The sequence below is a fragment of the Paenibacillus sp. DS2015 genome (assembly GCF_050433705.1).
Taxonomy (GTDB): domain Bacteria; phylum Bacillota; class Bacilli; order Paenibacillales; family Paenibacillaceae; genus Paenibacillus_AQ.
Window position 1 is genome coordinate 1 of the sequence record NZ_JBNPWS010000024.1, and the last position, 57,671, is coordinate 57,671.

Here is a 57,671-nt window from a genome sequence, read left to right on the forward strand (position 1 = left end):
AAATCTTTACTCACTCGTTGTTCAGTTTTCAAAGATCAATTACTCTTTCGTTGTCATCAGTTGTTCTCGGCGACAACTACTATATCTTATCATGTTCGACTCAGTAATGCAAGTTTTTTTTCAATTTCATTTTCATGTGATTGTTAAGCTTTCTGATTCGTTTTGACCGCCATTTGTTGGGCGGACTAATAATATATCACGTATGATATATGAATGCAACACTTTTTTTCTAATTAATTTGAATAGTTTCTAATATATACATTTATACGATCTTGCCTTCTCTATTTAGGAGAACAAGATCGTCTCTACTATACTATATGCTGAAATACGTGCCTATTAACTAACCATTCTTTTTGATTATTTCTATTATGTAAAGATGGCGTTGCTGTTCTAGGTTGATAATATCACTACCCACGGAAACCATAGGGCGGGTCGGTTCTTTATCATTAGAGAAGACAATCTCCCCAATCTGATCGTTGCTCAATCTAACCATTGCACCATTATTAAACTCAGTTACTTTTTTTATAAATATCTGTACTAACTTAGGATCCAATTTACCAAACGATTCTGCATAGATCTGTTCTAATACCAAGTACGGCGATTGTCCCTTTCGGTATGCCTTATTTAGGGTCATAGCATGAAAGATGTCCACGACTCCAACGATTTTAGAATATATATGAATCTTGTTACTTTCAACACCTAATGGATATCCTGTACCATCAACTTTTTCATGATGTTGTAACGCAGCCAGACGTACGCCCTCATTAATTGCTGTAACGTTCTTCAATAACTGATACCCATACATTGTGTGCTGACGTACTTCTTCAATCTCGCTGGTTGTTAAGGAATCTGGTTTATGCAATATGGCTGGATCCACCTTAATATTCCCCACATCATGAAAAAGACCTGCGAAGGCAGCTTGCATCCAATCTTTTTGTGGAAGACCGCTCCACTGAGCAAGTTTATAAGAGGACAACGCACACAGAGCACCATTATGATACATATAATCATAGTCATTTAATAACCGCGGTGAAAAGGATATTTCACTAAAGTCTTTTATATACTGAATCACACTTTCTAGCTGATTACGGATTTCATATAGAGGAATTCCTGCCGCCAAAACTGAAGGATAGGTACTCTTGATCAAATTGATCAGCTTATCATATTCTTCAAGAAAAGAAGATTCATTTTTCACTGGCAACAGCTTTTGATTACTAGGATCGGAGGGGTTCCCCAATGTTTTCTCAGTTGTTGCTACTTTTCCAGTGTTCTGAACCTTTTCTTTCGTCTTTATACTTTTCTCTCCCAATTGCCCAACCTCTACATACTCCACGAGAAATGCCTCTAAAATATCTAAATCACGGGGGAGTAATACCGTTTCCTTATGAAAGAGAAGACCGCCCAATGGGGTATATACATTGTTGATCAATTTGGCACCTGGTTTTAAGTCCAAAATGGATACGTTAGTCATAGATTAATTACATCTCCATTTCATTTTTCAAAGTTAATTACAGTATATAACATTCAAAACCATTATATTATGTATCTTATATCTGTACAATCATTGTTATAAATTTAAACCAATTATTATCTAAGAAGTCTAAAAAAATGACCCCAGAATAATTCCGGGGTCATTTAGTAGACGCTTAATCTATAGTATTTAAACCTGGGCCATTTAATGGGACTCAGTTACTTATTGGTTTCCGTATCTTTTCTGTAACCATGTTATACTTTGAACCTTGTTACTATTCTTCTTCTAGCGTCTCATCCGAAACATCTAAGGAAGTATCCTCACCATCAGAAGAGCTCGTCTCCGAAGACAATGTATCCTCTTCAACAGCAAGCGAATCCAAACCAACCTCTTCTTCGAACTCTACTCCTTCAGGAAAGTCCTCTCCTTCAGGGTAATCTTCCGATTCTTCGGTTTTATCAACACGACATACCGTAGCCACTGCATCGTCTTCACGGGTATTAATTAATTTAACACCTTGCGTGTAACGACCCATCGTGGAGATTCCCTCCATACTGGTACGGATCAATGTTCCACTTGTAGTAATAATCATTAAGTCTTCATCATTTTTAACAACTTTTAATGCAATAACTGGACCATTCTTGCCAGTTACATTAATCGTTTTGATTCCCTTACCACCACGACTTTGGGAGCGATAGTCATTAGCTGGTGTGCGTTTACCATAACCATTAGTAGTAACGATAAGGATATCTAAATCTTTATCTACCACATCCATGCCAATAACCTCATCTTTATCAGATAAACGAATACCCCTAACTCCTGTTGCGCTACGTCCCATAGAACGAACGTCACCTTCAGAGAATCTAATGGACATCCCCTGAGCTGTACCCATGATGACTTCTTGCTCACCATCCGTAAGCTTCACTCCGATTAGGGCATCATCATCACGCAGGTTAATGGCAATAAGCCCACCTTTACGAATGTTGATGTAATCCTCTAGTGGAGTTTTCTTCACAACCCCTTGACGTGTAGCGAAGAATAAGTAATCCTCGCCCTCAAATTTCTGCACTGGAATCACTGCATTGACAGTCTCCCCTTGCTCAATTTGAATCAAGTTGATAATAGCTGTTCCTCTTGCTGTTCTACTCAAATCAGGAATCTCATATGCCTTAAGGCGATATACTTTCCCTCTATCCGTAAAGAACAACAAATACTGATGTGAATTCGTCACAAAGAGATGCTCTACAAAATCCTGATCCTTAGTATCCATACCCATAACTCCACGTCCACCACGCTTTTGATTGCGATAAGTGTTAGCTGGCAGACGTTTGATATAACCGGTATGACTAATTGTAATGATTACTTCTTCTTGTGGAATAAGATCCTCATCAAGAATACTCTCTTCCCCAATGGTAATCTCAGTACGGCGCTCATCTGCGAAACGTTCTTTAATCTCATTCAATTCTTCGCTAATAATTTGTAATACAAGCGATTCATTAGCTAAAATTTCACGATATTCGCTAATCTTGTTCAGTAACTCTTGATACTCATTCTCGATCTTATCACGTTCAAGACCTGTCAAACGTTGTAGACGCATTTCTAGAATCGCCTGAGCTTGCTCAAGACTTAGATCAAACGTACTTATGAGTCCCTCGCGAGCGATATCTGTTGTCTGTGATCCTCGGATGAGTGCAATGACTGCATCTAAATGATCCATAGCTATGCGCAAACCTTCTAGAATATGTGCACGTGCCTCCGCTTTTCTTAGCTCAAATTCAGTACGGCGACGTATTACAACCTTTTGATGTTCCAGATAGTGATACAGTACATCATGTAGGCTTAACGTTTTGGGTTCATTATTCACGATGGCCAACATATTGATACCAAATGTCGTCTGCATCGAAGTATGTTTGAATAGATTGTTCAGTACTACATTAGGATTCACATCACGACGAAGTTCAATCACGACACGCATACCATTGCGGTCAGATTCATCCCGTAGATCCGTAATTCCGTCTAACCTCTTCTCACGTACTAGTTCAGCAATTTTCTCTACTAACCGTGCCTTGTTCACCTGATATGGGAGTTCATAAACAACAATACGAGCTCTATTATTGTTCTCCTCAATATTAGCCTTTGCACGCATCGTTACAGAGCCACGGCCTGTCTGATAGGCCTGCCGTATTCCCGAACGACCCAGTATGTATCCAGAGGTAGGGAAATCGGGTCCTTTAATGTATTCCATCAAATCAAGTGAATCTAGATCTGGATTCTTAATCAGAGCTTGGACACCATCAATAACTTCACCCAAATTATGTGGTGGAATGTTAGTAGCCATGCCTACGGCTATACCTGATACCCCATTAACTAAAAGGTTAGGATAACGAGCTGGCAATACGACAGGTTCTTGTTCTTCGCCATCATAGTTAGCTGTGAAATCAATGGTATCCTTGTTAATATCACGCAGCATCTCCATAGCAATCTTAGATAGACGAGCTTCTGTATAACGCATTGCAGCTGCCATGTCACCATCTACAGAACCAAAGTTACCATGACCATCTACAAGCATATATCGAAGTGAGAAATCCTGTGCCATCCGAACCATCGTTTCATATACGGCGCTATCTCCATGTGGATGATATTTACCGATAACTTCACCGACAATTCTTGCTGATTTCTTGAAGGGTTTATCAGGGGTCATCCCTAGTTCTGACATCGCAAATAAAATACGTCTGTGTACTGGTTTTAACCCATCTCTTACATCAGGCAAAGCGCGGCTTACAATAATACTCATTGCATAGTCCATAAATGACTCACGCATCTCAACGCTAATATCCCGATCCTTAATCTGCGAGTTAATTTCTTCCGCCATACTGGACCTCCTCCAATTTCCTATCAACCTTAATGACTATATAAGCAAATAGAAACGGCCTCCATACAGGAGTCCGGAATTCGCTTCATAACCTATCACGCTATAAAAAACAGTATTCTTTATTATATTACTTTCTCAAAAGACGCACAATTAAACGTTAAAGCTCTCAAAGGTGGAAATATGCCTAATTTTATAGACGTAATAGGGATATGCCCTGCCTTGATTAGATACTAGAACATACATTGTTAGGGAAATACCCTATCTCATAGTATACCATTGTTTCACTTCATTGTGTTAAGTTTTACACCCTTTGACATATCTAACACGTCTGTATTAAATATTCTAAAAATGTATTTTTGAAAGGATGAATCTTCTTGGCTATTCGGCGTGTCTCAAGTAAATGGAAAAAGACCAATGTGCTCCTCAGAAATGAAGATATTTCCTCTTATATTCCTCTTACCTATATATATTCTTGGGATGCTTTGGAAAGCATGCTAAAAGTATACCCCATGGTATATATCAAGCCAGATCAAGGAACCTATGGAAATGGCGTCATGCGGGTTGAACAATTGCCAGATCAAGATCATGTGCCTAGTGAAGAAATCCCGATAAAATATAAATATTTACTTTTTCATGATATGACTGTTGAAATTCTGCCTTCACTCGAAGAACTTCATACTTATATCACTTCACGCATTCATCAACAAACATATTTGATTCAACAGGGTATCGTGTCATTGCAGTATAACAATCGAGCCTTTGATCTTCGCGTTCTCACGCAAAAGAGTCCAAATCATCGATGGGCTTCAACCGGCATGATTGGACGTGTAGCTGCTCCAAATAAAGTAGTAACCAACCATCACAATGGTGGAAGTGTTCATATGATAGATATCTTGCTATCTAACTACATGGATCGAATGGATTTATTCAAATTTGAGAGGTTACTTCATAGTCTTGGAACGAAGGTGGCCGCTCAACTCGAAAAGAAATACCCGGGTATTAAGGAAATTGGACTTGATGTTGCTATAGACTCTGATTTAAAACCATGGATCCTTGAAGTTAATACACTTCCTGCATTATTTCCGTTTAAACAGTTCATACCTGATAAACACGTATATAAAAGGATCCATCGTTATGCCTTGTCTTACGGCAGATTCTCCTCTAAGAAAAAAGCATCTAAACAAGCCTAATCTGCTATACAGGCTAAGCGGTTTGGTCGACCAGCAAAGACTAAATTCGTTTAGCAATGTGTTTAGCAATGTATAATGTATGAAAATGAATACTTTCATACATTCCAGAAAAAAAGAAGGTGCAATTGCACCTTCTCCAGTATATCGTGGCATTAATTTCTAAACATCAAGATTTCTAACGCTTTTAGCATGCTCATTGATGAAATCACGTCGTGGTTCAACGTTATCACCCATCAAGGTATCAAATATGTTATCTGCCATCATAGCGTCCTCAATGGTTACCTGAAGCATGGTGCGACTCTCTGGGTCCATCGTCGTTTCCCACAGTTGAGAAGCATTCATCTCCCCTAGTCCTTTATAACGTTGCACGTTAAATTTAGCATTTTCACCAAATTCCCTTATAATTACATCACGTTCAGTTTCAGTGTTCGCATAACGAATGACTTTATTACGTTCCACTTTAAACAAAGGTGGCTGCGCAATATAAATATAGCCCGCGTCAACTAACTTACGCATATACCTATAGAAGAACGTAAGCATCAACGTACGAATATGTGCACCATCGACATCGGCATCTGTCATAATAATGACTTTGTGATAACGAGCTTTACTAAGATCGAAATCTTCAGCTACACCTGTTCCAAGTGCTGTTATCATATTGCGAATTTCGGCGTTAGACAGGATACGATCTAGTCTAGCCTTCTCAACATTCAGGATTTTACCGCGAAGAGGAAGAATCGCTTGGAAATGCCGATCTCGACCTTGTTTAGCTGATCCTCCTGCAGAGTCTCCTTCGACAATATAAAGTTCACTTAGGGATGCATCCTTCGAAGAGCAATCTGCTAATTTACCTGGCAAAGCACTAACTTCTAGTGCACTCTTACGGCGTGTTAGTTCGCGAGCTTTACGAGCAGCCTCACGTGCTCTTGCAGCCTGCAATCCCTTATCTAATATTCGACGACATACAGCCGGATTCTCTCGTAGGAAATCTTGGAACTTATCCGCGAACAATGATTCTACAATACCACGTACTTCACTGTTACCTAGCTTGGTCTTTGTTTGACCCTCAAATTGAGGTTCTGGGATTTTGACCGAGATAATTGCCGTTAATCCCTCACGTACATCATCACCTGAAAGGTTGGAGGTACCCTCTTTGATCATCCCTGTTTTACGAGCATAATCATTAATAATCCGTGTCAGAGCACTCTTAAACCCAGATTCATGGGTTCCACCTTCATGGGTATTAATATTATTCGCAAAAGAATAAATATTCTCTGTATAGCTATCATTATATTGCAAAGCGACTTCAACCTGTATCATATCCCGTGAGCCCTCTACGTAGATTGGATCTTCATGAAGTGCTTCTTTTTTCTCGTTTAAGAATCTTACATACTCAATAATTCCGCCCTCGTACATAAAACGATTCGAGACTCCCGTACGCTCGTCTTTGAGTGTTAGTGCAATCCCTTTGTTTAGGAAGGCAATCTCACGAATACGCGTAAGAAGAGTTGCATAATCATATTCAATGGTTTCTGTGAATATCTCAGGATCTGGATGGAAGGTAACTGTTGTTCCATGCTCATCAGAATCTCCGATCATTTTCACATCATATTGAGGTGCACCTCGACGATATTCTTGCTGATACACATGCCCTTCAGTTTTAACGGTTACTACTACTTTTTCCGACAAAGCGTTAACAACCGACACACCTACCCCGTGTAATCCGCCTGAAACTTTGTATCCACCACCGCCAAATTTACCACCTGCATGCAATACAGTCATAACAACTTCAAGTGCAGAGCGTTTCGTCTTAGCTTCTACTCCTACAGGGATACCACGACCGTTATCCACAACGGTAATACTATTATCTTGGTGAATCGTAACTTCGATATGGTCACATATACCGGCCATTGCTTCATCGATACTATTGTCGACTACTTCCCAGACTAAATGATGCAAGCCTTTAGCACTAGTCGATCCAATATACATACCCGGCCGTTTGCGAACGGCTTCCAGACCTTCCAATACCTGAATCTGACTCGCATCATATTTTGGTTCATTCATAGACATGCCTTCACCTACTTCTATAGATTCTACAACTACTACTAAGCATTGGCATAAAAAATGTTGACCCTTTTCTTAAGCGTCGCAGACGAAATCGGAGAATAAAAGACCGTGTCCTTGGTCACTACGATAGACTTGGCCTCTTCCTCACCAATATTTACGATCATTTTCTCCTGCAGTGCATGACTTACAAATTTCTTGGATATTTTAGATGATTTTTCAATCGATATATCAAAAATAGCTACGAGCTCCGAGGATCGTATATTTTTTTCCCCGCCTAAATGTATATACATTCTGATCCTCCACTCATTTAAGAGCCCACCTGACCTGCATGCACATGGTAGATGTTAGCATTCTTTAGTTTATCCGCGTTTAAACTCTCAATTCCTGTTGCGGTGATGAATGTTTGGACCTTGCTTTGAAATGTTTCGATAAGCTGGGTTTGTCTGTAAGGGTCCAATTCGGATAGGACATCATCAAGTAAAAGCACGGGATATTCCCCGATTTCCTCTTGGATCAGCTCGATCTCTGCTAGTTTAAGCGATAGGGCTGTCGTTCGCTGCTGACCTTGAGACCCATACGTTTGCACTTCTTTACCGTTGATATAAAAAGTTAGATCATCCCGGTGAGGACCCGCAAGTGTCATGCCGCGCCGAACTTCCTGTTCTTTCATTTGTGATAACTTTATCATAAACTGTTCAAATAAGACAGCCTCATCTTCCTCTGTCGCTTCTCCGAACGATGGAACATAGCGTAACTGCAGATCCTCAGTTCCATTCGTGATCCCATGATGTATGGACTCTGCCCATTTCTGAAGTTTTACTATAAATTGTTTCCTTTTTCTTATAATTTTAACACCATGCTCCACTAATTGTTCATTCCATATATCTAGTAACCCCTGTGATGCGGCTTCTTTGCCCCACATTTGCTTCAAGAGGTTGTTGCGCTGGATCAATACTTTCTGGTATTGCTGCAAATGAAATAGATAGCTAGGCTGAACTTGTCCAATCTCCATATCGAGAAAACGACGACGAATCCCAGGTGTTCCTTTTACAATTTCTAAATCTTCCGGTGCAAACATGACCACATTTAATGATCCAATGAATTCACTAAGCTTACGCTGCTCTAGACCATTGATCTTGGCCTTCTTCCCTTGAGGGGACAATGTCAAATCCAATGTGAGGGGTCCATACTTTTTCTCAACAATGGCAGAAATATGAGCGCTTGTCTGCTCAAAAGCAATAAGTTCTCGATCCTTTGACGTTCGATGGCTCTTCGTTAGGGCCAAAACAAAGATAGCTTCCAGCAAATTGGTCTTCCCTTGGGCATTGGGACCAATCAAAAGATTAACATCCCCAAAGGAATCCATTCGCAATTGTTCATAATTGCGATATTGCTGCAAGCTGATGTTTTTTACAAACACACTGAAGTCCTCCTCATCTTCCGCCGCAACTTCTTATGCGGACCTTGAGGTATAGTGCACTATTCTGCAGCAGCTACCTCAAATGAACCCTCACCCTCGACTGTAACAATATCTCCAGGATATAGTTTGCGACCACGACGATCCTCCGGCTCACTATTCACAGAAATCGCACCCTCTTGCAGAAGGGCTTTGGCCATTCCACCTGTGGATACACAATTCGCTAATTTCAAAAATTGATCAAGCTTAATATATTCAGTGTGGATAACTACTTTATTCATCGATACATGTTCCCTTCTCTTTCAAACATAGTTACGTTTAGTTATTCGTTCTGTATGGCAATATCACATATAAACTTTGACTATCATCCATCGGTTTAAGCACAATTGGACTCATAATCCCCGTAAAGGCAATCATTAACTGTTCACTTTCCACAACTTTTAACACATCAAGCATATATTTAGAGTTAAATGAGATGCGTAGTGGTTCTCCCTTGAAGTCTATCACTTCAAGTTCCTCTCGTACTTTACCGAGTTCGGATGAACTTGAGGAAATTTCAATACCACCTTGCTCTAAAGTCTGTAAACGAACAATATTGGTTTTTTCCTCTCTAGACAGCAAATAAGCCCGGTCTATCGATTCGCTTAATTTTTTTGTATCAACAACTAGTTCTGTTTTGTAGGTTGTTGGAATAATCCTAGAAGTATCAGGATAAACTCCTTCAAGTATTCGCGAATAGAAGAGTACACGATCTATTTTGAACAAGACCTGATTATCAGATACTAGAATATCTACAAGCGTATTTTGATCAGGGACGATTTTACTAAGCTCACTTAGCGTTTTCCCAGCAATGACAACATTGTTAAATCGGACATCTCCTGCATCTAATTGTGCAGAACGGGTAGCGAGTCTATGACGGTCTGTAGCCGTAAATTTTAATTCGTTATCTTCTAAGTTCCAAAGAATCCCCGTCAAAATGGGTGTCGTTTCATGCGTGGAAATAGAGAATCCCGTTTGTTTAATCATATTTTTAAGTAAGTCGCCAGGAATAGATAAGGTTTGATTGCCTTCTATCGCGGGTAGTATTGGAAATTCTTCAGGATCGAGTCCTACGATCTGAATTTCAGTAGCTCCTGATGAAATATAGGTTTGGAAATGGTCTTTTACTTCCATGTTAATTTCCTGCGAAGGCAGCTTCTTGATAATTTCAACGAAGAATTTAGCAGGGAGCACGACACTGCCGGTCTGATCAACTTGAACAACTGTTTGATTATCATCTTCAATTGGAATAAAGGATTGTATTGAAATATCTGTATCACTTGCTGTAAGTGTTACTCCTTGATGATTCACATCTAGTTTGATTCCGGTCAGAATCGGAATTGTAGTCCGGCTGGAAATGGCTTTATACACCTGCTGAATGGAATCGTTTAAATAATTTTTAAGAATGCTGATCTTCATAGTTTCACTCCTAGTGAGATTTCGGCTGTTTTGGTTTAGGAGATGCTCCTTTTTCAGCCTCTTAATAGATGATGTATCTTTATATATTTTATTAGTAATAGTAGTAGGGGCACTGAATATGTGGATAACCCCAAAAAACCAAATAAAATTAAGCCTATCCACATGTGTATAGATTGTGCATAGGCTTTGAACTTGTTCAGGTCGGATTTTTGATTTTTTCTATAAGATTATTGACCACTTTATACAAATCTTGGTCGACCTTTAATGCTTGTGTTATTTTGTCATGAGCATGGATAACGGTGGTATGATCTCGTCCTCCAAATGCTTCACCAATTTTAGGCAGTGAGAAGTCCGTGAGCTCTCGTGAGAGATACATGGCAATCTGTCTTGGAAAGGCGACGGCTTTGGTACGTTTCCGAGCTTTGAAGTCTTCCATTCGTAAATTGTAGTATTCTCCAACTCGCTGTTGAATATCCTGAATGTTGATCATTCTAGGTCGGCTGGAAGGAATGATATCCTTAAGCGCTTCTGCAGCTAAATGAGTGGTTACATCTTGATTGGTTAGTGATGAATAAGCTACAACTCGAATTAAGGCACCTTCTAGTTCACGGATGTTGGTGTCAATTTGACCCGCGATATACATCATCGTTTCATTCGGAATATCCAAATTCTCTGCTTTCGCTTTCTTTCGCAGAATCGCCGTCCGTGTCTCTAGATCCGGAGGTTGAATATCTGTAATTAGACCCCATTCAAAACGAGATCTTAGACGTTCTTCCAGCGTTGGGATTTCTTTCGGAGGTCTATCGCTGGAAATAATAATCTGCTTACGTTCCTCGTGTAGCGCGTTAAACGTATGGAAAAATTCTTCCTGTGTTGACTCTTTACCCGCAATAAATTGAATGTCATCCACGAGTAATATGTCGACACTACGATATTTGTTACGGAAATTTTCTGTGCGGTTATCACGAATGGAGTTAATGAACTCATTCGTAAATTTCTCGGATGATAAGTATACCACTTTACTATTCGGATTATGTTCCAAAATGTAGTGGCCGATAGCATGCATTAAATGTGTCTTACCGAGTCCCACGCCTCCATAAAGAAATAAAGGATTATAAGCTTTGGCAGGAGCTTCTGCAACGGCTAATGACGCAGCATGTGCAAAACGGTTTCCTGACCCAATAACGAATGTATCGAAGGTGTACTTAGGATTAAGCATGTGTGTCATTGATTCTTCATGAGAAATAGGTGGCTGCGGTGTAAATTGCTGCGGTGCTGGATATTCAGGCTTTGCTTCCTCAATAACGAATTTGACGTCTAATTGCTTACCCATGACTTCAAATAAAGTAGAACCTACCATTTTGGTATAACGACTTTCAAGCCATTCGACAGCAAATGTCGTGGGAGCAGAAATCACAATGAAGTGTTCATTAATCTGCGTCGCTTTAGTTGCTTTGAACCAAGTATCGAAGCTGGGCTTGCTGAGCTTGGTTTGAATAATAGAAAGAATTTCTTGCCATAATTCAGAAGTATGGCTGTCCACAGATTGTCACTCCTTTAAATCCTGCAATTGCGGCTAAAGCCATGAGTCATATTGTCGAAAAACCATGAATAGTGTAAAACTATCCCCAAAACCCCGAAAGGTGTAAACATGAAAAAATGGATAAATTGAAATTGTTCACAAGTTTATCCACAGCTTGTTGATAATATAATGGTTTAAATAACATATGCACACCCAAAAGTATTACTATCATAGCAAAATAATCGTTGGTTTTCAATGAAAGTCGCCATTTTATCCACAAATTCAATAACTTGTGTATAAAGTTTATTAACACCACAAGATATTGTTTATATTTTGTTTAAATTTCGACATCATCTCTAAAATTACTAAAAAAGTTATTAACAGCTTGTACCCCGAAAAATCAAATTTCAGCATAATTATGAACAGGTGGATAACTTTTAGTATTTCAGGGTTAATTAGTTATACCTGTGGAGAACTTATAAAAGTATGCTTAAGGGTGTTGATAACTGAAACTAAAAGAGGGTAATGGCAGATACATTGACTTTTGGCAATATTCGTGGTTAAATGTATAAAGGCATTTTCTGTGATGATGGAAATGGTTTATCTATATGCAGTATTACCTGTAAGGAGGTGCAATTCATGAGACCAACGTTTAGACCGAACGTGAGTAAACGCGCTAAGGTTCATGGTTTTCGTAAAAGAATGAGCACGAAAAACGGCCGTAAAGTATTGGCTGCTCGTCGCTTAAAAGGTAGAAAAATATTGAGTGCGTAAAATGAGCGTGCATGAAGACCACTGCGGTGGTCTTTTTTTCTTTATTAAGAATGAGGAAGAGGTATTGTGATGGATTTAGTTTATTAGATCTTGACCATGCCTATAATATATATGAAGAGAAAATATAAATATGAAGTGAAATTGGGAGATAGACGTGCAAAAAAGTTTACGTTTACGAAACCGCGCTGATTTCAGCCGTGTATATCGTCATGGAAAGTCATTCGCTAATCATCAATTTGTCGTATATTGGTTCCGCAAAAAAGAGGTAGAGCAATTCCGTGTAGGAATTTCAGTTAGTAAGAAGGTTGGTAATGCGGTTGTTCGCAATCGAATGAGAAGACTAGTCAAGGAAATTGTTCGTCATCATGAAGCAGAGTTAATTCAACATGTGGATCTTGTGTTTATTGTACGCAAAGGTGCCTTAAATATGCCGTATAAAGATTTGGAACGAAGTATATTGCATGTGTTGCGAAAAGCGTCACTTTTGAGCTCTTCAAGGAGCTGATGGAATGTTTCCTTGTCCCTGTGAATATGGTATGATTTACAATGAAATGGACGTGCTAAGAGAGGGGTTATAAATTGTCGCGATTTAAGACTAGACGAGGTAGGAAATGGATCCTCCTCACCACTGTAATGATGTTTACAATGGTTGTATTATCTGGGTGTGGTACGAGTGCAGCTGCTACCATGACTACGGAAGATCTTAAGAATGGTGGTTTTTGGCAGAGTAATGTTGTGTATTGGTTCGCTAAGGCATTGGACATCTTTGCCGATTGGTTCGGCGGAGAATATGGACTAGCTGTATTAGTGATGGTTATTATTGTACGGACACTTATTCTACCATTAACGATCAAGCAAGTAAGAAGTTCAAGAGCTATGCAGGCGATACAGCCGGAGTTAGCTAAGTTAAAAGAGAAATATAAAGACGATAAAGAGCAACAACAACAAGAAACAATGAAGTTATTTCAAGAGAATAAAGTCAATCCGATGGCGGGTTGTTTACCATTGATTGTTCAAATGCCTATATTCATTGCTCTATATAATTCTATCTATGGAAATGCAGCTTTACGTGAACATACTTTTTTATGGTTACAACTTGGTGAACCAGATAAAACATTCATTTTACCAATTCTCGCTGCAGTGACTACGTTCTTCCAGTCAAGAATGATGATGAAAATGAACCCAAGCCCGCAACAAGGGGCTATGCAGTTCATGATGATGGTTTATCCAGTATTGATTTTCTTCATGTCCTATCAATTTCCAGCTGCGTTGCCGTTGTACTGGTTCTACAGTAACTTGTATACCTTGATTCAGAACTACTTCCTTTACCGTAACAATAATACAGTTATTAGTACAGCTGCAGTATCATCATCAGTATCTAGTAAAGGTAATGCTAAAGGTAATTCTAATTCCAAAGGTAATTCTAATGGTAATAAAGGTAATAACTCTGGCAAGCGTAAGAAGGGGGCCAAAAAGTCCAAATGAGTAAAGTGACTGCTTCAGGAAAAACCGTTGAAGAAGCTGTGAAAAAAGGATTATCCCAGCTTGGGGTAAGTCAGGACCGTGTTACGGTCAATATACTTTGTCAGCCGTCAAAAGGATTCCTGGGACTTATTGGTGTCAAGGAAGCGAAGGTAGAATTATCTTTGCTTCCTGAAGAAACACCAGTACCAGTAGCCGAGACGGTGAACTCTCTTCCACAAGATATCGTTAGTATCCAAGAAGATGAAGATCCTTACCGCGCAGCGGTTAATTTTATTCTAGATGTAGGTAAATCCATGGGTTTGCAAGTGAAGGTTGATGTCTTGCACAGTAAGGATGCAACCACACTTCATATTTATGGACCTGATCTAGGGCTTATCATTGGTAGAAGAGGACAGACGTTAGATGCTCTTCAGTATTTAACGAATATTGTCGCTAATAAGGCATCTAGCAATTATGTAAGGATTATACTTGATGCGGAGAACTTCCGTGAACGTCGGAGAAAGACGTTAGAAGAATTGGCTGATCGTTTGGCACTAAGAGTCATTCGCTCTCATAAAGAGGTTGTACTTGAACCGATGTCATCGCAAGAACGTAAAGTCATTCATGCTAAGCTTCAGGATCATAGACAAGTTAAGACTTATAGTAAGGGCGACGAACCTAACAGGCGTGTAGTCATTTCGTTAAAGTGAAGAGTGTTATATAAATAGAATGAACTGCAATAATAACTTCATTCTAGGTAGATGCAATGACTTCCTGATTATAGATAGGAGTCATTGCTTTTTTCTTGAAATAGAAAGGGGAGAAACATGTTGATTAGTGATTCCATTGCTGCAATTGCCACAGCCGTTGGGGAAGCCGGTATTGCTGTTATTCGTGTGAGCGGCCCAGATTCAATAGTAGAAGTAGAGCCTATATTTAAAAGTCGTATCAAGCTTACTGAAGCTGAATCGCATACTGTCCATTATGGTCATATTATAGATCCTCGGAGTGGAGAGGAGATTGAAGAGGTTCTGGTAACGGTGATGAAGGGGCCAAGATCCTTTACTACTGAGAATGTTGTGGAGATCAGTAGTCATGGTGGTGTCATCGCTGTAACGAGAGTCATGAAGCTCTTGCTTCAGCAGCAAATTCGTTTGGCTGAGCCAGGTGAATTTACGAAGAGAGCTTATCTGAACGGACGAATTGATCTTTCCCAAGCTGAAGCTGTCATTGATCTTATCCGATCTAAGTCAGATCGAGCATTTGGTATAGCTTTGAAGCAGGTGAAAGGTGACCTTTCAAGTAAAATCACAGCTCAACGTCATACATTAGTGGAGACCATGGCACATATTGAAGTAAATATTGATTATCCTGAGCATGATGTAGAATCCCTGACATCTACTTTTATTAAGGATAAATGTTCAGAAGTGATGGAGCAGATTACGAATCTTTTAAAAACAGCTGAAGAAGGTAAAATTCTACGTGAGGGAATCACCACCGCTATTGTGGGGCGACCCAATGTAGGTAAGTCTTCTTTATTGAATACCTTGGCTCATGATAATAAAGCCATTGTTACGGATATACCAGGAACAACAAGAGATGTTATTGAACAATTTATTACGATAAACAATATTCCTTTGAAGTTATTGGATACCGCGGGTATTCGAGAAACGCTTGATGTTGTTGAAAAAATAGGTGTAGAGAGATCTAGAGATGCAGTTAATGAAGCAGACCTGATTTTACTTGTGTTAGACGCTAGTCAGCCGCTGCATATGGATGAATTGGAATTAATGGAACAAATCCGTGGTAGACAATCCATCGTTATTATGAATAAAATGGACTTACCCTCCATGATAGATATAGATGTAATTAAGCGTTACTTTGCGCCCGAGAGCATTGTGTCGATGTCTGTGAAGACACAGGAGGGGATTGACGCATTGGAAGAGTCAATATCGAGACTATTCTTTAGTGGTCAATTGGAATCTAATGATCTCACCTATGTGAGTAATGTAAGACATATTGCATTATTGAATAAAGCTAAGCAATCTTTACAGGATGCATATGATGCTGCAGAGCAGCTTATTCCTATCGATATGATTCAGATTGATGTCAGATTGGCTTGGGAACAGCTTGGCGAAATTATTGGTGATACTGCGGGTGATTCTTTGTTAGATCAAATATTTTCACAATTTTGTCTAGGTAAATAGGCTTTAATGATGATTTAAAGCTTCTATATAAGAAGTAGATATAATCAATAATATAAGGAGGTAGGAGCCATGAGTTATATAGGAGGCAGTTATGATGTCATCGTGATTGGTGCAGGCCATGCGGGTTGTGAATCTGCCTTAGCCGCAGCACGTATGGGCTGTTCAACGCTAATGATTACTATTAATTTGGATATGGTTGCTTTTATGCCATGTAATCCGTCTATAGGTGGACCAGCGAAAGGCCATGTGGTACGCGAGATTGACGCACTTGGTGGTGAAATGGGACGGAATATAGATAAAACATTTATTCAAATGCGGATGTTGAATACCGGGAAGGGCCCAGCTGTTCACGCGTTACGTGCACAAGCTGATAAATTCTCATATCAACACGCAATGAAGGAAACGATGGAGAAAGAACCAAATTTATCATTACGTCAAGGTATGGTTGAACAATTAGTGGTTGAGGATGGTAACTGTGTTGGTGTGATCACTAAAACGGGAACAGAATATCGTGCAAAGTCCGTTGTATTAACCACAGGAACTTACCTACGGGGTAAAGTGATTATGGGCGAGCTTGCGTATGAGAGTGGACCAAACAACCAACAACCTTCCATTAAATTGGCAGAAAACTTGCGCGAGCATGGTTTTGATCTTGTACGTTTCAAAACGGGGACGCCACCACGTGTTCATAAGGATAGTATTGATTTCTCTAAAACAGAGATTCAGCCGGGTGATGATAAACCTAAATTTTTCTCATTCGAAACGAAATCATCTACCAATGAACAGCTTCCTTGTTGGTTGACCTATACTTCATTAGATACTCATAAAATTATCAGTGACAATCTGCATCGTGCACCCATGTATTCTGGCATGATTGAAGGTACAGGACCACGTTATTGTCCATCTATTGAAGATAAGATTGTACGTTTCAGTGATAAACCGAAGCATCAAATTTTCTTGGAACCTGAAGGTAAGAATACATCTGAATATTATGTACAAGGTCTGTCAACAAGTATGCCAGAGGATGTACAGTTAGCCATGTTGAGAACCATCCCTGGGATGGAAAAGGTTGAAATGATGCGTAATGGTTATGCTATTGAGTATGACGCCATGGTGCCGACACAATTGTGGCCATCGTTGGAAACCAAAAAAATGCCGGGATTATTTACAGCAGGCCAAATTAACGGTACTTCCGGTTATGAGGAAGCTGCAGGGCAAGGCGTTATGGCAGGGATTAATGCTGCTCGTAAGGTGCAGGGGAAAGAACCTATTGTTCTAGATCGTTCACAAGGATATATCGGTGTATTGATTGATGATCTTGTAACCAAAGGTACGAATGAACCTTATCGATTATTAACATCTCGTGCAGAATACCGATTATTACTTCGTCATGATAATGCAGATTTAAGATTAACACCGATTGGTCATGAGATTGGATTGATTGCGGAGGAGAGATTCGCAAGCTTTTTAAGCAAAAAAGAAAATGTTGAGCTCGAAGTAGAACGATTGGATAAAGCTAAGGTAGGTCCAAGTGTCGTGAATGAGGTTATTGCATCTGCGGATTCGACTGCCATTCAAGATGGAACTACGCTGTTGGTCCTTCTACGTCGTCCAGAACTTAACTATAGTCATATAGAACAAATCTCACCATCACCTTATGAATTAACGGATGAGATGAAAGAACAAGTTGAGATTCAGATTAAATATGCTGGATATATCGAGAAGCAACTACTCCATGTAGCGAAGCTTAAAAAGATGGAGAAGAAGAAAATGCCGGAAACCATTGATTATTCCGATATTCATGGATTAGCGATTGAAGCTAGGCAGAAACTTACAAAGATACGTCCCATTTCAATTGGTCAAGCATCGCGTATCGCAGGGGTAACACCTGCTGACATTTCAATTCTACTCGTATACTTGGAGCATTATAACCGAGTCACTGCGGCGAAAGGTTAATTATGGACTCTATACAGCAAGCATTCACAAGTCGTCTGCAAGAGCGTGGGATTAACCTAAGTGAATTTCAGTTAGAACAATTCGAAATCTATTTCAATGAGTTAGTAAGTTGGAATGAAAAAATGAATTTAACTGGGATCACAGAACGTGAGCAGGTATATACCAAGCATTTCTATGATTCAGTATCGCTCGCTTTTTTCATGGATATGAGTAAAGTTAAGAATTTAGCTGACATCGGATCTGGAGCGGGATTTCCAGGAATTCCACTAAAAATATGTTTTCCCGATCTTCAACTTACGATTATTGATTCTCTTAATAAAAGGATCACATTTTTACAAAATATAGTTGATCAACTTAAACTGTCTAATGTTACTCTAATACACGGTAGGGCAGAGGAATGTGGGCATAAGAGAGAACATAGAGATCAGTATGATCTAGTCACCGCCCGTGCTGTTGCTAAATTAGGTATGCTTAATGAGTTTTGTCTTCCATTTGTTCGGGTGGGAGGGATCTTTGCTGCTATGAAGGGTAGTGATCCTTCTGTTGAAATACAGGAAGCAACTCGTAGTCTGAAGGAATTAAGAAGCGAAGTTAAGCAAGTTGAGAAATTCACACTTCCCATAGAGGAAGCAGATCGGCATATTGTTCTGATTAGTAAAACAGGTATTACACCATATAAGTACCCTCGTAATCCTGCTATTATTGCTAAGTCACCGCTTGCTTAATTAATCTGGGTCATCGAATGTTTCACGTGAAACATTTACGCTCATTTATGCTTGATATATTTATATAAAGAGGTTTTATCTTTCGATTAATGAGAGATAAGACCTCTTTATATTTGAGGGACAAAAATGCGAAAAAATAGGATAATAAGAGAATAGGATTATATGATAAAAAGTGATAGAATAGGATAGACAGGAACTTCTTTCTTTCAATTAAGGTAGATTTTACTTATTAAAGAGAAAGAATAGAGAACGATAGTATTATTATAGTGATTAGAAAGTGCCGACGAGGCTTGGCGAGAAAGTTAAATGACTTATAGAAGGCTGAATTAAAACGATAGTTTAGGTTCATTTTAAGTGGAAATAAGTGGACTGTTATTATTAACTTTAGTTATTTAATGTCATTATCCCAATGTCCCGGTGCTATTATGAAACTAGGTGGTAATAAACGGAATGAAAGAACAATTTTCTAAATTATTTGGCTTAACTGAGCGCGTCACCGGGGACGAAGTAAAACAAATTCCGATAGATGAGATCGTAAGTAGTCCCTATCAACCTCGCACTATATTTGATGAAGATCGAATTGACGAATTGTGTCAAACGATTAAAACTCACGGAGTTATCCAACCGATTGTTGTTCGTGTGCGAAATGCCAAATATGAGATTATTGCTGGAGAACGTCGTTGGCGGGCCGTTAGAAAGCTTGGGCTTGATACGATTCCTGCTATTGTACGTGAGTTTAACGATTCACAAGCTGCTTCGATTGCTCTAATTGAAAACTTACAACGTGAGGGTCTAACCTCCATTGAAGAGGCAGTAGCTTATCAGAAGCTAATTGACCTACATCAATTGACGCAGGAGAGTCTGGCTCAGCGTCTAGGAAAGAGCCAATCAACGATTGCTAATAAGATTCGATTACTCCATCTACCAGAACCCGTAAAGTTAGCTCTTATGGAGCGAAAAGTAACGGAGAGACATGCACGTGCTCTGCTATCGCTACCTTCTGAGGAACTACAGCTAAAGATTATCGCTGAAGTGATTGCTAAAGAATTAAATGTAAAGCAAACAGAAGCTAGAGTGGCCTTCTATAAGCAAGTATCCAATAATAAGAAATCCAAGAGAATCTCTTACTCCAAAGATGTACGGCTTGCGTTAAATACAATTAGGCAGTCTATTGATATGGTATCGGGGTCAGGGATGGCTATTAAGACAACTGAGAATGACCACGAAGATCACTACGAAATTGTTATAAAAATTCCAAAAAGATAAATGAGTGATGGAAGTGAAAGCGGCCCTTCAATTCTATATTTCTGAAATATAGAGTGTAACCTCATTGGTTAGGCTATTATCAACCTTTGGAATCCGTTACTGTGCTGTATATTACATATCTCGCGACCTACACGAAGAGTCTTTCATATCATTTGAGGTGAAATTAGTGTCCAAAATTATTGCCATAGCCAATCAAAAAGGCGGAGTAGGGAAGACGACCACTTCCGTCAATCTGGGTGCAGGAATGGCCTCTTTAGGCAAGAAAGTACTTCTCGTGGATATTGATCCACAAGGAAATACAACGAGTGGTGTTGGGATCAATAAAGCAGATGTAGAGAACTGCATATATGATGTCATTATTAATGAGGTCCATCCTAAGGATGCCATTTCTCATACGCAAGTAGAAGGTCTTCATATCATTCCTGCAACCATTCAGTTAGCGGGTGCTGAAATTGAACTTGTGCCTACGATTTCTCGGGAATTACGCTTAAAGAAGGCCTTGAGTCAGGTTAAAAGTATGTATGATTATATCATAATAGATTGTCCACCTTCGCTTGGCATTCTAACAATTAACTCATTAACGGCTGCTGACTCTGTCATCATTCCTATCCAATGCGAGTACTATGCGCTTGAAGGATTAAGTCAGTTACTAAATTCAGTCAGACTCGTTCAGAAACATTTAAATACTTCTTTACAAATTGAAGGGGTATTACTGACTATGTTCGATGCTCGTACGAATTTGGGTATTCAAGTGATTGAAGAGGTAAAAAAGTATTTCCAAGATAAAGTATATCGTACTGTTATTCCCAGAAATGTTCGCCTAAGCGAAGCACCGTCACATGGTCAGTCTATTATTACTTATGACCCACGCTCTAAAGGAGCAGAAGTGTATTTAGAGTTGGCAAAGGAAGTGATCTCATATGAGTAAGCGTTTGGGTAAGGGACTAGATGCATTGATTCCGTCACTTTCAATTCATGATGATGATAAGATTGTAGAAATTCCACTGAGTCAATTACGGGCTAATCCATATCAACCACGTAAAGAGTTTAAGGAAGAAGCGATTCACGAATTAGCTGAATCTATTCGGCAACACGGTGTTATTCAACCGATCATTGTTCGCAGTGTAATCAAAGGTTTCGAGATCATTGCTGGGGAACGTCGTTTTCGTGCTTCTCAATATTGTGGCAAAGCTACAATTCCTGCAGTAGTTCGAAATTTCAGTGACCAACAAGTTATGGAAATTGCGTTAATTGAAAACTTACAACGGGAGAATCTGAATGCACTTGAGATTGCTGTCGCGTATCAAGGTCTAATGGACCAATATGCACTAACTCAGGAAGAACTGTCTCTTAAGGTGGGTAAGTCGAGATCACATATAGCAAATTTCCTTCGTCTACTTGCATTACCTGAAGAGGTTAAGGATTATGTTTCACGTGGAACATTGTCTATGGGTCATGCTAGGGCGATCGTTGGAATTAAGGATCATGATCTAGTTAAACAATTAGCTAAACAGTGTGTAGTTAATGAATGGAGTGTTAGAGAGTTAGAAGAGACGGTGAAGCACTTAGACCGTAAACCTAGTGAAACGAAAAAGGTAGTTAAAAATAACGATCCGTATATTAATCATCTAGAGGAATCATTACGAGATCGTTTTAGAACTACAGTTAAAATTAAGAATAATAAAGATAAAGGTAAAATAGAATTGAATTATTATAGTAAGCAAGATTTGGAGCGCTTGTTAGAGTTGTTACAATAGACATCCATTGTAACAATGTTATGGTTATGGATTGTTGCTAGCGGTTCATTCATTTTGTCTAAATTGGTGACAATAAAGTTTTGGGACGGCGAAGGCATATCTGATTAATTTCCGATTGAGGAAAAGGGTATGTCTTTCTGCCTTGTAGGAGGGGTACTAATGAATTCGTTGATTTATTTGGATCATGCGGCTACCTCTTGGCCTAAGCCGCCTGAGGTAATGACGGCGATGCAACAAGCGATGAATGAGGCTGCGGCCAATCCAGGGCGAGGAAGCCATTCAATGGCAGTGAAGGCCAGTCGTGTATTATTTGAAACGAGAGTGGTACTAGCCAAATTGTTCCACGTGAAAAATGCGAATGATATTATTTTTACATCTAATACGACGATAGCTTTGAACATGGCGATTAAGGGAGTGCTACAGCCAGGAGATCATGTGATCGCTACAATGATAGAACACAACTCTGTGCGTAGGCCTTTAGAATATTTAAAAAGAACACATGGAATCACCGTGGATTATGTTAAAGTCAACGCTAATGGCGAAATGGATGTTGCTGAAATGAAATTAGCGTTGAATAGGCCTACAAGGTTAGTTGTATGTAGTCATAGTTCTAACCTACTGGGAAGCATTATACCTGTTGCTGAAATTGGTCGATTGGCACATGAACGGGGTGCCCTTTTTCTGGTGGATGCTGCTCAAAGTGCGGGCATCATTGACATTGATGTGAATAAGATGAATATTGATATGTTGGCTTTTCCTGGACATAAAGGATTACTTGGACCACAAGGTACAGGAGGGTTATACATTGCTCCTCATGTGGATCTAGAACCCTTAATTCATGGGGGAACAGGTAGCCAATCGGAGGAGAAGGAACAACCAACAGTAAGACCTGATCGTTATGAAGCAGGAACGCCTAATACGCCGGGAATTGCAGGTCTACATGCAGGAGTAGATAAAGTTCGTAAACTTACACCAGCTGCGATCTATGCACAGGAATGGGCACTCACGCAGCAGGCAATAGATGGATTGCGGGATATTCCCAATCTGCGGTTGTTAGGACCGAAGATAGGAATGCCTCGTTCGGGTATTGTATCTTTTGTGATGAATGACGTTGACTCTGCAGAGGTTGCTTTTAGGTTAGATCGTGAATATGGGATTGCTGTGAGAGCAGGAATGCATTGTACTCCTCTAGCTCATTATGCTGTTCTTACAGATAAAAGTGGGGCAGTGCGTGCAAGTGTTGGAGTCGATACAACGGAACATGAAGTGGAAGCTTTAGTCAAAGCGATGAACGCGTTATACAGAACATGAAGAAGAAGTGATCTAAAGTAAATGAACTAAAGAAAGTAACTAGAGAGATTGAACTAAAGTGTATACCCTCAACTTCTATAGACTCTGAATAAAGAATAAGAGGGTTTGTCTTAGGTTCATTCAATATAGCACATTTAGTTCAGCCTTACTTAGCTCGAGATTGAGGAAAAGGAATGAAGCATCCATGTCAGAACTGAATGAAATGATTACAGAGCAGTTAGCGTGGTTTATCGGAGGAATCCTTATTATTGTCTTATTCTTGCTGGTTATGATAATCATGCAATTATCTAAACTAAGCAGAATGCGACGTCGATATGATGCCATGATGTCGGGCAATGGCGTTGATAATCTAGAATCGTTACTCATTGATTTGAAGGTACAATTGGACGGCTTGGAAGACGAACAAAGTTCGCAAAAAAAAGTGCTAAAAGGGTTATCAACACAGCTTCATTCTGTTAAGGGGAATGTAGGTCTCAAAAGATACAACGCTTTCGGAGAGAGAGGTAACGACCTCAGCTTCTCGCTTGCAATTATGGATGACAATGCAGATGGAGTTGTACTTACATCTATATACAATCGTGAGAACTCCTACATATATTCTAAAGCGATCCAAGCAGGAGAGTCGTCAATTGCTTTGTCAGAAGAAGAGAAGGAAACCATCATTCTTGCAAAGCAAAGAAGTTAGCAGGGGACTTCCACTCTTTAATAGCTGAGTAAAGACTTGTAGCGATGACATCGGACAGACGCATAACGAGACTTAGACGAGTATTCTGCAATACGAAATATTCCATGAAGCCGCCGACATTAACGATGCCTGTCAAATGGATATCGCCGATCGGCGGCAATTGTTTATTTACGCCTGCTCCTGGTCTCAGTGGACCTTCTGCAACCTGTATACAACCCACACTTGCAGATTGGCCTAGGCAAGCATCAATTCCGATCACAAAGGGTTGATCATATAATTCATAAATGGATGAAATGGTCTCCTCTAAATTTACAGCGTGTACAGGTTCATCTAATGTACCATAGACGCGAAATAGGTGGCTTTTGAAGCGTGATAAGGAAGTACCTACAAGGGGCCCCAGACTGTCTCCTGTTGAACGATCTGTACCTATACATACCACAATAACGGGCTGTCCTTCTTTGGCCTGAGATAGATGGAACAACAACCGGTGGACTACAGCAGAATGGATTTCAGGGTCGGTATGTGGTATTTTTAAGCAAGATAGTCGCTGTGGTGATAAAGGTTTAGAAAAAGGGCTCATAATATCTTCCTTTCATGTGCAGTTAATAGTAGCTAGTATATGGATAAAACGATTTTTTTATACTTCAATTGCAATTATTACATGTCATATTTCCAAAATGATTGATTTACGAAGTAGGAAATGATTATGGATATAAAACTGGATATAAAGCGTTAAATCAATATCAGGGGTTTAGTAGACAATGATAGGGATGGATGGATAGCATAGAGGGGTAGCAAGAGGATGAGATAGTCATGAAGAAGCAGCGTAGCGGGTTCACCTACAGTTTACTAGAAGTGCTGAGGGCAGACTTTCATGTGTTATGAAAACCATATTATAGATAGGGGGATGGACAAATGGAGACGTGGTTGCTCATCGCTTTCGATTCCACACAGCAAGCGTTAAGAACAGAGATGTTACTGGAATATAGTGATATCGAAATCGATCTATTTCCAACCCCCAAAGAAGTTACTGCTGGATGTGCCTTATCGATTCTTTTTCCTGGAAAAGAATTACCGATTGTAGTCAAGATCATTAAGGAAGAACATGTAGAAATTAAAGGGATATTCTCCAAAAACAACTTAGAGCAATATGAGAACATCGAGATGTAAGGAGGAAGTAAAGTGCGAAATCGAGCGCTGGAAATACCTAATACAGAAGAAGCTGTAAAAGAGGTGATTGCTTTCAAGGACGCGACGTGGAATTGGTTAACCGATTCTCAAATGTGGATGACTATACTGTTCGCTGGAATCAGAATTATTACTATTTTCTTATTAACTCGTCTTATTATAAAAATTGTATATAAAGTGATCGATCGATCTTTGACAAGGCAAGGAAATAATCGCTTGAATTTGAATCCACGTCGATTCGTGACCGTTGGAGAATTGTTGAAGAATATGACCTCATTTGTATGTAATTTTATAATGATTCTAATTGTATTAGGAGAATTTGACTTTAAGATTGGGCCACTGATTGCTAGTGCGGGAGTTCTTGGACTGGCTATAGGTTTCGGAGCTCAGAGTTTAGTGAAAGATGTTATTACGGGATTTTTTATTATTTTAGAAGATCAATTTGCTGTAGGCGACGTGATCCAGACAGGGGCCTTTAAAGGTACAGTAGAGATGATTGGGATTCGTACCACCCGAATTATAAGTCAGACAGGGGAAGTGTTCATCCTTCCGAATGGCTCTATTAGCACCGTAACCAATTACTCAGTATCTAATGCTCTAGCCGTTGTAGATCTTCCAATTAAGAACGAACGAACCTTGGATGATACAATGCAGCTCATTAAAGAGGCTTTAGTAAATGTTCATGAAAAGAATCGGAATATGATCTCAGCCCCTAATGTTCTTGGGATACAGTCATTAAATACGAGTGAATATGTCATTCGAATAGTGGCTGAATGTCTTCCTAATACCAAAGGAGAGATAGAGAGTCAAATACAGATGGGCGTGAAACAGGCTCTAGAACACGAGGAGAGTCGTTTACAGGCAGAGTTGGATAAGATGCAGGCAGAAGAAGCGATAGCAGCAGAGGCAAGCAGGGAGGGAGAGACTGGAAATGGAGCGTAAAATTTTTCAATTAGGCGATGTTGTACAGATGAAGAAACAGCACCCATGTGGCAGTAACGAGATGGAAATTATCCGTATGGGAATGGATATCCGAATTAAATGTGTGGGATGTCAGCATAGTGTACTTATACCTCGCGCAAAATTTGAAAAAAATATGAAAAAGGTACTTCGCTCTACCCTGCCACCTGAAGAAGCCTCCGATGGAGTAAATTAGTCCACTTCATTATAGCTTCCAATCGTACACTTAAGATGAGCATTCATGCAGATTATTGCATCATTGCATACATTAAGTGCTGTGTGGTATAATATTTTTTGTTGGAAAATTGGATATGGAAAGGTACCCAAGTGGTCCAAGGGGGCTGACTCGAAATCAGTTAGGCGTCGCAAGGCGTGCGTGGGTTCGACTCCCACTCTTTCCGCCATTCTTAACAACTACCAACTATATATACGATTAAATATCACCCACTGTATTCATTCAGTGGGTTTTTTAATGGGATTAGACTGTCATATAAGCCAAAGAGGGATCCATAGGATCCCTCAGATGACAGCGGTGCTTGATTGATTTAGGAATTCTTACACATCCACATCATAAGTGAAACATTGGTTATCCTTGAGCAAATGTTATGCTTGCTTTAGATCCTAGTGTCTTACGAGACTAGCCTTTGTTAACAACCCTCATGTGCTGTCTTTAGATCTCCAGTGATTTGTTCAACTAAGTAGTCCAACGGAACCACACCTCTCTCTTGCACCGCTTGATAATAGTATGGACAGCCTTATGATTATTTATACAATATTAATGTACTCGAGCTTTTTCGGCTTTTTTCCACTTACGATTCTTATTGGTTGTGGCGGGAAAAGTATCGCCTTTCTCCATCTCAATCCGTTTTGGACTCTGGATCTCGGTATGAAAGCTGCGTCCCTCACCTACCTCTGTGTATGTGCCAGGGTTTGGAGCTTGGTCTCCGGGTTCATATTCAGTCTTCTCGCCCATGGTATACCTCCTTTCTATTGTTAATGAGGATTCGAATATATTGTGCGCAGTTGCTCCCTTAATCATGTGTCAATAAGATCACCTTTGATATCGAATCCCATGGTCTATTATGAACAGGTATAACTAAGAGGCTCTCGCATAAGACAAAGACGGTAGCATCTGTCAGCTCAGGGTAGGAAATCGGTGTAAGCTAAATTGAAATTCAAGATGTAATTATAGGATGTATCTTCCAAGCACTTGCGCTGGATGCGCAAATTTGGTATATTAATCAGGTGCGAGTTTAAGCTCGTTCCTTGCTCCTGACGTTAGATCAGGGGCCGTGAGACCACAAGGAGGTGAAATGATATGCGCAAATATGAAGTGATGTACATTATTCGTCCAGACATTGAACAAGATGTTGTTCAAGCTTCAGTCGAAAAATTCCAAGGCATCATCTCCAACGGTGGAGAAATTACAAAGCATGATGTAATGGGTAAACGCCGTCTTGCGTATGAGATTAATAAATTTAATGATGGCACTTTTGTTTTAGTTAACTTTAATGGTACACCTGAAGTTATCAACGAACTTGAACGCCTCATGAAAATTTCTGACGATGTTATTCGTTATCTCATTACTAAAGACGTAGCCTAAGTTTTATATGTTTTGCTCTGTAGTTAAATCGCTTGAGGGAGGGACTTAGATTGTTGAATCGTGTCATTCTGATCGGCCGGTTAACTAAAGACCCCGAATTGCGTTATACTCCTTCCGGGGTAGCTGTAACGCAATTCACGCTCGCTGTGGATCGTCCGTTTACGGCACAAGGCGGGGAGCGCGAAGCGGATTTTATTCCGGTTGTAACTTGGAGACAGCTTGCAGAGACTTGCGCCAATTATTTGCGTAAAGGCCGTTTGACGGCTGTAGAAGGACGCATTCAAGTACGAAATTACGAGAATAACGAAGGTAAACGTGTATACGTTACTGAAGTTATTGCCGATAATGTTCGTTTCTTGGAGTCGCCAAACCGCGAAGGCGGTAGCAGCGGGAATAGTAGTGCTACACGTGAAGAGCCTGCTTCTGGGGGCGAAGGACGTGGAAATTCCTCACGCAAAAATAACAATCAAGATCCCTTTTCCGATGACGGAAAACCGATAGATATTTCGGATGATGATTTGCCATTTTAGTAACGGAAAGGACTGAATAGCATGGCTTTTAAACCAAGAGAAGGCGCCGATAACGACAAAAGACCGGCACGTCGTGGCGGCCGTAACAAACGTAAAAAGGTTTGTTTCTTCACAGCTAACAAAATTACTCACATTGACTATAAAGATGTTGATTTGCTTAAGAAGTTCGTTAGTGAACGTGGAAAGATTTTGCCACGTCGTGTAACTGGAACTAGTGCAAAGTATCAACGTGCATTGACAATTGCAATCAAACGCTCACGTCAAATCGCATTGTTGCCATATACTACTGAGTAGTATCCGATAACAAGAAAAAGACAGTTGCTTCTATAGCGGCTGTCTTTTTCTATATTCATTGAATTATATTGTAATCTGTTAGTCTAGTGTTAAAATGAGTTGACAGCTAAGAAGTGACTATAGTAAATTATTGTAATCTGACAACTTTACTAGGAAATAGAATAGTTAAAAAATTTATTCGCATAAAAGGTAAAAGTCACATTGATGTCACTATTTATGACATAGTATTTTCTGTTGAATATACTTGTAAGTGGGTTACGAAACAAACCATGATTAGTAAATTGGAAGTAAAAGGAATTAAAAAAATATTATAAAGCACAAAATGTTGATTTAGCGCCATAAATGGATCAGATACATAAAATTTATTGGATAATTTTAAAAAATAGGTTGACGTGAGTTATTTTAACATTGTATGATTTACAATAATTTAGTAAAGAAATCTTGCAGCAATTACTATGGACTATAATTGACCGGTGGTCATTACGGTAAAGCTTTAGTGTGTTATAGCTTTATTGTAAGTTATCGTCAAGTAGAGTCTATGGTGAAAAGTAGGTTATTACTTGAATGAATAATTAATATATTCTTTTAAGTAAGGATCTACAGTTCGACCTATTTACTAATCAAAAACGAATTAAAGGGGGATTCATTTTGAAGAAGAAGTTATCGAGTATGATGTTAATTCTTTTGGTAATGATTACTATCTTGTCGGCATGTGGTGGTAATAACGCGGTAACGCCAGCAGCTGAACCTGCAGCTACAGAGACACCTGCGACTGAACCAGCAACAGATGAATCAGCAAATGACGGGGTATTCCCAGCAAGTGATCCATCGCTTAACCCAGCGCCTGCACTTAATCGTGCTGATACGCTAATTATTGGTATGACGGCTCCTAATGGTACATTTAGCCCGTTCTTCTGGTCTACAGCATATGATAAATATGTAGTAGAAACTGTATTTGATAGTTTCCTTGCAGTTCAAGGGGATGGAACTTACAAAGAGAGTCTTGCTGAAAGCGTGGATGTATCTGAAGATGGCTTGAAATATACATTTCATTTAAAATCAGGTATTAAATATAGCGATGGAACGCCGGTTACAGTAAAGGATTTCCTATTCGCACTTAAAGTGCTTCATGACCCAACGTATGATGGAGAAAGTGATATTCACTCTATTCATATTGTTGGGGGTAAAGAATTTCATGATGGAAAATCCAAGGACATCTCTGGTGTGACAGTCATTGATGACAATACAATAGAAATAAATGTAACTGAAAAAACAGCTCTAACAAAAGATCAACTGGGTGACATTCCATTATTGCCAGAAGCTTATTATGGTAAAGGATATTCATTTGGTAAATTGGATTCAATTAAAGAATTGAATGACAAACCGGTAGGTACAGGTAAATATATTATGAAGAACTTCGCAGCAGGCCAGGAAGTGGTATTTGAAGCCAATCCAGATTATTTCGCTGGAGCTCCAAAAATCAAAAACCTGATCTTTAAAGTAACAACTGACGATACGAAGCTAGCGATGTTACAAGCTGGTGAGATTGATATGGATATGGTTACTGTAAACGAAGATAATGTAGAGGAATTACAATCCTTAGGATTCTTAGATGTTCATATTTATCCAACAAATGGATATGGATATGTTGCATTTAACCACAATAAGGATAAATTTAAAGATGTTAAAGTTCGCCAAGCGCTAACGATCGGTCTGAACCGTAAAGAAGTTGTAGAAGGTTCCTTTGGTAAATATGCAGATGTAATCAATGTTCCTGAATCCAAAGTAGGTTGGGCTTATACAGATGAAGGTGTAGAGACTTATGACTTCGATCTTGAGAAAGCTAAAGCACTTCTTGATGAAGCGGGTTGGGCAGTAGGATCCGATGGTATTCGTGAGAAAGACGGAGAGAAATTCAAAATTGAATTCTCCGCAACAGCAGATAACTCAGTTGTAGAGGCATTGCTTCCAATCATGACGAAGAACTATAAAGAAATGGGAATTGACATTTCTCCAGAAACACTAGATTTCAACGCTATTATGGCTAAGAAAGATGCTGGAACTTTCGAAATGTACTTTGCGGCTTGGGGCTTGACTCCAGATCCAGATAACACAGTATATACTTCTGATGGCGCGCAAAACGATATCGGTTATGCCAATGCTACAGTAGATGAACTGATGAAAAAAGGTAAAGCTGAATTGGATCGGGAAAAACGTAAAGAGATCTATAAAGAAATGTACCAAGAGCTTAATGCAGATCTTCCTTACATCTACATGTACCAAAGAAGAGATATGTGGCCAGTTAACTCCAGAATTACAGGATTTGATCTAACGCCATATAAAGACTTCACATATAGTCTAAACCAAGTAGAAATTGCACCACAATAATAATACAACCAGATAAAATGAACTAATAGATGCACCCCTATATTCTTAAATTTCATTAGAAACTATAGAAGGGGGCGCAGCTTTTAGTTGAATCTATCTAGATGGATATATGCTCAGCCCCTATGGGGCTGGGCATGTCCAATTATAAAGCCAGGAGGAATAATATGAAGCAGTACATTTTTCGTAGACTGCTGCAGATGATCCCGACGTTGATCGGCATAACTATCATTGTGTTTGCAATTTCTCGTATGGTTCCAGGTGATTATATAACTGCCAAGGCTTCCCCTAACATGACAGCAGAGAAAGAAGCACAGCTTCGTGAGATCTACGGTCTGGACAAACCTGTTGCCAAGGCCTATATTGACTGGGTGGGAAATATGGCTATCGGTGATATGGGTGATTCGCTGCAGCATAAGAAGCCGGTAACTAAAGTTATCAATACTTATGTATGGAATTCCGTTGTCATTGCATTTACAAGTTTAGTGCTAAGTTGGATTATTGCAATATTTGCAGGGGTGTTCTCTGCCAAATTCCAGCACTCATTGTTAGATAAGATAATTACGTTGCTTATATTTATTTCGATGTCCTTGCCCTCATTCTTTATAGGGCTCCTGCTCATATTAATAGTCAGTCTAAATCTCGGGATAACACCCGTCGGTGGGATGACGACAGCTGGACTAGGTGCCACGGGATGGGAATACATTGTAGATGTAGGTAAACACATGCTCTTGCCTACTTTAGTATTAACTATGATAAGTACAGGTAGTCTTACACGGTATTTCCGTAGCTCGATGCTAGAGGTAATCCGTCAAGATTATATTCGTACTGCACGTGCCAAGGGACTAAAAGAACGGACTGTCATTTTCAAACATGCCCTACGCAATGCGATGATTCCAGCGATAACTTTGCTCGGATTTGAACTGCCTGCTTTGTTTGGTGGCGCGATTATACTGGAGAAGGTATTTATTTGGCCGGGGATCGGTCAGGTTTATCTAGGATCCATCAGTATGCGTGATTATCCGTTTATGCTCGGATTCACGATTTTTCTTGCCGTACTAACATTGCTGGGGAATCTGCTCTCTGATGTATTATATGGTGTTGCAGATCCAAGAATTCGCTTAAAGTAGGAGGAGATTCAGTTGTCCGTAGACGTTACACCACTAGAGATGAATGTACAAGTTCCAGTTAAGGCGCCAGCATCTCCTTGGAGATTGGCGATGCGTCGATTTGTGAAGAATCGGTTAGCGTTAATGGGACTTATTATACTAATATTTATGTTTATAATGAGTTTTGCAGGTCCTTATTTATCTCCCTATACGTTAGAGGACATTACCGTAGCTGATAAGAATCAAGCACCAAGTGAGGCGCATTGGCTAGGTACAGATAAGTTAGGGCGAGACATTCTGTTGAGAGTGATGCTAGCGGGTAGAATTTCTTTGACAGTAGGACTTGTAGCCACATCGATTTCGGTAACTATCGGAGCAACACTAGGTGCGCTTGCTGGGTTTTATCGTAAAGGAATTGATGCAGTTATCATGCGGATTGCGGATATTTTCATGGCGCTACCACAACTACCCATTCTGATTATTCTAGGTGCGGTGTTATCCGATCTCAAGGTAGATTCGGGTCAACGTATTTACTTTCTGATGTTTATTATCGGTGTTCTAGGTTGGACGGGATTGTCGCGTCTTGTACGCGGACAGATTCTATCACTACGTGAAATGGAATTTATGCAAGCCACGGAAGCATTAGGATTACGTGATCGCCGCAAAATATTCAAGCATCTGATACCTAATGTCGTTCCCATTATTATTGTCTCTGCAACACTAGGTGTCGCAGGAGCCATTCTTGCAGAATCAGCGCTGAGTTACCTTGGTATAGGTGTGGTACCTCCTACTCCGTCGTGGGGTAATATGATTTCAGCTGCTAATAATATGATTGATTTCCGCAAAAGACCTTGGCTATGGATTCCACCAGGGTTGTGTATTCTGACAACGGTTGTTGCGATCAACCTTATCGGTGAGGGCCTTCGTGATGCCCTGGATCCAAAAATGAAGAAATAGGGCACCCGTATGCTTAAGATAGGAGATGCGATATGGCTAAAGAGTTAGTAGAATTTCGTAATTTAAAAACGCATTTTCATACATCTGAAGGAATTGTAAAAGCGGTTGATGATGTTAGCTTTACAATTCGTGAAGGCGAGACATTGTGTGTCGTTGGAGAATCAGGATGTGGTAAGAGCGTCACAGCGATGTCTCTAATGCGTTTAATAGAGACTCCTCCAGGTGAAATTGCGGGGGGAGAAATATTGTTCGAAGGTAAAGATATTCTAAAGATGAGTAAGCGTGAGATGAGTCTAATCCGGGGGAATGAAATCTCAATTATTTTCCAAGAACCGATGTCTTCATTGAATCCGGTGTTGACAATAGGGGAGCAGATCGCGGAACCGATTATTCTGCATCTGATGATGAATCGTAAAGAAGCACGGTTGAAGGCTATTGAACTTATTAATCTAGTTGGAATTCCACGTGCAGAGAAAATATATGATTCCTATCCTCATGAATTAAGTGGAGGTATGCGCCAACGGATTATGATCGCCATTGCACTTAGTTGTAATCCCAAGCTGCTTATTGCGGATGAGCCAACTACAGCACTTGATGTAACGATTCAAGCGCAAATATTGGATTTGATGCGTGACATCAAGGATAAGCTTAACACTTCGATTATGCTTATCACCCATGATCTCGGCGTTGTGGCTGAAATGGCTGATTACGTTGTTGTCATGTATGCTGGTAAAGTGATTGAAGAAGCTCCTGTAATAGAATTGTTTAAAGATCCTCAACATCCATATACACAAGGACTTCTAAAAGCTAAACCTATTATTAATCAACAGCAGGATCGTCTGTATACGATCCCAGGTCAAGTTCCTAACCCGGTTGATTTAGGAGATAACTGCCATTTCCATGACCGTTGCCAGTCCTGCATGGATATCTGTAAAACGAAACAACCTCCATTCCGTTCACACGCGGATGGTACTCATAAAGTAGCCTGCTGGTTATATGAAGAAGAGAGGGAAGTACAGTGAGCGAACCATTACTGCAAGTCGAAAACTTGAAGAAGTACTTCCCGATTACCGGTGGAGTTTTCTCACGGACAGTGGGTCATGTCAAAGCGGTAGATGATATCTCTTTTCATATTAACAAAGGGGAGTCACTTGGGCTTGTAGGTGAGTCTGGATGTGGTAAAAGCACAGTCGGGCGTACGATCCTTCGTCTGCATGAGAAAACCGCAGGAAATGTATTGTTTAAGGGACAAGATATATATGAGCTTCCTAAGAAAGAACTACGTAACCTTAGACCGAAAATTCAGATCGTCTTTCAGGACCCTTACAGTTCACTGAATCCGCGAGTTAAGGTGGGTGACGCTATAGGTGAAGCCCTATTAGATCACGGTCTGGTTAGCTACAGAGAGCTTAAGGAACGTGTTCTGGAGACCATGAATATTTGTGGCTTGGCAAGTTATCAGTATAATCGATATCCTCATGAATTCTCCGGAGGACAACGTCAACGGATTGGTATTGCACGTGCACTTATTATGAATCCTGAATTTATTGTAGCGGATGAGCCAGTATCGGCGCTGGATGTATCCATCCAAGCGCAGATAATTAACTTACTGAGTGATTTACAGCAAGACAAAGGTCTTACCTACTTGTTCATCTCTCATGATCTGAGCGTGGTAGAGCATCTCTGTGACCGGGTAGGTGTAATGTACCTAGGGTCAATGGTTGAAATGGCTCCCAAAAGGGAATTGTTCAGTAATCCATTACATCCCTATACGAAGGCACTGATGTCGGCAATACCAATTCCCGATCCCACATTGAAACGAGATCGAGTTGTTCTTAAGGGTGATATTCCAAGTCCAGCTAATCCACCTTCTGGTTGTAAATTCCACACTCGCTGTCCTATCGCTTCCGATATTTGTAAACAGCAAGTACCTGAATATAAAGATGTTGGTGGAGAGCATTTCGTAGCTTGTCATTATGCATAATGGATGATATATAAGCGAGAATTGAATAGTGTTCTCATAAAGTTCAGACTCTGCCTTTTAAGGTGGGGTCCTATTTTTGTGTAAGTATTTGTGGAATATTTATAGGTGGAGCAGCATTTATTAAGGAATTTATAGGTGGATTAATAGAGTGAATCCAGAATAATGACACAAATGGTTAAAATATTGTTGGTTTCTTTTTAATAGTTTTAAGTTTACAATTGGATTGGTGTTTTTAAAAATTTCTATTATTGATGCTTCAAATGAGGTTTGATCTGTTTAAATATCGAAGGGAGGCATGAGGGTACTTATTATCATTTTATCTAACTGAAATCATTCAAATTCATCCTATATATAAAGAAGGAATTGAAATATGAAGAAACGAACAAAAGGTTTAATCATAGCTGTAACTGTCCTATTGTTAGTGGGGGCTAGTAGTTTAATTTTTCAGAAACAGTTGGCTATCCTGGCCTTTGACTTATTCTTATCTGAACAGGTAGAGGATACGTTACAAGCGAAATCTTATAAACCCTTAGAGGGTGATCAACCCCTTAAAGCCGAGACTGTTTCCTTTCAGACTAAGCCCTTCTCAATGTTGCTGTTAGGTACGGATCAACGTGGTGACGAAACAGCACGTTCGGATACGATGATGTACGCGGTAGTAAGACCGAAGGAATCCAAGGTGCTCCTTGTCTCTGTTCCTCGCGATACGTATACAGAGATTGTGGGTAAGGGGAAGAAGGATAAGGTTAATCACGCGTTTGCATTCGGGGGACAACAGATGGCCATGGATACTATGGAGGCATTGTTGGACCACGAGTTAGAGTATTATGCAACGATTAACTTCATAGGGCTGAAAGACGCAGTAGATGCTCTGGGTGGCGTGGAGCTACCGATTGGTAAAGATATTGTGAATAAGGAAGCAGACCATGAGAAGTTCACGGTAGAGGCTAATAAACCTATCTATACAGGTGAAGAGGCACTGAATTATGTACGTTATCGGGAAGACAGTGGGTTCAATCGGACGAAAAGACAGCAGATCTTTCTAGATTCCGTTGCCAAAAAGATGAAGAATTTAAACCAAATTACGAAAATCCCGGATCTGTTAGAGATTATGGGGTCTAACTTTCAGACGAATATGCAGCCTAAATTCATTATAGATCTAGCTAAACAGATCATGACGGGTAATGATACTGAAATTGTGAGCTATAGCATCTCGGGAACGGGTGTGCGAATTAATGGGGTATACTACGATGAGCCTGATGAAGATACTCTGAAATATGCACAGGATATGATCGATAATTGGATGAGTCAGAGTACGACTTCTGAGCAACTTATGCAACCCGATGATCAAGAGCTAGAGTAACAGGGTTATTGGTAAAACGGCAGTTCACTCATGGACTGTTGCTGCAATATCGTATGGAACATTCGGCGGTTCCATACGTATATAGGTAGGGGGGGACCTTCAATTAGGGACCATAAGGAGGACTACGTTACATGAATATAGCGTTTTTTCTACTTCCAAAACAAGAAGTGGTATGCTTGACGACAGAAACAACCTTGCGACAGACGTTAGAGCGAATGGAATATCATCGATTTACCTCCGTACCCATTCTTGATAAGAAGGGTGAATATGCTGGAACCATTACCGAAGGTGATCTATTATGGTATATGAAGAATTCAGAAGGTAAAGTTACATTTGAGAACGCTACGAAATTTCTTTTAAAAGATATTCCTCTCAGAATGAGTAATAAACCCGTCTCAATCGATGCCAACATGGAAGATTTAATTAATCTAGCTAAGGTTCAGAATTTCGTGCCTGTGGTGGATGACATGAACCGGTTTATAGGTATTGTACGCAGAAGCCAAATTATTGAATATTGCGAGAAATTCGTATCCAAGGAGTCCATGAATTCTCATTAAATGATTTCCCTATAATATGAATAGGCTTGCTATCATTAAATAGCTAAGACAGAAATAGCTACATAGCAGGTCTTTTTGCTGTCTATCTCTGCTAGGGTCTTGATGTAAGCACCTGGCTTTTGTGATATAATCGAGAATAAAGCTTTTTCAGGGAGGTTAACGTGTCAAATATGCCAAAGGATTTGGATGTAGCCAAACGCGCAAAAGTCATTGAATGGCTGAAGACCGAAGTGGTCGACCAGGTATCCCGATTGTTCAAGGCATTATGGGAAGGCAGCACAGCTCGGGTAGGCGATAGTCTTGCTAGTCTCATCATGAGTTCTTATATTCTGGGACGTAGGCTTGGTGTACCTTATCGTGACATCGATAATCTTTTATTGGATAAGCTAAAGAAACACAAACAAGAAGGGCATCAGCTTGAAGATTGGTACCAAGATATTTCCGCGCTTGAAGAACATGTGCGTAAGAGGTGAAAACATTTGAAATTTAATTCTACTTCGGCAGTGTGGAGCGGTGTTTATCTACTCCTGCTGCTGTCTTTACAGTATCCTGCTGCATCCATTTTCACAATATTTTGTATGATTGTGCCCGTTGTGCTTTTGTTTAATATGTTGAATACGAAGCAGTTCATCGTGCATATGGTTCTAGTCTGGGCAATCGCAGTACTAATTACTTCGGATGCCTCGCTACTCTTGATATCGGCGTATTTTGCGATTCCGGCCATTGTAATGGGAATTTGTTATAAGAGACGCACCTCATCACTGCGTACGATCGCATTAGGTGCTGGAGCAATTCTGATTGAGCTTCTCTTAATGCTTCTCTTAGGAAGATTGCTCTTCCAATTCGATCTTTCTGAATATATTCGTGAGATGGTGAATATGTTCACAGAACCTCTAATGGACGTAAATAATAATCCATTCATGAGTAATATCAACTGGACGGCCGATGATACTAAATATGTAAGTACGCTTACAGTATTAAAGATACCCTATGCGCTTATTGTCAGTTCATTTCTGATGGCTATAATAACGCACGCCTTAGCAAGACCTCTTCTAACTAGAATGGGTTATAACGTAACGAAGTTGAAGCCTGCCCATGAGTGGAGATTTCCGAGATCACTGATCTGGTATTACTTACTAGGTGTGGTGATTGAGATTATTGCGCATAACTCTGACAGTTCATACTTTAAGATGATAGCTGCAAACATGGTTCCAATCATTATTATGTGCTTCAAAATACAAGCGATTGGATTCTTGTTCTTTCTTGCCCATACACGCAGATGGAACAAAGTGATTCCCGTATTGCTCGCTTTTCCCGTCGTGCTTATTTCACCATTGGTTATTATCGGTATTATCGACTTAGCCTTTCCACTGCGTCAGCTTATGACGAAATCCAAATGATAGGATGATACGTTCATGCCTAAATTTCTACAGAAACGCTGGCACGGCTACTATACCATATGGGCGTTCATGCTTCTATTGCTGCTTGTCATCTGTGTCTCGTGGTATAACTGGCCACTAGGTATCGTCTCTCTGTGTGTTGTAGGAACGTTGTGCTACTTCATATTAAAGACGGAAATGACCTTCCGCAAAGATTTGCTAGAATATATCAATGGCCTTTCATTCCGCATTAAAAGGGTGGAAAGCGATGCGATAAGTATGTTACCCTTCGGTATTGTACTTTATAGTGAAGATCGGAGTGTAGAGTGGCACAATCATTACGTAGGTGACATATTTAAGCGCAAGTCGTTGATTGGGATGACATTGCAAGAGATGTTCCCGCAACTTTCGGCGACCTTTGGTGATAAGAAAGAGGGAAACAAAGAGAACACGCATAAGGAATACCAAGCTCAGACTGAAATTCAATATGAAGATCGGCACTTTCAACTGGTTATGATTCCAGATGAACGACTGATTTATTTGTATGATATTACGGATTTGATGGTGTTAAGGTCAAGGTATGAGGATGAGAAGCTAGCATTAGGAATTATAATGATTGATAACCTAGATGAAGCAGCTCAAGGAATGGATGACCAACAACGTACAGCAGTAATTGCTAAAGTTGCCAGTGAGATTACAAGCTGGGCTAGAATGTATAAGATATACTTAAGAAGGTTGTCATCTGATCGTTATCTTATGGTGCTCCATTATAAATCACTTCAGGAATTAGAGAAGAGTCGATTCGTCGTCTTAGATGAGGTTAGAGAAATGACTGCGGATCTGAAAGTACCGATGACATTAAGTATTGGTATGGCTTTCGGTTCGGATAGTATTACGGAGCTTGGAGAGTTAGCACAATCCAGTCTAGATATGTCACTGGGCCGTGGTGGTGACCAGGCAGCGGTGAAGGCGGGTCAGCGGTTATCTTTCTATGGCGGTAAATCTGGTGCAGTAGAGAAGCGGACACGAGTTCGAGCGCGGGTCATTGCGCATGCGCTGCGGGATTTAATGCAAGAAAGCGACAAAGTGATCATTATGGGACACAAGATGCCTGACATGGATGCTATTGGTGCATCCATAGGGGTACTTAAAGCGGCTCAAATGTATAATGTCGATTCTTATATCGTACTCTCGGACAACAACCCATCTATTGAACGAATGATGGAACAGGTGAGTAAAGATGAGAGACTCATGCAGCGGTTTATAACTCCGGAGCATGCTTTGCAGATGCTTAGTCAGAACAGTCTGCTCGTTGTTGTTGATACACATAAAGCATCGATGACGATGGAGCCACGTCTTGTGCATAATGCCGCTAGGATTGTTGTTGTAGACCACCACCGTCGTGGGGAAGAGTTTATAAACGATGCTGTACTTGTCTACATGGAACCATATGCTTCATCTGCCAGCGAACTCGTAACGGAGCTGTTACAATATATTCATGAGAAAGTCATGCTTAGTCCGCTGGAAGCTACAATGTTATTAGCGGGTATTATTGTAGATACGAAGCATTTTGCACTTCATACAGGATCTAGAACCTTCGAAGCGGCAGGTTTCCTACGCCGTGGAGGTGCCGATACGGCGATGATTCAGCGAATGCTGAAGGAAGACCTTCAGGAGTATCTAGCAAAGGCAGAGATTATTAAGAAGGCTAAGATGGTTCATAACCACATTGCACTAGCTGTAACGGAATCTGGGACGGTAATATCGCAGCTATTCATTGCACAGGTGGCAGACACATTGCTTAGTATGACGGATGTTGTAGCTTCCTTTGTTATCAGTGAACGTCCGGATGGATTGATTGGAATAAGTGCCCGTTCTTTAGGGCGGATGAATGTGCAAGTTGTGATGGAGGAGCTCGGCGGCGGCGGGCATTTGACGAATGCTGCTGTTCAGCTTAAGGGTACCGTAAGTGAAGCGGCAGCGAAGCTTGAGGAAGTGCTGGCGCAAATTGAGGAGAAGGAAGGGCTATTCGAATGAAAGTCATTTTTATAAAAGATGTTAAAGGCCAAGGGAAAAAAGGGCAAGTCAAAGAAGTATCTGAAGGATACGCAGCGAATTTCTTATTGCCACGTGGATTAGCTAAATCGGCAACAGATGGCAACATGAAGACGCTTGAGAATCAGACTGTAGCCGAACAGAATCGTAAGGATCAGGAGAAAGAGGAAGCTCAAGCGCTAGCTAAGAAGCTAGAGGGGATGAATATCGTCCTTAGTGCTAAATCTGGTGAAGGTGGACGTCTGTTCGGAGCTATTACGAGTAAACAGATTGCTGAAGCGTTGGCGGCACTTGGCGTGAAGATTGATAAACGTAAGATTGAGCTAGGTGATCCGATTCGGAACTTAGGCGTAACTCAGGTACCTGTGAAGTTACATTCTGAAGTAAAAGCAACGTTGAAGGTCCAAGTAGCGGAGGGATAAAATGGGTGGCGAGCTTTTTTTTGATAGGATTCCCCCACAAAATTTAGAGGCAGAACAAGCTGTTCTCGGCGCTATATTACTACAAAGTGAAGCTATGATCACGGCAATGGAGCGGGTACAAACCGAGGATTTCTATGATAAGCCACATCAGTTAATCTATGAAGCTATGATTGACCTCGGGGAGCAGAATCAACCGATTGATTTAATTACACTGACCTCATTGCTCCAGGATCGTGGCCAACTTGAAGATATAGGCGGCGTTAGTTATTTAGCGAGGCTGGCTCATGCTGTGCCAACGGCTGCTAACGTTGATTATTATGCACAAATTATTGAAGAAAAATCGATGCTTCGGCGCTTAATTCGTACAGCAACGCATATTGTGAGTGAAGGGTATACGGGTGGAGAAGATGTCTCCGGTATGTTAGGGGACGCAGAGCGAAGTATCTTAGAAATCTCTAACCGACGTAGCGGCAGCGGATTTGTGTTGATTCGTGACGTACTCATGGATGTATTCGAACGGGTAGAGATGTTGCATGAGAATAAAGGTGGAACCTCGGGAATTCCAACAGGATTCGTTGATCTTGATAAGATGACGAATGGTTTTCAACGAAATGACCTTATTATTGTAGCTGCCAGACCTTCTGTAGGTAAAACGGCTTTCGCGTTAAACATTGCTCAGAATGTCGCTGTTCGTGCCAAGGAAACGGTAGCTATTTTCAGTCTGGAAATGTCTGCACCTCAGCTCGTTCAACGGATGATCTGTGCTGAGGCTAACTTGGATGCAAATGCGATGCGTACGGGTGAATTTAAAGATGATGATTGGGCCAAGCTAACCATGGGGATCTCCTCTCTGTCAGAGGCAGAGATTTATATCGATGATTCACCGGGTATCACGGTAGCAGATATCCGTGCGAAATGTCGTCGACTTCAGAAAGAGAAGGGGCTTGGAATGATCGTTATCGATTATTTACAGCTTATTCAGGGTCGTGGTAAATCTGGAGAGAACCGTCAGCAGGAAGTATCCGACATTTCCCGTACACTGAAGCAGATTGCACGTGAGCTTGAAGTGCCCGTAGTAGCATTATCCCAGCTAAGTCGGGGTGTTGAGCAGCGGCAGGACAAGCGTCCGATGATGAGTGACTTGCGGGAATCGGGTTCAATTGAGCAAGATGCTGATATCGTCTCATTCTTGTACCGTGATGATTACTATAATGCGGATACAGAAAAAAAGAATATCATTGAAATCATTATTGCGAAACAGCGGAACGGTCCAGTAGGGACTGTTGAGCTTGTGTTTCTTAAAAACTTCAATAAATTCGTTAACTATGAAAGAGCCCATTCAGACCCATTTGCGGGATAATGTCATGTGACTATTCATGTTGATGAGAAATGGTAATCTAATTCCGAACAATCGCACAATACATTGTGCGATTGTTCGTTTTTAATTTGACTTTGAAAATCGAGGCTGGTAAACTAATAATGTTGCTTTACAGCAGTAAATGGAAATAATGATAGCGTGGAATATGAAATTAAAACCAAGGTGTATATAGCACCAAAAGGGGAATGAACATGTCAACAGTAGTCGTTGTGGGCACACAATGGGGAGACGAAGGCAAAGGCAAAATCACGGACTTTCTCGCGGAGAGCGCTGATGTGGTTGCCCGGTATCAAGGCGGCAACAATGCTGGTCATACCATTCTGATTGACGGTAAGAAATATAAACTCAGCCTGATCCCATCCGGTGTTTTCTATGATGATAAGACTTGTGTCATCGGTAACGGAATGGTGATTAACCCAGCTGCACTTATAGAAGAAATTAATTATATTCATGAAAATGGATTCACAACGGATAATTTAGTCATTAGTGATCGTGCCCATGTTATTATGCCCTACCATATACTTCTGGATGCATTGGAAGAAGATCGTAAAGGGCCGAATAAGATTGGTACAACACGCAAAGGGATTGGCCCTTGTTACATGGACAAAGCAGCGCGTAATGGTATTCGAATCTCTGATCTACTGGATGCAGAAGAATTCGAAGCTCGTCTTCGTCAAATGATGACTGAGAAGAACCATATGATTGAGCAAGTGTATGGTGTTGAGGCATTAGATGTAGAAGAGACGCTGAAGCAATACCTGGAATATGCAGAATTTATTAGACCGTATGTAACGGATACATCCGTCGTATTGAATGATGCTATTGATGCGGATCGCAAGGTACTGTTTGAGGGAGCACAAGGTGTAATGCTTGATATCGATCAAGGAACATACCCTTTTGTTACATCCTCTAATCCTTCCGCTGGTGGGGTGTGTATCGGTTCTGGCGTAGGTCCATCTAAGATCGAGCAGGTTATTGGTGTGGCTAAGTCTTATACAACTCGTGTAGGCGATGGTCCATTCCCTACAGAACTTGATAATGAGATCGGTCATTATATTCGTGAAAAAGGATTTGAATATGGTACTGTAACGGGCCGTGCACGTCGTGTAGGTTGGTTCGATAGCGTAGTTATACGTCATGCGCGTCGGGTTAGTGGTATCACAGGATTGTCCCTTAACTCCCTAGATGTTCTATCTGGACTTGAAACTGTGAAGATCTGTACAGGTTATAAATATCGTGGTGAAGTGATCGAATATTACCCAGCTAGTCTTAAGATGTTGGCAGAATGTGAAGCCGTCTATGAAGAGATGCCAGGTTGGAGTGAAGATATTACAGGAGCTAAGACATTAGCAGATTTACCTGAGAATACGCGTAATTATGTACAACGTGTATCTGAATTGACGGGTATTCCGATTGCAATCTTCTCTGTTGGACGTAATCGTGATCAGACGAATCAAGTACTACCTATTTACAAAGCATAATGGATTGAAATCCATATCATAAGCCTGTCTGCCGCTAAGCGGTAGATAGGCTTTTTTGTTGTACATACCCATAGAAAAATTATTGTTGCCACGTATCCTTATCTTTAGTTGGGATTGAAACCCTCACATATGGTCAATACTGTCATGTATATAGAATAAATTTAAGAAAGATCATCAAGATGGGTAGTAAAGGAGTGTGTGATATGAAATTTATGCAATGGCTGCTGAAGGTGACTTTGACGATTACATTGGTTTGCGGCTTGACGGTATTCACTACGGGGATGGTGGTAAATGCTTATCTGGAATCGATATTAGCTAAATTCAATATTCAGTTTGAGGGAGAAACATTTACATGGGGCGGTATGGTGCAAGGGATGTTCGGAACGAAGTCCAATACCAATACGAGCATGGATACTAATATCGTCAAGAATCCGGATCCGGATACCCATACGAATGTGGAAGTTGAGGAATCGTCCACGGTAAATAAAGATGATAAGACGGAAGGGACAAAGAGTGAGGGGGATTCTGAAGAAGCTGGAGAGGAGGCACCGATTGATGCGCTTCCAGTGATGGGACAGAATCAATCAGAGGAGTCAGATGTGGAAGAGCCGAATAATCGAAGTGAATCAGGAAAAGATCAATTAGTCATCGTGACACCGGATGAAGTTTTACGTAAAAAGGACAACTTACCTGTCGGCGAAAAAGAAGAAATTTTTAACATACTCATGACTAAGCTTCCTCAACAAGAAGTACAGAATATATCTACTGCCATGGAGAATGGCCTTACGGAACAAGAACTTATAAGCATAGAAAAGACGTTGTCCCAATACTTAAGTCAAGAGGAGTATGACAAATTAATGGCGCTACTGAAAGCATGAGAAAGCATGAGATAGGTATGATTGTCACATATTCGTAACTAATACTAAATAGACCAAATATTAGGTTGTATGAAAAAACCCGCGTGATTAGCGGGATTTTTGGCGTTTGGGAAAGGTTGAATAACACTTCAAGCATGTGTTAAAGTTAGTAATAGCGAAAAAGGTTAAAATTTTGAAACCTTTTGGGATGAAATCTAATTTTAAAAGGTGGCATCCGTTACGGAACCTAGTAGCGATTGGGCTGACAAAAGGAGATAACCATGAAAGTGTTCAAAAGTATACGAACGTTAAGAAAAAAGAAGGACATGCAGACATCCGGTGATATGGAACGGAGTGAACTGCAAATGGCGAAAGGCGTAAATACATCCCCTAAGGTCAGAAGATGGTTGACAGTGTTGGCATCCGGAGTGGTCATTACTGTAGGACTAGTATTTGCGGGAAATGAGTACATTAATGCCAACCATGTTACTTACTATAAGGTGTATGTTCATGACCAGGAGATCGGCAAGGTCAAGAACAAGGAGCAAATTGAACAATTATTTAACCAGAAGCGGGAAGAATATCAAAGTAAGTATCCTGATGTAGCAATGGTATTGCAAACGGAAGGCATTACGATGAAAGAGGATACTGCTTTTATGGAAGAAGTGGATAGTTCGACGACGCTTCAAAAGCTAGACGGCATGCTTAAGGCTTACGCTAAAGGTGTTGAGATGAAGGTGGATGGCAAGGTTGTTGCCATACTTAAGGATCAAGATGCGGTAGATGAGGTATTGGAGCAAGTGAAAGAAGAATACTTACCCGTAGCAGAGAAGAGTCAGCCAAATGTGAAACAGATGTCTTACTCGCCCAGCAAGGCGAGTGCCACAGTTGCACCAGAATCTTCTGTTCAATCGGTTAAAATTGGGGAAAAGGTGGACTCTACACCTGCTGAGGTTGACCCTAATAAAGTATTAAGTGTAGAGGATGCAACCAAGCTGATCGTAAAGGGTGCAGAAGCTCCAGTGCTGTATACGGTTGCTGAGGAAGATACAATAAGTTCTATCGCTAAGCGATACACGGTCAGCGAGAAAGAGATTTATCTTAATAATCCAGTTATCAAGGAGAAATATCTTCAAATCGGAGACACCTTGAAGCTGACGGCTCCTAAATCGCCTTTAACAGTGACTACGGTAGAGAAGATATCCGAAGAGGTTGTGACTGAACCTAGAGTGGAAATTCGCAAAAGTGGGGAGCTTCCTGCAGGTAAAACAAAGGTTGTTCGTTCAGGGCGTGAGGGTCTTAAAGTGATGGAATATCTCGTTACGAAAGAAAATGGACAAATGATCAATGAACAGTGGCTTGGTCAAGATGTCGTCACGGAGCCGCTAACGGAAGTTGTGTTGCAAGGAACTAAGGTTATCGGTCAAGGGTCAGGACAATTTGCTTGGCCAGTGAGCGGAGCAACCATAACCAGCACGTACGGTGCACGTTGGGGTAAAACTCACAAAGGTATTGACGTAGTATCGGGTAACCGTACAATTATGGCCTCAGATAGTGGTATTGTTAGCTTTACAGGCGTAATAAGTGGTTATGGAAATGCAGTGATTATTAATCATAGCAATGGTTACACGACGTTATACGGACATCTCAACAGTATTACTGTCCATCAAGGGGAAGCTGTTGAGCAAGGAACGGGAATTGGCATTATGGGGAATACAGGTCGCTCAACAGGGACGCATCTTCATTTTGAAATTCTCAAAAATAACGTCGCCCAGAACCCAATGAAGTACTTGGAATAGAGCTAACTATAAAGAGAGTAATACCTTACAAGGGAGGTATTGCTCTCTTTGCGATTTGACTGCTATATAGTAGTTATAGTAGGGTGTGGCTGTCCTTCAGGTGTGTTAAAATAATATAAAGAGAGCATAAGATCTATGTCTTGAAATATAAGGTGGGATAATGTCATGCAGGGAACCATTCTAGTCGTGGACGATGAACAACCTATTGCCGATATTCTGAAATTTAATTTAGAAAAAGAAGGTTATGACGTCATTTGTGCCTTGGATGGCATTAGTGCTGTTGAGTTAGCTTTGACCATGAAGCCTGATCTTATATTGTTGGATCTAATGTTGCCAGGTAAAGATGGGATGGATGTATGCCGGGAGGTACGGGCTGCACATTTACAAATGCCTATTATTATGCTGACAGCTAAAGACGGAGAGATCGACAAAGTATTAGGATTAGAGCTCGGAGCAGATGACTATGTGACCAAACCGTTCAGTACGCGTGAATTGTTAGCACGGGTGAAGGCACATATGCGGCGCCAGATGAAGGCAGCCATTTCGTCTGAAGCGCTGGCGGCAGATGAAGAGAAGCAAGGGATAAAGCTGTTTGACTTGTTCATTGATACGGATATGTATTTAGTGTTTAAGAATGGGGAACCGCTCGATCTGACGCATCGGGAGTACGAACTAATATTCTATCTTGTGAAACATGCAGGAAAAGTAATGACACGGGAGCATTTACTTCAGGCAGTATGGGGATTTGAGTATTTCGGAGATGTACGTACGGTAGACGTAACCATTCGTAGACTCCGTGAGAAAATAGAGGAGAATCCAAGTAAACCGGAATATATTCTTACCCGTAGAGGGCTCGGTTATGTCATGCGCAGTCCTAAAAACGGAGGGCTGTAATGAAGATAGCCTCCTTTTTCCGCACGATTCAGGCAAAGCTTATTATCGTATATATGCTGCTGATTCTAATCGCCATGCAGCTGATTGGCGTCTATTTCGTGAGTGCTATGAAAAATTCACTAACCAGCAACTTTACCAAAGATCTGCAAGAACAGGCAGAACTACTCTCAGTCATGGCTGCGGATAAATTGGGAGGCGACTTTGACGCCGGGAAGAATTCCGTTGAAAGCTTAGGGGTTATCGTAAACAATCTATTTAATTTAAGTGGAGTGGAGATTCAAGTACTTGATGCTAATGGTAAAGTACTGATTACTTCTCTATCTGCACATGCTAGTTATATAGGACGCAAGAATACCCAGACGGTGGTTAGTCGTGCACTTCAAGGCATTAGCGATAATGAAGAGTATATGATTGATGAAGACAATGAACGTAAACGAGTGGTAGCTAAGCCTGTCGTCAGTAACGGTAAGATTGTAGGTGCGATCTATATCGTTGCTTCCATGAGTGAGCTCCATGACACAATGGGACGGGTTAATAATATATTCATATCTGGGATTCTAATAGCGCTGGGCTTAACAGCTGTATTAGGTGTTATTCTCGCACATACCATTACGCAACCGATTATCGAGCTGACTCGCCATGCTAAGGCGGTAGCGGAAGGAAGCTTCGATCAGAAGATGCCGATCTTCGGTAAAGATGAGATTGGACAGCTGAGCGAAGCCTTTAACTATATGACAAGTCGGCTACAAGAAGCGTTGCTACAGAACGAAGAGGAGAAGGAGAAGTTAGCTTCGATCCTCACCAATATGAGTGACGGCGTCATTGCCACTGATGAGGCAGGACATATCATTCTGATGAACCGTCGTGCAGGAGAGATGCTCGATCTTGATGAGGACTCCGTAGTTACACGTGATATTACGTTATTGCTTAGACTTGACCTAGAGCAGGCACGGGCATTCACCGAAGGGACTATTAGTACAACGTTGTTGGAGATCAATCCAGAGGAAACAAACGAACCGAATATGGTACGTGTTACGTTCATGCCTATTTATCGGCGGGAGTTCGGGATTACAGGCACCATCGCTGTATTGCAAGATGTAACGGAGCAGGAGAAGTTAGAGGCCTCTCGCCGTGAATTCGTGGCGAATGTATCCCATGAATTAAGAACGCCACTGACGACGATAAAAAGTTATACAGAAGCGCTTGATGATGGGGCATTAGAGGAACCACAGTTAGCATCACGCTTCGTAGGTGTTATTCAGAATGAGACAGAGCGAATGATACGGCTCGTAACAGACCTTCTTCACTTATCGAGACTGGATAATAAGGAATCATTCTTACGTAAGCAGATGACCGATATGTTCGAGATGCTGGAGGATGTGAGTGACCGGTTTTCTTTTCAAATGCAGCAGAAGCAAATTCAATCAGAAATTACTGTGGAAGAGAAAATCCATAGTGCATGGCTTGATCGCGATCAAATTGACCAAGTGCTGGATAACCTCGTATCGAATTCACTGAAGTATACTCCTGAAGGTGGAAAAATAACGTTAGATGCTAGATTAACAGAGAATCATATGATTGCGATTTCCGTTCAGGATACGGGGATGGGAATCCCCAAGAAAGATCTAGGGCGAATTTTTGACCGCTTCTATAGAGTGGACAAGGCTCGTTCACGTAACATGGGAGGCACGGGACTTGGGTTGTCCATTGCCCGGGAAATTGTCAATGCACATGGTGGAACAATATCTCTTCAATCAGAATTTGGACAAGGCACGAAAGTCACCTTTACACTGCTTCTGCAAGAAGAGGGAGGGGAGACGATATGAAGGAGAAGCTTAAAACCGTGTTGTTAGTGTTGCTGGTAACAAGTAGTCTCGTACAGAGCTACTTCTTAATGTATCGCCTCCCGGGTAGCGATTCTGTAGCTAAAACAGCAACGAATTATATCAAGACGGATGATATGGGACCGGAAGAACGCGCAGAGAATCTTATTTATCCGGATAAAATGGTCATTCATATGGGGGGCGATAAGCACACGATCTTCTATCCCCATTCGACCTTCTATGATTTGATATTCTCTCGTCTACAGGCACGGAGCTTCGATAGTTTTCAACGTCGGTCTATACAGAATATTGATATCAGCGAATTACGCGCTCAGAATGATGGGATTGAATTAACCTTTGCTTCGGGGGTACCTGTAACTCTTCTGGAGCGAGTGATGCAGATTCAGCCAGACGCATTGTTCCAAGCGGAGCAGATTGATCGTATTTGGATATATAATGTTAAGAATGAGACGAAGGCGCACGCACTGTTCTTTAGCACCGAAGGGGACGTCGTCTATGAAGCGGGTAAAGCTGATCTCACCGCGCAGGATGTTCAGCAACATGTTGATTTCGGCAAAGAGTGGACGGCATATACTTCTATTAAGGGTTCCTATTATATCCCCGAGTCTGATATAGATATGGTGGAGGCTGAATTCGAAATTGGAGTGTACGATACGGAGCAAATGCAACGGAGTCTATTCGTTGATCCAAGCATTACCCGTAACATAAGGGAAAAGGACGGTTCGGAGATTTATACGGATAGCAAGCGTAGTCTACAAGTTAGGCAGGAGCAAAAGTGGATGAGCTATACAGATCCCGCAGCCCTGCCTGCTGGTGAGAGTAGTGCAGGTTCTGATGTACTAGCTGCCATTGATTTCGTGAACCAACATGGTGGATGGAATGGTGATTATCGGTTGAGTGTGGTTGGAGATGGTGAACCGGAGAATAAGGTAGTGTTCCAGCAGTACTATGGTGCATATCCCGTTCTGGATACCCCCCAATTTCAATATGGTGTCATGACACTGAACTTACAACAGGGCACTGTATCTTCTTATCAGCGATCGTTGATCTACAGTGAATCTGGAGTCGCAAGTAAGAAAGTGAAGAAATTGCAGGGCGGGGATAAGCTGAGAGCTAGGCTTAAAGATGTAGAGAAAATATCGGTCATTGTGGATGTATACCCGGCCTATCAGCCTTCATTGACGAAGAATGGCATAAGGCTTACCCCCGTATGGGCAGTAAGGTTACAGAATGGCACAGTGACTGTGCTGAAGTAAGCAGGGTTCATCGGGTGGGAATTGTTGATAAATGTACCTAGTGAAGGAGGAACAAGGATGGATTGGGGACGAGCTAAAAATGTACTTATATACGCGTTCTTGTTGCTTAATCTTGTGCTGAGCTATCAGTTATGGACAGATGTACGCGAGCAGGCGAACACTAATCTAGACTTTACTTCACTAGGCGCAAATACACAGAAGGTGATGAAGGAGAAGAATATTCAGATCTTGTCACTGATTCCGAGCTATACACCTGTGCTTCCGAAGATTACTTATCATTACCTCTCTGGAGAGGGTATCAGTACGCCCGTGGTGTTAGATCAGCCGATTGATAGTAAGTTAGTTTTTATTGGTAACGATCTAGTGAAGGCATTAGCCAATCAAATTCCTCAAATTAATCAATATCAATTCGATTCTACATCTAGAGAAGATGGTATCTTCGTATTCCTCCCTCTTGTTGAGGAGAAATGGCCATTGTTCAATGATCAGACGAGATTAAGCTTAATATATAGTAATCAGAAGATTAATTCCTATCAACTATCGCTGATTGACATTGTTCCTTCAAACGAAGAGGAACAGCAGAAGGTTCTACCTGCAGCAGATGCACTAGGTACCTTAATTGATAACAATTATATTCCACCGAATTCGGTGGTGAAGGATATAAAGCTAGGTTATTATGGAGAGACGTTTAATTCGGAGAATCAGGTAGCAGCTCCTGCATGGCGTTTCACATTAGAGAACGGCGTGTACTATGTGCAGGGGATTAGTGGGGATGTTATTAGCCCTAAGACAGAGAAAGTAAAGGAGTAGAGATTCATGGGGATATCTTTTACCGTATTATCGAGTGGTTCAACAGGGAATGCAACGGTGGTTACGAACGGGGAAAATACCCTTTTGATCGATGCAGGGTTCAGCGCTAAGCGAATTGATGAGTTACTCAAGGAACGTGATCTCGTGGGGAGCGATATTGATGGGATCCTAATTACGCATGAGCATTCGGACCATATCAAAGGTCTGGGCCCAGTAGCACGCAAATATAATTTGCCGATCTATGCCAATGAGAAAACATGGGATGCCATGAACAAATCAATCGGAAAGATTGCTGAAGAGAATAGAATCGTGATGGATAGTGGTGAAGCGAAGGATTTCGGTACACTTCAAGTGGAATCTTTCGGGATTTCGCATGATGCTGCGGATCCTGTAGGTTACAATTTCTATGATGGAGAAGAGAAGCTTAGTGTCGCTACAGATTTAGGATATGTGAGTGATAAAGTGAAGCGGGCGATCTCGGATGCAGATGTGTTGGTATTGGAAGCGAACCACGATATTGAGTTGTTACGTATGGGACGCTATCCATGGAATACCAAGCGCCGTATTCTCGGCGATATGGGTCACCTCTCGAATGAGGCCTCTGGTGAAGCGATGAGCGAACTGCTAACCGGAGATACCAAACGGACGTATCTAGCGCATTTAAGTCGGGATCACAATATGATGGATTTAGCCAAAATGACTGTTCGGGACGCCATGGAAGAACGCGGGTGTTTCTATAAAGAAACGGATTTCCAATTGTGTGACACCTATTATGATCGTCCTACGCCATGGGATAAGGTGAGCAAGCCATAAATTGATCAAGCTCAGCTGCCTTATTTTCCATTTCTTCACGGGTAAAGATGCCTTTGTCTACTAACAGTTCGAGCATCGTGCTGATGGCGAGGGTATTGAGGTAATGCTCGTCCTTTAAATCCGCTAATTTGGCAATCATGGACACCAAGTCCGTAGATAGATTAGGTTGTTCCATCGTTCAAAAACCTCCTTCGATTTAGTGACAGTTCTTCCATCATCGACCATTAATCTCTTGGATAAAATAGTATGTCCGTAGAGATACATATGTTACAATTAAACGACTCATATGAATCTATGAAACTTTTTAATCAAGAGCTATATGGTTAGTGTAGTCTGTTTCTTTAAAAAACATTCCTTTAATTATATAAATTTGTGAAAAAATGAATAAAATTTTACAATTTGAATCAATTTCCAAACATTTTTTTGCAAAAGAGGTCTTTTGAAGCTTAAAGTGGCGTATTTCTGGTGATGTAAATGAAAAGGGGTTTAAAGTGCGGCCTTTTGGGTCCTTAAGTATTTAAAGGGATATAGGGTCGTAGCGACCCCGTTATGTGGTGCGTGACAACGAGGGGGAGAGAATCACAATGGGCTTGTTTAATGATGAATTTTACTCGACCAAAGTATCAAGACAGAAGAAACAATATACCAAATCTAAACCAAGATCCGTAAGTTGGCCTCAACCCCGTAGTCGTTCTGGTCTGTCCACATTGCAGGTTTCGTTGATTAGTTCGGTCGTTAGTGCCTGTCTGGCTGTTCTAGTATTCAGTCTAGTAACAGGGTTACCGACTTCAGCAAAAGACTCAGCTATGGTGAGTGCGGCTCCAATCCAGCAGAACGATGGCGACCCTTACGAACGTCTTATTCTGGCGGCAGCGAAGGTACGTCCTGCCGTGGTGAGTATCGTGAATTATAAGGATTATAAGAAGGATGTTCAGAAGTTAGATGAATCTGGCGTCGGGTCTGGTGTTATTTTTAAACAAGAGGACGGTCTTGCCTATATTATTACCAACAATCACGTCATCAATGAAGCGGAAGAGTTGGAAGTGATAACGGTAGACGGTGAGACGAAGAAAGCTACATTGGTCGGTACGGACTCCGTTAATGATATTGCAGTATTGTCTATAGATGATAAGGATATTAAGGTCATTGCCGAGTTGGGTGACTCAGACAAGTTACGTTTGGGCGAGACTGTAATCGCTATTGGGAATCCACTGGGGCTTGGAGACACATTAACCTCTGGGATTATCAGTTATACGGATCGTATCATTCCGGTGTCTCTGAACCAAGATGGTGTATATGATTGGGAACAAAGGGTCATTCAGACGGATGCTGCCATTAATGAAGGTAATAGTGGTGGGGCGCTGGTCGATTTAAATGGTAAAGTTATTGGTATTAATACGATGAAAATATCGGATGCTGGAGTGGAAGGACTAGGGTTCGCTATTCCTATGGATCAAGTGATGAAGACGGTTCAAGAACTAATGGACTATGGTAAAGTGTCTCATTCCTACCTTGGGGTATATACGGTAGATTTGAATAATTCCTTCTCTCCCATTGATGAAGATCAACGTAAGGAATTGAAACTACCTGATGAAGTGGAGGATGGGGTTCTCATTCTAGATGCGGTTGGTCCTGCGCTGGATGCAGGATTACAACTTAATGATGTCATTACGCAATTAAATGGTAAGGCGATCACCACAACACTAGAGCTACGGAAATTTCTCTATGATGAGACGAAGGTCGGAGATGAACTTACGGTTACCTACTATCGCGAGGGTGAACTAAAGACAGTGAAAGTGCTGCTGAAGGATAAGCCTGAGGGCGAGGAGTAAGGTAGATCGTGGGAAGGTACATATATACCTTCTACGGGTTGTGAACCTGAGGAGATAGGGGTATATTTAGTATATAAATTGAACTAAAGTTTACTCTCTCCTATGCTATAGTTTCTAATGAAATCAGGCATATGGAAGTTCGTCTTTATTTCATTTTATGTGTATAAACAGCAGAGTGTAATTCAGAAAGGATGCTTTCATTCATGTACGTAGTATGCAAAGATCATGTGGAGCTTGCTATTGATTTGTTCGTCGATGAATTTGAGGATGCACCAGATATTGTAGACTTGAAGGAAACAGAATTCTCCGATTGGGATCCACCGGTGAAATGCCGTGAATGCGAGCAATCCGCTCAATATTTGGTAGTCTAGAATAGAAGAGTTGAATATGGGATGTTAGGGAAGGGCGTGTTTATGCGCCCTTTTTGTATTGGTGGGAGAGAGAGCGGGAGCTTTCTTTGGGGGTATGGGTAAGGACAAGGATAAGGATAAAGATAAGGATAAGAATGAGAATGAGAACGGAATGAGAATAAGGGCAAAGGATTCGACCTTGAAATATCAGCGGGAAGGAATTGAAGATGAATAACAGGAAATTCTCCTGTAAATATGACTTGTACATTGAATGGAGATCATTTAACTGGAATTTATCCATCTAGGGTTGGCTGTGTTGCAGATACCTATAGTTAAGGACTGATTATGGGGCTGAACTGGAGAAGATGAGTAAAGTATAGAGGTTATTAGGTAGCTATATAAATTAAATAACTGAGAGATTCTATTTAGGAAGAGATACATAAATAAGATGGGGGTTGGTTGAGGTGTTTATTCAAATTATTGGCGTTGGCAAATTGAAAGAGAAATATTTAGTGTTGGGCATCCAGGAATATGCTAAGCGACTTACACCATACATTAAGTTCCAGATGGTGGAAGTAGCGGATGAGAAGGCTCCTGATACCTTGAGCGAAGCAGAGGTATCTATCGTTAAAGAGCGCGAGGGGGAACGCATCCTCGCGCATATTAAGAGCGAGGCGCACGTCGTCGCGCTCGCCATTGGCGGCCAGTTATGGAGCTCGGAAGAGCTGGCCGCAGAGATCGACAAGCTCGGCACCTACGGGACGAGCCATGTCGTGTTCGTCATCGGAGGAAGCCACGGGCTCTCCGATGGCGTGCTTCAGCGCGCCCAGCAGAAGCTCAGCTTCGGGCGCATGACGCTGCCGCACCAGCTGATGCGGCTGGTGCTGACGGAGCAGATTTATCGCGCGGTGAAGATTAATCGGGGTGAACCGTATCATAAGTAAATGATCCGAAATTTTTCGCATTAATCTCTTCCTGGGCGCGGAAAGTTGCCCTATGGGGCAGGGTGGGGGTGAGGCAACCCGAAGGGAAAATCGTTACTCAGGTGAGCCCTTATGGGCTTTCTTATGGCTTGCAGGTTATGTGAGCCTGGAACCCCAGTTCCTTATAGGTAGAAATAAATGAAGATAGAATCCAAAATAATTGAATTGCTTGTGCAGGGGTAGGTCATCCTTCTTTTAAAGCATTTAATTCAGTACGTAATCTTGTTTTTGATAAATAATTAACGACTATATAAATGTGATTTATTGAGTTTGGGTGATTTACCGTTCTTGTAAAACTAAGAACTCCGTGCTCAACATTATCACCGCGTCGTTGTAGTAGAATATTTGATCCAGTATATTTGGTACTCCATCTGGTTTTCTTCTTCTCAAGCTGAGCTGTAGATGGATTCATATTTCCTATATTTTTGAGAGCTTGTCCAATTACCTCTTGAAAATCAGTGGCAGATAATTGCGATGTTGTGTACTTCGCATGGTAGTAACAGATACTTTTTAAATTCCTGATGGATATGAATCGGCAAATTCGTTTCCTAAATCATCACAAAATAGATAATCAGCTCCTGAAGCAAGAATAGTATCAATAAAATTGAAAAGGGAATGTTCCTCGAATGTGGTTCTAGGGGAATTGAATCATCACTCTTCTCAAATCTAATATCCTCTAGCTCAGAATGTTCTTCTAGGACATCCATAAACGAATCCAAATTCGCTAAAAGTTTGTTGTCTTTAAAAAGCTTTTTATTAGAATACACTATATCAATCTCTGAGAAGGTAACTATAAAGCTTTGGGTTTTATTTATATAATCCAATAGCTTAATCTTAGAACCTGGGTACATAATAAAGACGTTTTGGAGTTTGGTCGAGCTGATCTTTAATGAGTTTTTATTTTTTTTTAAATACAATTTTTTATCGATAGGGTTCACTATTTTATATATAAATTTATCTGTGTTACCGATTTCAATTGTATTAAGTTCACAGAATGTATCAAATGTACCGAGGAAGGCTTGAAGATCAATAGACCTTTTTTTATTCATTCCATATCGGTATTCCACAATTTCAATTAAGCCTTGGTCGAGTTGGTCAAGTATTTCACTAAAATGAAAGAGAATACTTGTAGGGGTTAATCTATTTAGCGTTTCTTGCATATTTAATGGAATAGAGAAATTGTCCAAGTAGGTCTCTCGTAATTCAAAGTTTTTAATCTTGTCCACAACTTCAACAACCCATTGTAGATAATCATTAAATGAACCTTTTTTGCCCAGTTTGTTAATTCTAGAAGTATTCAGAGCAAGTGTGATTCTGCTGCTGTCTTGATTCTTAATTCTTATTGTGTTCAAGATATACTTACTTGCATATATAGAAGAAAATGTGTTTTTTAGGTCAACTGCCTCTACATTTCTTCTCCGAACAGCTTTATCACTTACGTCCATATTTGACATTGAGAACTTCCCAAAGAATGCCCTGTCGCTGAGAAATAGACGTGAAATTGTAATATAATCAATATCAATTATATAGTCGTAAAGAATCCTATCAATACTACTGACATTTTTCTTGCTTATAATAAGCATATCCGAGTATTGAACAATTAAGAGATAAGCATATTTTGGTTCCTCTTCATTTCCTTCAGAATCGAGAAAACTAGGTCTGTTCTTTTCTTTGAAAATGCATAGTGAGTAAGTAATAGTTTTATCTTCGATCTGTCTATTTTCATTAACAATTTTAGTAACAAAATGTCCTGTTTTATGTCGCGTGACCAATCGGAATAAACTATTAATGAAAGTGTTAGAGAGTCTACCTGAACTCGCTTTATACTCGCTTGGATTTGTCAACCGCTAATTTTAGTTTTGAAAAAATAAATCTGTATAAATAAAGGACTGCTAAGTAATGCAGTCCTTTATTTTGCAGTTATGAAAGAGTATAGACTAGTGACTCTTATAGTAGAAGTCGTTATTTAAAAGGAGGAGCTGGTATTGAAAACCAGACCTTTAATCTAGTAAAAAATAATTAATGAATATTTTGTGTGGAATATTACATATTTTTTAAATATTGTGTATACTTGTAAATAGTAGGTAACCATTTTTGGTAAAGATAAGGTGATAAAGTTACAAGTTTAAGTAAGAAAATATCATTTAGGAGGGACACTTGTGAAATAAAGTTTAAAGATGTTTTCTGGACTTTTGGCAATCCTCATGTTAATCGCTTTCTGCGTTCCGTCGCCTCAAGTGAATGCCGACAATAACCCTGTTTCAATTGATAAGCTGGCAGAATTAAGTAGTGAAAATCTATTAGATACACTTTTAGACAATGGACTCATATTACCTGAAGCATTAGAGCAGGATGAATATACAGAAAATGCTGTAAAAACAATTGTGGCCGATATTCAGCGGGGAGTAACAAGCGCAGACGTCATCCCGTATAATTATACGGAATT

Annotated in this window: 56 protein-coding genes and 1 tRNA gene (1 of these 57 running past the window's edge); 45 read left to right on the forward strand and 12 right to left on the reverse strand. The window is 40.6% G+C overall.

Annotation, left to right across the window (positions count from 1 at the left end; all coding sequences use genetic code 11):
- Positions 1-340 precede the first annotated feature (340 nt).
- The gene (locus J2T13_RS18495) at positions 341-1,471 is read right to left on the reverse strand and encodes an HD-GYP domain-containing protein (protein WP_429373845.1); all 1,131 of its coding nucleotides are present in this window, start codon (positions 1,469-1,471) and stop codon (positions 341-343) included.
- Positions 1,472-1,745: 274 nt separating this feature from the next.
- The gene (gyrA, locus tag J2T13_RS18500; RefSeq protein ID WP_429373846.1) at positions 1,746-4,343 is read right to left on the reverse strand and encodes a DNA gyrase subunit A; all 2,598 of its coding nucleotides are present in this window, start codon (positions 4,341-4,343) and stop codon (positions 1,746-1,748) included.
- A gap of 374 nt (positions 4,344-4,717) precedes the next feature.
- On the opposite strand from gyrA, the gene J2T13_RS18505 reads away from it, so the two are divergent.
- On the forward strand, positions 4,718-5,533 hold the full coding sequence (locus J2T13_RS18505) for a YheC/YheD family protein (protein ID WP_429373847.1): 816 nt from the start codon (positions 4,718-4,720) through the stop codon (positions 5,531-5,533).
- Between the two features lie 159 nt (positions 5,534-5,692).
- Here the strand turns inward: J2T13_RS18505 and gyrB are convergent, their stop codons facing one another.
- The 6 genes from gyrB to dnaA form a co-directional block, all read right to left on the reverse strand.
- Complete coding sequence (gene gyrB, locus J2T13_RS18510; RefSeq protein WP_429373848.1) at positions 5,693-7,603, reverse strand: DNA topoisomerase (ATP-hydrolyzing) subunit B; 1,911 nt, start codon at positions 7,601-7,603, stop codon at positions 5,693-5,695.
- 35 nt (positions 7,604-7,638) lie between these two features.
- Positions 7,639-7,890, reverse strand: a complete 252-nt coding sequence (gene remB / locus J2T13_RS18515) for an extracellular matrix regulator RemB (RefSeq protein WP_429373849.1) — start codon at positions 7,888-7,890, stop codon at positions 7,639-7,641.
- Between the two features lie 17 nt (positions 7,891-7,907).
- The gene (gene recF, locus J2T13_RS18520) at positions 7,908-9,020 is read right to left on the reverse strand and encodes a DNA replication/repair protein RecF (RefSeq protein ID WP_429373850.1); all 1,113 of its coding nucleotides are present in this window, start codon (positions 9,018-9,020) and stop codon (positions 7,908-7,910) included.
- A gap of 59 nt (positions 9,021-9,079) precedes the next feature.
- Complete coding sequence (gene yaaA, locus J2T13_RS18525; protein WP_429373851.1) at positions 9,080-9,298, reverse strand: S4 domain-containing protein YaaA; 219 nt, start codon at positions 9,296-9,298, stop codon at positions 9,080-9,082.
- 37 nt (positions 9,299-9,335) lie between these two features.
- Positions 9,336-10,475 carry a DNA polymerase III subunit beta gene (dnaN, locus tag J2T13_RS18530; protein ID WP_429373852.1) on the reverse strand — a complete coding sequence of 380 codons (1,140 nt, stop codon included), beginning with the start codon at positions 10,473-10,475 and terminating at the stop codon, positions 9,336-9,338.
- A 196-nt stretch (positions 10,476-10,671) separates the two neighbouring features.
- Positions 10,672-12,018 carry a chromosomal replication initiator protein DnaA gene (gene dnaA, locus J2T13_RS18535; RefSeq protein WP_429373853.1) on the reverse strand — a complete coding sequence of 449 codons (1,347 nt, stop codon included), beginning with the start codon at positions 12,016-12,018 and terminating at the stop codon, positions 10,672-10,674.
- Between the two features lie 618 nt (positions 12,019-12,636).
- Between dnaA and rpmH the strand changes: the two genes are divergently transcribed.
- The 12 genes from rpmH to J2T13_RS18595 all read left to right on the forward strand — a co-directional run bounded on the left by rpmH (position 12,637) and on the right by J2T13_RS18595 (position 24,142).
- Entirely contained in the window at positions 12,637-12,771 is a 135-nt protein-coding gene (rpmH, locus tag J2T13_RS18540) for a 50S ribosomal protein L34 (protein WP_044879157.1), read from the forward strand.
- Positions 12,772-12,925: 154 nt separating this feature from the next.
- A complete protein-coding gene (gene rnpA / locus J2T13_RS18545; RefSeq protein ID WP_429373854.1) occupies positions 12,926-13,276 on the forward strand; it encodes a ribonuclease P protein component in 351 nt (116 codons plus the stop codon).
- A 74-nt stretch (positions 13,277-13,350) separates the two neighbouring features.
- Positions 13,351-14,256 (forward strand): YidC/Oxa1 family membrane protein insertase, encoded by a 906-nt coding sequence (locus J2T13_RS18550; RefSeq protein ID WP_429373855.1) that lies wholly within the window; start codon positions 13,351-13,353, stop codon positions 14,254-14,256.
- Positions 14,253-14,945, forward strand: coding sequence for an RNA-binding cell elongation regulator Jag/EloR (jag, locus tag J2T13_RS18555; protein ID WP_429373856.1), 693 nt, complete (start codon positions 14,253-14,255; stop codon positions 14,943-14,945). Before J2T13_RS18550 ends, jag begins: the two co-directional genes overlap by 4 nt.
- Before the next feature lie 120 nt (positions 14,946-15,065).
- Entirely contained in the window at positions 15,066-16,442 is a 1,377-nt protein-coding gene (mnmE, locus tag J2T13_RS18560; protein WP_429373911.1) for a tRNA uridine-5-carboxymethylaminomethyl(34) synthesis GTPase MnmE, read from the forward strand.
- Between the two features lie 69 nt (positions 16,443-16,511).
- Positions 16,512-18,398, forward strand: coding sequence for a tRNA uridine-5-carboxymethylaminomethyl(34) synthesis enzyme MnmG (gene mnmG, locus J2T13_RS18565; protein ID WP_429373857.1), 1,887 nt, complete (start codon positions 16,512-16,514; stop codon positions 18,396-18,398).
- A 2-nt stretch (positions 18,399-18,400) separates the two neighbouring features.
- Positions 18,401-19,123: a 16S rRNA (guanine(527)-N(7))-methyltransferase RsmG gene (gene rsmG / locus J2T13_RS18570; protein ID WP_429373858.1), complete on the forward strand. Its 723-nt coding sequence runs from the start codon at positions 18,401-18,403 to the stop codon at positions 19,121-19,123.
- 450 nt (positions 19,124-19,573) lie between these two features.
- Positions 19,574-20,389, forward strand: coding sequence for a nucleoid occlusion protein (noc, locus tag J2T13_RS18575; protein WP_429373859.1), 816 nt, complete (start codon positions 19,574-19,576; stop codon positions 20,387-20,389).
- A 166-nt stretch (positions 20,390-20,555) separates the two neighbouring features.
- The gene (locus J2T13_RS18580) at positions 20,556-21,317 is read left to right on the forward strand and encodes a ParA family protein (RefSeq protein WP_429373860.1); all 762 of its coding nucleotides are present in this window, start codon (positions 20,556-20,558) and stop codon (positions 21,315-21,317) included.
- Entirely contained in the window at positions 21,310-22,146 is an 837-nt protein-coding gene (locus J2T13_RS18585; protein WP_429373861.1) for a ParB/RepB/Spo0J family partition protein, read from the forward strand. Before J2T13_RS18580 ends, J2T13_RS18585 begins: the two co-directional genes overlap by 8 nt.
- Positions 22,147-22,305: 159 nt before the next feature.
- Positions 22,306-23,457 (forward strand): aminotransferase class V-fold PLP-dependent enzyme, encoded by a 1,152-nt coding sequence (locus tag J2T13_RS18590; RefSeq protein ID WP_429373862.1) that lies wholly within the window; start codon positions 22,306-22,308, stop codon positions 23,455-23,457.
- Between the two features lie 184 nt (positions 23,458-23,641).
- Positions 23,642-24,142, forward strand: coding sequence for a DUF4446 family protein (locus tag J2T13_RS18595; RefSeq protein WP_429373863.1), 501 nt, complete (start codon positions 23,642-23,644; stop codon positions 24,140-24,142).
- Here J2T13_RS18595 and yyaC read toward each other — a convergent pair.
- Positions 24,117-24,722, reverse strand: a complete 606-nt coding sequence (yyaC, locus tag J2T13_RS18600; RefSeq protein WP_429373864.1) for a spore protease YyaC — start codon at positions 24,720-24,722, stop codon at positions 24,117-24,119. The genes J2T13_RS18595 and yyaC overlap by 26 nt on opposite strands.
- Positions 24,723-25,057: 335 nt before the next feature.
- On the opposite strand from yyaC, the gene J2T13_RS18605 reads away from it, so the two are divergent.
- The 4 genes from J2T13_RS18605 to J2T13_RS18620 all read left to right on the forward strand — a co-directional run bounded on the left by J2T13_RS18605 (position 25,058) and on the right by J2T13_RS18620 (position 26,694).
- Entirely contained in the window at positions 25,058-25,312 is a 255-nt protein-coding gene (locus J2T13_RS18605; RefSeq protein ID WP_429373865.1) for a DUF3343 domain-containing protein, read from the forward strand.
- 12 nt (positions 25,313-25,324) lie between these two features.
- Positions 25,325-26,272 carry a mechanosensitive ion channel family protein gene (locus J2T13_RS18610; protein WP_429373866.1) on the forward strand — a complete coding sequence of 316 codons (948 nt, stop codon included), beginning with the start codon at positions 25,325-25,327 and terminating at the stop codon, positions 26,270-26,272.
- Positions 26,262-26,486 carry a DUF951 domain-containing protein gene (locus J2T13_RS18615; RefSeq protein WP_429373867.1) on the forward strand — a complete coding sequence of 75 codons (225 nt, stop codon included), beginning with the start codon at positions 26,262-26,264 and terminating at the stop codon, positions 26,484-26,486. Before J2T13_RS18610 ends, J2T13_RS18615 begins: the two co-directional genes overlap by 11 nt.
- 117 nt (positions 26,487-26,603) lie before the next feature.
- Positions 26,604-26,694 (forward strand) — tRNA-Ser (locus tag J2T13_RS18620).
- A 371-nt stretch (positions 26,695-27,065) separates the two neighbouring features.
- Here J2T13_RS18620 and J2T13_RS18625 read toward each other — a convergent pair.
- Positions 27,066-27,263, reverse strand: a complete 198-nt coding sequence (locus J2T13_RS18625; RefSeq protein ID WP_429373868.1) for a YjzC family protein — start codon at positions 27,261-27,263, stop codon at positions 27,066-27,068.
- A 345-nt stretch (positions 27,264-27,608) separates the two neighbouring features.
- Here J2T13_RS18625 and rpsF point away from each other — a divergent pair, with 345 nt between their 5' ends.
- The 23 genes from rpsF to J2T13_RS18740 all read left to right on the forward strand — a co-directional run bounded on the left by rpsF (position 27,609) and on the right by J2T13_RS18740 (position 52,060).
- The gene (gene rpsF, locus J2T13_RS18630) at positions 27,609-27,893 is read left to right on the forward strand and encodes a 30S ribosomal protein S6 (RefSeq protein WP_429373869.1); all 285 of its coding nucleotides are present in this window, start codon (positions 27,609-27,611) and stop codon (positions 27,891-27,893) included.
- 50 nt (positions 27,894-27,943) lie between these two features.
- Positions 27,944-28,423 carry a single-stranded DNA-binding protein gene (gene ssb, locus J2T13_RS18635; protein ID WP_429373870.1) on the forward strand — a complete coding sequence of 160 codons (480 nt, stop codon included), beginning with the start codon at positions 27,944-27,946 and terminating at the stop codon, positions 28,421-28,423.
- A gap of 21 nt (positions 28,424-28,444) precedes the next feature.
- On the forward strand, positions 28,445-28,717 hold the full coding sequence (gene rpsR / locus J2T13_RS18640) for a 30S ribosomal protein S18 (protein ID WP_429373871.1): 273 nt from the start codon (positions 28,445-28,447) through the stop codon (positions 28,715-28,717).
- A gap of 669 nt (positions 28,718-29,386) precedes the next feature.
- Positions 29,387-31,105: an ABC transporter substrate-binding protein gene (locus J2T13_RS18645; RefSeq protein ID WP_429373912.1), complete on the forward strand. Its 1,719-nt coding sequence runs from the start codon at positions 29,387-29,389 to the stop codon at positions 31,103-31,105.
- A 164-nt stretch (positions 31,106-31,269) separates the two neighbouring features.
- Positions 31,270-32,232 carry an ABC transporter permease gene (locus tag J2T13_RS18650; protein WP_429373872.1) on the forward strand — a complete coding sequence of 321 codons (963 nt, stop codon included), beginning with the start codon at positions 31,270-31,272 and terminating at the stop codon, positions 32,230-32,232.
- A 39-nt stretch (positions 32,233-32,271) separates the two neighbouring features.
- A complete protein-coding gene (gene opp4C, locus J2T13_RS18655; protein WP_429373913.1) occupies positions 32,272-33,168 on the forward strand; it encodes an oligopeptide ABC transporter permease in 897 nt (298 codons plus the stop codon).
- A 32-nt stretch (positions 33,169-33,200) separates the two neighbouring features.
- On the forward strand, positions 33,201-34,190 hold the full coding sequence (locus J2T13_RS18660) for an ABC transporter ATP-binding protein (RefSeq protein WP_429373873.1): 990 nt from the start codon (positions 33,201-33,203) through the stop codon (positions 34,188-34,190).
- Positions 34,187-35,152: an ABC transporter ATP-binding protein gene (locus tag J2T13_RS18665; protein WP_429373874.1), complete on the forward strand. Its 966-nt coding sequence runs from the start codon at positions 34,187-34,189 to the stop codon at positions 35,150-35,152. Before J2T13_RS18660 ends, J2T13_RS18665 begins: the two co-directional genes overlap by 4 nt.
- Positions 35,153-35,522: 370 nt before the next feature.
- Positions 35,523-36,515, forward strand: a complete 993-nt coding sequence (locus J2T13_RS18670; protein ID WP_429373875.1) for an LCP family protein — start codon at positions 35,523-35,525, stop codon at positions 36,513-36,515.
- 131 nt (positions 36,516-36,646) lie between these two features.
- Positions 36,647-37,072 (forward strand): CBS domain-containing protein, encoded by a 426-nt coding sequence (locus J2T13_RS18675; protein ID WP_429373876.1) that lies wholly within the window; start codon positions 36,647-36,649, stop codon positions 37,070-37,072.
- Between the two features lie 170 nt (positions 37,073-37,242).
- Positions 37,243-37,545, forward strand: a complete 303-nt coding sequence (locus J2T13_RS18680) for a MazG-like family protein (protein WP_429373914.1) — start codon at positions 37,243-37,245, stop codon at positions 37,543-37,545.
- A gap of 6 nt (positions 37,546-37,551) precedes the next feature.
- A complete protein-coding gene (locus J2T13_RS18685) occupies positions 37,552-38,472 on the forward strand; it encodes a DUF2232 domain-containing protein (RefSeq protein ID WP_429373877.1) in 921 nt (306 codons plus the stop codon).
- Positions 38,473-38,487: 15 nt separating this feature from the next.
- Positions 38,488-40,488 (forward strand): DHH family phosphoesterase, encoded by a 2,001-nt coding sequence (locus J2T13_RS18690; protein ID WP_429373878.1) that lies wholly within the window; start codon positions 38,488-38,490, stop codon positions 40,486-40,488.
- Positions 40,485-40,928, forward strand: coding sequence for a 50S ribosomal protein L9 (gene rplI / locus J2T13_RS18695; protein WP_429373879.1), 444 nt, complete (start codon positions 40,485-40,487; stop codon positions 40,926-40,928). The genes J2T13_RS18690 and rplI overlap by 4 nt, the downstream gene beginning before the upstream one ends.
- A 1-nt stretch (position 40,929) precedes the next feature.
- The gene (gene dnaB / locus J2T13_RS18700) at positions 40,930-42,288 is read left to right on the forward strand and encodes a replicative DNA helicase (protein ID WP_429373880.1); all 1,359 of its coding nucleotides are present in this window, start codon (positions 40,930-40,932) and stop codon (positions 42,286-42,288) included.
- Between the two features lie 209 nt (positions 42,289-42,497).
- Positions 42,498-43,787, forward strand: coding sequence for an adenylosuccinate synthase (locus tag J2T13_RS18705; RefSeq protein WP_429373881.1), 1,290 nt, complete (start codon positions 42,498-42,500; stop codon positions 43,785-43,787).
- A gap of 203 nt (positions 43,788-43,990) precedes the next feature.
- A complete protein-coding gene (locus J2T13_RS18710; protein WP_429373882.1) occupies positions 43,991-44,665 on the forward strand; it encodes a hypothetical protein in 675 nt (224 codons plus the stop codon).
- A gap of 260 nt (positions 44,666-44,925) precedes the next feature.
- Entirely contained in the window at positions 44,926-46,443 is a 1,518-nt protein-coding gene (locus J2T13_RS18715; protein ID WP_429373883.1) for a peptidoglycan DD-metalloendopeptidase family protein, read from the forward strand.
- Positions 46,444-46,608: 165 nt separating this feature from the next.
- On the forward strand, positions 46,609-47,337 hold the full coding sequence (gene yycF, locus J2T13_RS18720) for a response regulator YycF (protein ID WP_429373884.1): 729 nt from the start codon (positions 46,609-46,611) through the stop codon (positions 47,335-47,337).
- Positions 47,337-49,163 carry a cell wall metabolism sensor histidine kinase WalK gene (gene walK / locus J2T13_RS18725; protein WP_429373885.1) on the forward strand — a complete coding sequence of 609 codons (1,827 nt, stop codon included), beginning with the start codon at positions 47,337-47,339 and terminating at the stop codon, positions 49,161-49,163. Before yycF ends, walK begins: the two co-directional genes overlap by 1 nt.
- Positions 49,160-50,437: a YycH family regulatory protein gene (locus tag J2T13_RS18730; protein WP_429373886.1), complete on the forward strand. Its 1,278-nt coding sequence runs from the start codon at positions 49,160-49,162 to the stop codon at positions 50,435-50,437. Before walK ends, J2T13_RS18730 begins: the two co-directional genes overlap by 4 nt.
- A 57-nt stretch (positions 50,438-50,494) precedes the next feature.
- On the forward strand, positions 50,495-51,247 hold the full coding sequence (yycI, locus tag J2T13_RS18735) for a two-component system regulatory protein YycI (RefSeq protein ID WP_429373887.1): 753 nt from the start codon (positions 50,495-50,497) through the stop codon (positions 51,245-51,247).
- A 6-nt stretch (positions 51,248-51,253) separates the two neighbouring features.
- Positions 51,254-52,060, forward strand: coding sequence for an MBL fold metallo-hydrolase (locus tag J2T13_RS18740; protein ID WP_429373888.1), 807 nt, complete (start codon positions 51,254-51,256; stop codon positions 52,058-52,060).
- On the opposite strand, the gene J2T13_RS18745 is transcribed toward J2T13_RS18740, so the two are convergent.
- Complete coding sequence (locus tag J2T13_RS18745) at positions 52,029-52,235, reverse strand: hypothetical protein (protein ID WP_429373889.1); 207 nt, start codon at positions 52,233-52,235, stop codon at positions 52,029-52,031. The genes J2T13_RS18740 and J2T13_RS18745 overlap by 32 nt on opposite strands.
- 409 nt (positions 52,236-52,644) lie before the next feature.
- Here J2T13_RS18745 and J2T13_RS18750 point away from each other — a divergent pair, with 409 nt between their 5' ends.
- The 4 genes from J2T13_RS18750 (at position 52,645) to rlmH (ending at position 55,186) form a co-directional block, all read left to right on the forward strand.
- On the forward strand, positions 52,645-53,892 hold the full coding sequence (locus J2T13_RS18750; RefSeq protein WP_429373890.1) for a S1C family serine protease: 1,248 nt from the start codon (positions 52,645-52,647) through the stop codon (positions 53,890-53,892).
- Between the two features lie 203 nt (positions 53,893-54,095).
- A complete protein-coding gene (locus tag J2T13_RS18755) occupies positions 54,096-54,263 on the forward strand; it encodes a CxxH/CxxC protein (RefSeq protein ID WP_429373891.1) in 168 nt (55 codons plus the stop codon).
- A gap of 58 nt (positions 54,264-54,321) precedes the next feature.
- The gene (locus tag J2T13_RS18760) at positions 54,322-54,477 is read left to right on the forward strand and encodes a hypothetical protein (RefSeq protein ID WP_429373892.1); all 156 of its coding nucleotides are present in this window, start codon (positions 54,322-54,324) and stop codon (positions 54,475-54,477) included.
- A gap of 229 nt (positions 54,478-54,706) precedes the next feature.
- Entirely contained in the window at positions 54,707-55,186 is a 480-nt protein-coding gene (rlmH, locus tag J2T13_RS18765) for a 23S rRNA (pseudouridine(1915)-N(3))-methyltransferase RlmH (protein ID WP_429373893.1), read from the forward strand.
- A gap of 587 nt (positions 55,187-55,773) precedes the next feature.
- On the opposite strand, the gene J2T13_RS18770 is transcribed toward rlmH, so the two are convergent.
- Positions 55,774-57,069 carry a hypothetical protein gene (locus tag J2T13_RS18770; RefSeq protein WP_429373894.1) on the reverse strand — a complete coding sequence of 432 codons (1,296 nt, stop codon included), beginning with the start codon at positions 57,067-57,069 and terminating at the stop codon, positions 55,774-55,776.
- Between the two features lie 393 nt (positions 57,070-57,462).
- Here J2T13_RS18770 and J2T13_RS18775 point away from each other — a divergent pair, with 393 nt between their 5' ends.
- Positions 57,463-57,671: the beginning of a hypothetical protein gene (locus tag J2T13_RS18775; RefSeq protein ID WP_429373895.1), read on the forward strand. The gene runs 574 nt beyond the window's last position; only the first 209 of its 783 coding nucleotides appear in the window; the start codon lies at positions 57,463-57,465; its stop codon lies beyond the right edge, outside the window.

Bases quoted from the DNA above. Each gene is read 5' to 3' on its own strand.
- J2T13_RS18495 (WP_429373845.1), bottom strand. From the start codon at position 1,471: ATGACTAACGTATCCATTTTGGACTTAAAACCAGGTGCCAAATTGATC.
- gyrA (WP_429373846.1), bottom strand. From the start codon at position 4,343: ATGGCGGAAGAAATTAACTCGCAGATTAAGGATCGGGATATTAGCGTT.
- gyrB (WP_429373848.1), bottom strand. From the start codon at position 7,603: ATGTCTATGAATGAACCAAAATATGATGCGAGTCAGATTCAGGTATTG.
- remB (WP_429373849.1), bottom strand. From the start codon at position 7,890: ATGTATATACATTTAGGCGGGGAAAAAAATATACGATCCTCGGAGCTC.
- yaaA (WP_429373851.1), bottom strand. From the start codon at position 9,298: ATGAATAAAGTAGTTATCCACACTGAATATATTAAGCTTGATCAATTT.
- dnaN (WP_429373852.1), bottom strand. From the start codon at position 10,475: ATGAAGATCAGCATTCTTAAAAATTATTTAAACGATTCCATTCAGCAG.
- rpmH (WP_044879157.1), top strand. From the start codon at position 12,637: ATGAGACCAACGTTTAGACCGAACGTGAGTAAACGCGCTAAGGTTCAT.
- jag (WP_429373856.1), top strand. From the start codon at position 14,253: ATGAGTAAAGTGACTGCTTCAGGAAAAACCGTTGAAGAAGCTGTGAAA.
- mnmG (WP_429373857.1), top strand. From the start codon at position 16,512: ATGAGTTATATAGGAGGCAGTTATGATGTCATCGTGATTGGTGCAGGC.
- rsmG (WP_429373858.1), top strand. From the start codon at position 18,401: ATGGACTCTATACAGCAAGCATTCACAAGTCGTCTGCAAGAGCGTGGG.
- noc (WP_429373859.1), top strand. From the start codon at position 19,574: ATGAAAGAACAATTTTCTAAATTATTTGGCTTAACTGAGCGCGTCACC.
- J2T13_RS18585 (WP_429373861.1), top strand. From the start codon at position 21,310: ATGAGTAAGCGTTTGGGTAAGGGACTAGATGCATTGATTCCGTCACTT.
- J2T13_RS18590 (WP_429373862.1), top strand. From the start codon at position 22,306: ATGAATTCGTTGATTTATTTGGATCATGCGGCTACCTCTTGGCCTAAG.
- J2T13_RS18595 (WP_429373863.1), top strand. From the start codon at position 23,642: ATGTCAGAACTGAATGAAATGATTACAGAGCAGTTAGCGTGGTTTATC.
- yyaC (WP_429373864.1), bottom strand. From the start codon at position 24,722: ATGAGCCCTTTTTCTAAACCTTTATCACCACAGCGACTATCTTGCTTA.
- J2T13_RS18605 (WP_429373865.1), top strand. From the start codon at position 25,058: ATGGAGACGTGGTTGCTCATCGCTTTCGATTCCACACAGCAAGCGTTA.
- J2T13_RS18615 (WP_429373867.1), top strand. From the start codon at position 26,262: ATGGAGCGTAAAATTTTTCAATTAGGCGATGTTGTACAGATGAAGAAA.
- J2T13_RS18625 (WP_429373868.1), bottom strand. From the start codon at position 27,263: ATGGGCGAGAAGACTGAATATGAACCCGGAGACCAAGCTCCAAACCCT.
- rpsF (WP_429373869.1), top strand. From the start codon at position 27,609: ATGCGCAAATATGAAGTGATGTACATTATTCGTCCAGACATTGAACAA.
- rpsR (WP_429373871.1), top strand. From the start codon at position 28,445: ATGGCTTTTAAACCAAGAGAAGGCGCCGATAACGACAAAAGACCGGCA.
- J2T13_RS18645 (WP_429373912.1), top strand. From the start codon at position 29,387: ATGATGTTAATTCTTTTGGTAATGATTACTATCTTGTCGGCATGTGGT.
- J2T13_RS18650 (WP_429373872.1), top strand. From the start codon at position 31,270: ATGAAGCAGTACATTTTTCGTAGACTGCTGCAGATGATCCCGACGTTG.
- opp4C (WP_429373913.1), top strand. From the start codon at position 32,272: ATGAATGTACAAGTTCCAGTTAAGGCGCCAGCATCTCCTTGGAGATTG.
- J2T13_RS18660 (WP_429373873.1), top strand. From the start codon at position 33,201: ATGGCTAAAGAGTTAGTAGAATTTCGTAATTTAAAAACGCATTTTCAT.
- J2T13_RS18670 (WP_429373875.1), top strand. From the start codon at position 35,523: ATGAAGAAACGAACAAAAGGTTTAATCATAGCTGTAACTGTCCTATTG.
- J2T13_RS18675 (WP_429373876.1), top strand. From the start codon at position 36,647: ATGAATATAGCGTTTTTTCTACTTCCAAAACAAGAAGTGGTATGCTTG.
- J2T13_RS18680 (WP_429373914.1), top strand. From the start codon at position 37,243: ATGCCAAAGGATTTGGATGTAGCCAAACGCGCAAAAGTCATTGAATGG.
- J2T13_RS18690 (WP_429373878.1), top strand. From the start codon at position 38,488: ATGCCTAAATTTCTACAGAAACGCTGGCACGGCTACTATACCATATGG.
- rplI (WP_429373879.1), top strand. From the start codon at position 40,485: ATGAAAGTCATTTTTATAAAAGATGTTAAAGGCCAAGGGAAAAAAGGG.
- dnaB (WP_429373880.1), top strand. From the start codon at position 40,930: ATGGGTGGCGAGCTTTTTTTTGATAGGATTCCCCCACAAAATTTAGAG.
- J2T13_RS18705 (WP_429373881.1), top strand. From the start codon at position 42,498: ATGTCAACAGTAGTCGTTGTGGGCACACAATGGGGAGACGAAGGCAAA.
- J2T13_RS18710 (WP_429373882.1), top strand. From the start codon at position 43,991: ATGAAATTTATGCAATGGCTGCTGAAGGTGACTTTGACGATTACATTG.
- J2T13_RS18715 (WP_429373883.1), top strand. From the start codon at position 44,926: ATGAAAGTGTTCAAAAGTATACGAACGTTAAGAAAAAAGAAGGACATG.
- yycF (WP_429373884.1), top strand. From the start codon at position 46,609: ATGCAGGGAACCATTCTAGTCGTGGACGATGAACAACCTATTGCCGAT.
- walK (WP_429373885.1), top strand. From the start codon at position 47,337: ATGAAGATAGCCTCCTTTTTCCGCACGATTCAGGCAAAGCTTATTATC.
- J2T13_RS18730 (WP_429373886.1), top strand. From the start codon at position 49,160: ATGAAGGAGAAGCTTAAAACCGTGTTGTTAGTGTTGCTGGTAACAAGT.
- yycI (WP_429373887.1), top strand. From the start codon at position 50,495: ATGGATTGGGGACGAGCTAAAAATGTACTTATATACGCGTTCTTGTTG.
- J2T13_RS18740 (WP_429373888.1), top strand. From the start codon at position 51,254: ATGGGGATATCTTTTACCGTATTATCGAGTGGTTCAACAGGGAATGCA.
- J2T13_RS18745 (WP_429373889.1), bottom strand. From the start codon at position 52,235: ATGGAACAACCTAATCTATCTACGGACTTGGTGTCCATGATTGCCAAA.
- J2T13_RS18750 (WP_429373890.1), top strand. From the start codon at position 52,645: ATGGGCTTGTTTAATGATGAATTTTACTCGACCAAAGTATCAAGACAG.
- J2T13_RS18755 (WP_429373891.1), top strand. From the start codon at position 54,096: ATGTACGTAGTATGCAAAGATCATGTGGAGCTTGCTATTGATTTGTTC.